Source organism: Siccibacter turicensis LMG 23730 (assembly GCF_000463155.2).
Taxonomy (GTDB): domain Bacteria; phylum Pseudomonadota; class Gammaproteobacteria; order Enterobacterales; family Enterobacteriaceae; genus Siccibacter; species Siccibacter turicensis.
In genome coordinates this window covers 947,596-1,005,006 of the sequence record NZ_AWFZ01000028.1, presented here as the reverse complement: position 1 = coordinate 1,005,006, position 57,411 = coordinate 947,596, and the positions used below count along the sequence as shown (strand labels likewise).

At 59.1% G+C, this 57,411-nt stretch carries 52 protein-coding genes, 1 other RNA gene and 1 other annotated feature (2 of these 54 cut by a window edge); of the genes, 36 read left to right on the top strand and 17 right to left on the bottom strand.

Going from position 1 to position 57,411, the window contains the following annotated elements:
- The 8 genes from clpP to DW58_RS08995 all read left to right on the top strand — a co-directional run.
- Nucleotides 1-524, top strand: the 3' portion of a protein-coding gene (clpP, locus tag DW58_RS09030; RefSeq protein WP_024549863.1) for an ATP-dependent Clp endopeptidase proteolytic subunit ClpP. The gene continues 100 nt to the left of window position 1, outside the view; 524 of the gene's 624 nt are visible here — the last part of the coding sequence; its start codon lies off the left edge, out of view; it ends in the stop codon at nt 522-524.
- Nucleotides 525-653: 129 nt separating this feature from the next.
- Entirely contained in the window at nt 654-1,928 is a 1,275-nt protein-coding gene (gene clpX, locus DW58_RS09025) for an ATP-dependent protease ATP-binding subunit ClpX (RefSeq protein WP_024549864.1), read from the top strand.
- 185 nt (nt 1,929-2,113) lie between these two features.
- Complete coding sequence (lon, locus tag DW58_RS09020) at nt 2,114-4,468, top strand: endopeptidase La (RefSeq protein ID WP_024549865.1); 2,355 nt, start codon at nt 2,114-2,116, stop codon at nt 4,466-4,468.
- 215 nt (nt 4,469-4,683) lie between these two features.
- The gene (gene hupB / locus DW58_RS09015; RefSeq protein ID WP_024549866.1) at nt 4,684-4,956 is read left to right on the top strand and encodes a nucleoid-associated protein HU-beta; all 273 of its coding nucleotides are present in this window, start codon (nt 4,684-4,686) and stop codon (nt 4,954-4,956) included.
- Nucleotides 4,957-5,173: 217 nt separating this feature from the next.
- A complete protein-coding gene (gene ppiD / locus DW58_RS09010) occupies nt 5,174-7,048 on the top strand; it encodes a peptidylprolyl isomerase (RefSeq protein ID WP_024549867.1) in 1,875 nt (624 codons plus the stop codon).
- Between the two features lie 146 nt (nt 7,049-7,194).
- Entirely contained in the window at nt 7,195-7,584 is a 390-nt protein-coding gene (locus DW58_RS09005; RefSeq protein WP_024549868.1) for a ComEA family DNA-binding protein, read from the top strand.
- A gap of 100 nt (nt 7,585-7,684) precedes the next feature.
- Nucleotides 7,685-8,083 carry a YbgC/FadM family acyl-CoA thioesterase gene (locus DW58_RS09000; protein ID WP_024549869.1) on the top strand — a complete coding sequence of 133 codons (399 nt, stop codon included), beginning with the start codon at nt 7,685-7,687 and terminating at the stop codon, nt 8,081-8,083.
- Nucleotides 8,084-8,252: 169 nt separating this feature from the next.
- Nucleotides 8,253-9,077, top strand: a complete 825-nt coding sequence (locus tag DW58_RS08995; protein WP_051195563.1) for an MBL fold metallo-hydrolase — start codon at nt 8,253-8,255, stop codon at nt 9,075-9,077.
- A 3-nt stretch (nt 9,078-9,080) separates the two neighbouring features.
- On the opposite strand, the gene queC is transcribed toward DW58_RS08995, so the two are convergent.
- Both queC and DW58_RS08985 read right to left on the bottom strand, forming a co-directional pair.
- On the bottom strand, nt 9,081-9,776 hold the full coding sequence (queC, locus tag DW58_RS08990; protein ID WP_024549871.1) for a 7-cyano-7-deazaguanine synthase QueC: 696 nt from the start codon (nt 9,774-9,776) through the stop codon (nt 9,081-9,083).
- A gap of 30 nt (nt 9,777-9,806) precedes the next feature.
- Nucleotides 9,807-11,543 carry an SgrR family transcriptional regulator gene (locus tag DW58_RS08985; RefSeq protein WP_024549872.1) on the bottom strand — a complete coding sequence of 579 codons (1,737 nt, stop codon included), beginning with the start codon at nt 11,541-11,543 and terminating at the stop codon, nt 9,807-9,809.
- Between the two features lie 99 nt (nt 11,544-11,642).
- On the opposite strand from DW58_RS08985, the gene cof reads away from it, so the two are divergent.
- The gene (gene cof, locus DW58_RS08980) at nt 11,643-12,461 is read left to right on the top strand and encodes an HMP-PP phosphatase (RefSeq protein WP_024549873.1); all 819 of its coding nucleotides are present in this window, start codon (nt 11,643-11,645) and stop codon (nt 12,459-12,461) included.
- 43 nt (nt 12,462-12,504) lie between these two features.
- Here cof and DW58_RS08975 read toward each other — a convergent pair whose 3' ends face one another.
- On the bottom strand, nt 12,505-13,551 hold the full coding sequence (locus DW58_RS08975) for a PLP-dependent cysteine synthase family protein (RefSeq protein ID WP_029592751.1): 1,047 nt from the start codon (nt 13,549-13,551) through the stop codon (nt 12,505-12,507).
- Nucleotides 13,552-13,666: 115 nt separating this feature from the next.
- Between DW58_RS08975 and DW58_RS08970 the strand changes: the two genes are divergently transcribed.
- The 5 genes from DW58_RS08970 to amtB all read left to right on the top strand — a co-directional run bounded on the left by DW58_RS08970 (nt 13,667) and on the right by amtB (nt 19,734).
- A complete protein-coding gene (locus tag DW58_RS08970; protein ID WP_024549754.1) occupies nt 13,667-14,131 on the top strand; it encodes an Lrp/AsnC family transcriptional regulator in 465 nt (154 codons plus the stop codon).
- 134 nt (nt 14,132-14,265) lie between these two features.
- On the top strand, nt 14,266-16,041 hold the full coding sequence (locus tag DW58_RS08965) for a SmdA family multidrug ABC transporter permease/ATP-binding protein (protein WP_024549753.1): 1,776 nt from the start codon (nt 14,266-14,268) through the stop codon (nt 16,039-16,041).
- Nucleotides 16,034-17,821: a SmdB family multidrug efflux ABC transporter permease/ATP-binding protein gene (locus DW58_RS08960; protein ID WP_029592749.1), complete on the top strand. Its 1,788-nt coding sequence runs from the start codon at nt 16,034-16,036 to the stop codon at nt 17,819-17,821. Before DW58_RS08965 ends, DW58_RS08960 begins: the two co-directional genes overlap by 8 nt.
- A 255-nt stretch (nt 17,822-18,076) precedes the next feature.
- Nucleotides 18,077-18,415: a P-II family nitrogen regulator gene (glnK, locus tag DW58_RS08955; RefSeq protein ID WP_024549751.1), complete on the top strand. Its 339-nt coding sequence runs from the start codon at nt 18,077-18,079 to the stop codon at nt 18,413-18,415.
- A 32-nt stretch (nt 18,416-18,447) separates the two neighbouring features.
- Nucleotides 18,448-19,734, top strand: a complete 1,287-nt coding sequence (amtB, locus tag DW58_RS08950) for an ammonium transporter AmtB (RefSeq protein ID WP_024549750.1) — start codon at nt 18,448-18,450, stop codon at nt 19,732-19,734.
- A gap of 131 nt (nt 19,735-19,865) precedes the next feature.
- Here amtB and tesB read toward each other — a convergent pair whose 3' ends face one another.
- A complete protein-coding gene (gene tesB / locus DW58_RS08945; RefSeq protein ID WP_024549749.1) occupies nt 19,866-20,726 on the bottom strand; it encodes an acyl-CoA thioesterase II in 861 nt (286 codons plus the stop codon).
- Nucleotides 20,727-20,943: 217 nt separating this feature from the next.
- On the opposite strand from tesB, the gene DW58_RS08940 reads away from it, so the two are divergent.
- Nucleotides 20,944-21,516 carry a YbaY family lipoprotein gene (locus tag DW58_RS08940; protein ID WP_024549748.1) on the top strand — a complete coding sequence of 191 codons (573 nt, stop codon included), beginning with the start codon at nt 20,944-20,946 and terminating at the stop codon, nt 21,514-21,516.
- A 28-nt stretch (nt 21,517-21,544) separates the two neighbouring features.
- Here the strand turns inward: DW58_RS08940 and DW58_RS08935 are convergent, their stop codons facing one another.
- Nucleotides 21,545-21,856, bottom strand: a complete 312-nt coding sequence (locus DW58_RS08935; RefSeq protein WP_024549747.1) for an MGMT family protein — start codon at nt 21,854-21,856, stop codon at nt 21,545-21,547.
- Between the two features lie 260 nt (nt 21,857-22,116).
- Here DW58_RS08935 and ffs point away from each other — a divergent pair.
- The 4 genes from ffs (at nt 22,117) to DW58_RS20885 (ending at nt 23,858) form a co-directional block, all read left to right on the top strand.
- Nucleotides 22,117-22,213: signal recognition particle sRNA small type (gene ffs / locus DW58_RS20040), an RNA gene on the top strand.
- 284 nt (nt 22,214-22,497) lie between these two features.
- Entirely contained in the window at nt 22,498-22,740 is a 243-nt protein-coding gene (locus tag DW58_RS08930; RefSeq protein ID WP_024549746.1) for a hypothetical protein, read from the top strand.
- On the top strand, nt 22,737-22,958 hold the full coding sequence (locus DW58_RS08925) for a hypothetical protein (protein ID WP_024549745.1): 222 nt from the start codon (nt 22,737-22,739) through the stop codon (nt 22,956-22,958). Before DW58_RS08930 ends, DW58_RS08925 begins: the two co-directional genes overlap by 4 nt.
- Nucleotides 22,959-23,159: 201 nt before the next feature.
- Entirely contained in the window at nt 23,160-23,858 is a 699-nt protein-coding gene (locus DW58_RS20885) for a hypothetical protein (protein WP_152525635.1), read from the top strand.
- On the opposite strand, the gene yczR is transcribed toward DW58_RS20885, so the two are convergent.
- A complete protein-coding gene (yczR, locus tag DW58_RS08910) occupies nt 23,743-25,158 on the bottom strand; it encodes a MocR-like transcription factor YczR (protein WP_024562465.1) in 1,416 nt (471 codons plus the stop codon). The two genes, DW58_RS20885 and yczR, sit on opposite strands and share 116 nt — an antisense overlap.
- An 87-nt stretch (nt 25,159-25,245) precedes the next feature.
- Between yczR and yczE the strand changes: the two genes are divergently transcribed.
- The 3 genes from yczE to DW58_RS08895 all read left to right on the top strand — a co-directional run bounded on the left by yczE (nt 25,246) and on the right by DW58_RS08895 (nt 30,205).
- The gene (gene yczE, locus DW58_RS08905) at nt 25,246-25,854 is read left to right on the top strand and encodes a membrane protein YczE (RefSeq protein ID WP_024549723.1); all 609 of its coding nucleotides are present in this window, start codon (nt 25,246-25,248) and stop codon (nt 25,852-25,854) included.
- Nucleotides 25,855-25,925: 71 nt separating this feature from the next.
- Nucleotides 25,926-27,017: a LacI family DNA-binding transcriptional regulator gene (locus DW58_RS08900; protein WP_024549722.1), complete on the top strand. Its 1,092-nt coding sequence runs from the start codon at nt 25,926-25,928 to the stop codon at nt 27,015-27,017.
- A gap of 95 nt (nt 27,018-27,112) precedes the next feature.
- A complete protein-coding gene (locus DW58_RS08895; RefSeq protein WP_024549721.1) occupies nt 27,113-30,205 on the top strand; it encodes a beta-galactosidase in 3,093 nt (1,030 codons plus the stop codon).
- A 39-nt stretch (nt 30,206-30,244) separates the two neighbouring features.
- On the opposite strand, the gene DW58_RS08890 is transcribed toward DW58_RS08895, so the two are convergent.
- Together DW58_RS08890 and DW58_RS08885 are read right to left on the bottom strand one after the other, a co-directional pair.
- The gene (locus tag DW58_RS08890) at nt 30,245-30,793 is read right to left on the bottom strand and encodes a flavin reductase family protein (RefSeq protein ID WP_024549720.1); all 549 of its coding nucleotides are present in this window, start codon (nt 30,791-30,793) and stop codon (nt 30,245-30,247) included.
- Between the two features lie 66 nt (nt 30,794-30,859).
- Nucleotides 30,860-32,443, bottom strand: a complete 1,584-nt coding sequence (locus DW58_RS08885) for an EAL domain-containing protein (RefSeq protein WP_024549719.1) — start codon at nt 32,441-32,443, stop codon at nt 30,860-30,862.
- Nucleotides 32,444-32,572: 129 nt separating this feature from the next.
- On the opposite strand from DW58_RS08885, the gene DW58_RS08880 reads away from it, so the two are divergent.
- Nucleotides 32,573-33,295: a GntR family transcriptional regulator gene (locus DW58_RS08880; RefSeq protein WP_024549718.1), complete on the top strand. Its 723-nt coding sequence runs from the start codon at nt 32,573-32,575 to the stop codon at nt 33,293-33,295.
- Here DW58_RS08880 and DW58_RS08875 read toward each other — a convergent pair.
- Complete coding sequence (locus DW58_RS08875; RefSeq protein ID WP_024549717.1) at nt 33,283-34,482, bottom strand: enolase C-terminal domain-like protein; 1,200 nt, start codon at nt 34,480-34,482, stop codon at nt 33,283-33,285. The genes DW58_RS08880 and DW58_RS08875 overlap by 13 nt on opposite strands.
- A 297-nt stretch (nt 34,483-34,779) precedes the next feature.
- On the opposite strand from DW58_RS08875, the gene DW58_RS08870 reads away from it, so the two are divergent.
- From DW58_RS08870 to ykgO, 4 genes are all read left to right on the top strand, one after another.
- Nucleotides 34,780-36,156: a PTS transporter subunit EIIC gene (locus DW58_RS08870; RefSeq protein WP_024549716.1), complete on the top strand. Its 1,377-nt coding sequence runs from the start codon at nt 34,780-34,782 to the stop codon at nt 36,154-36,156.
- Between the two features lie 231 nt (nt 36,157-36,387).
- Nucleotides 36,388-38,286 carry a methyl-accepting chemotaxis protein gene (locus tag DW58_RS08865; RefSeq protein WP_024549715.1) on the top strand — a complete coding sequence of 633 codons (1,899 nt, stop codon included), beginning with the start codon at nt 36,388-36,390 and terminating at the stop codon, nt 38,284-38,286.
- Between the two features lie 116 nt (nt 38,287-38,402).
- Nucleotides 38,403-38,666 (top strand): type B 50S ribosomal protein L31, encoded by a 264-nt coding sequence (locus tag DW58_RS08860; protein ID WP_024549714.1) that lies wholly within the window; start codon nt 38,403-38,405, stop codon nt 38,664-38,666.
- Entirely contained in the window at nt 38,666-38,806 is a 141-nt protein-coding gene (gene ykgO, locus DW58_RS08855; RefSeq protein WP_005125190.1) for a type B 50S ribosomal protein L36, read from the top strand. The genes DW58_RS08860 and ykgO overlap by 1 nt, the downstream gene beginning before the upstream one ends.
- 37 nt (nt 38,807-38,843) lie before the next feature.
- Here the strand turns inward: ykgO and DW58_RS08850 are convergent, their stop codons facing one another.
- The 6 genes from DW58_RS08850 to acrA all read right to left on the bottom strand — a co-directional run bounded on the left by DW58_RS08850 (nt 38,844) and on the right by acrA (nt 45,710).
- Entirely contained in the window at nt 38,844-39,332 is a 489-nt protein-coding gene (locus DW58_RS08850; RefSeq protein ID WP_024549713.1) for a YlaC family protein, read from the bottom strand.
- Between the two features lie 125 nt (nt 39,333-39,457).
- Nucleotides 39,458-40,009: a maltose O-acetyltransferase gene (maa, locus tag DW58_RS08845; RefSeq protein WP_024549712.1), complete on the bottom strand. Its 552-nt coding sequence runs from the start codon at nt 40,007-40,009 to the stop codon at nt 39,458-39,460.
- Nucleotides 40,010-40,233: 224 nt separating this feature from the next.
- Nucleotides 40,234-40,452, bottom strand: coding sequence for an HHA domain-containing protein (locus tag DW58_RS08840; protein WP_024549711.1), 219 nt, complete (start codon nt 40,450-40,452; stop codon nt 40,234-40,236).
- A gap of 28 nt (nt 40,453-40,480) precedes the next feature.
- Nucleotides 40,481-40,855, bottom strand: a complete 375-nt coding sequence (gene tomB, locus DW58_RS08835; RefSeq protein WP_024549710.1) for an Hha toxicity modulator TomB — start codon at nt 40,853-40,855, stop codon at nt 40,481-40,483.
- Nucleotides 40,856-41,341: 486 nt separating this feature from the next.
- Nucleotides 41,342-44,491, bottom strand: a complete 3,150-nt coding sequence (gene acrB, locus DW58_RS08830; protein WP_024549709.1) for a multidrug efflux RND transporter permease subunit AcrB — start codon at nt 44,489-44,491, stop codon at nt 41,342-41,344.
- A 22-nt stretch (nt 44,492-44,513) separates the two neighbouring features.
- Complete coding sequence (gene acrA / locus DW58_RS08825; protein ID WP_024549708.1) at nt 44,514-45,710, bottom strand: multidrug efflux RND transporter periplasmic adaptor subunit AcrA; 1,197 nt, start codon at nt 45,708-45,710, stop codon at nt 44,514-44,516.
- A 141-nt stretch (nt 45,711-45,851) separates the two neighbouring features.
- Here acrA and acrR point away from each other — a divergent pair, with 141 nt between their 5' ends.
- Both acrR and mscK read left to right on the top strand, forming a co-directional pair.
- Nucleotides 45,852-46,517, top strand: a complete 666-nt coding sequence (acrR, locus tag DW58_RS08820) for a multidrug efflux transporter transcriptional repressor AcrR (RefSeq protein ID WP_024549707.1) — start codon at nt 45,852-45,854, stop codon at nt 46,515-46,517.
- A 118-nt stretch (nt 46,518-46,635) separates the two neighbouring features.
- Nucleotides 46,636-49,989 carry a mechanosensitive channel MscK gene (gene mscK / locus DW58_RS08815; protein ID WP_024562464.1) on the top strand — a complete coding sequence of 1,118 codons (3,354 nt, stop codon included), beginning with the start codon at nt 46,636-46,638 and terminating at the stop codon, nt 49,987-49,989.
- Between the two features lie 92 nt (nt 49,990-50,081).
- Here mscK and rsmS read toward each other — a convergent pair whose 3' ends face one another.
- Nucleotides 50,082-50,234: a pleiotropic regulatory protein RsmS gene (rsmS, locus tag DW58_RS20035; protein ID WP_071789323.1), complete on the bottom strand. Its 153-nt coding sequence runs from the start codon at nt 50,232-50,234 to the stop codon at nt 50,082-50,084.
- Nucleotides 50,235-50,254: 20 nt separating this feature from the next.
- Nucleotides 50,255-50,782: a primosomal replication protein PriC gene (gene priC, locus DW58_RS08810; RefSeq protein WP_024551001.1), complete on the bottom strand. Its 528-nt coding sequence runs from the start codon at nt 50,780-50,782 to the stop codon at nt 50,255-50,257.
- Nucleotides 50,783-50,848: 66 nt separating this feature from the next.
- Between priC and DW58_RS08805 the strand changes: the two genes are divergently transcribed.
- The 7 genes from DW58_RS08805 to adk form a co-directional block, all read left to right on the top strand.
- Entirely contained in the window at nt 50,849-51,226 is a 378-nt protein-coding gene (locus DW58_RS08805) for a DUF454 family protein (RefSeq protein ID WP_024551000.1), read from the top strand.
- Between the two features lie 155 nt (nt 51,227-51,381).
- Nucleotides 51,382-51,933, top strand: coding sequence for an adenine phosphoribosyltransferase (gene apt, locus DW58_RS08800; protein WP_024550999.1), 552 nt, complete (start codon nt 51,382-51,384; stop codon nt 51,931-51,933).
- A gap of 142 nt (nt 51,934-52,075) precedes the next feature.
- Nucleotides 52,076-54,025 (top strand): DNA polymerase III subunit gamma/tau, encoded by a 1,950-nt coding sequence (gene dnaX, locus DW58_RS08795; protein WP_024550998.1) that lies wholly within the window; start codon nt 52,076-52,078, stop codon nt 54,023-54,025.
- Nucleotides 53,358-53,422 (top strand) — a sequence feature (DnaX frameshifting element). (Overlaps the previous gene by 65 nt.)
- Before the next feature lie 83 nt (nt 54,026-54,108).
- Nucleotides 54,109-54,438, top strand: a complete 330-nt coding sequence (locus DW58_RS08790; protein WP_024550997.1) for a YbaB/EbfC family nucleoid-associated protein — start codon at nt 54,109-54,111, stop codon at nt 54,436-54,438.
- Nucleotides 54,438-55,043, top strand: a complete 606-nt coding sequence (gene recR / locus DW58_RS08785; protein WP_024550996.1) for a recombination mediator RecR — start codon at nt 54,438-54,440, stop codon at nt 55,041-55,043. The genes DW58_RS08790 and recR overlap by 1 nt, the downstream gene beginning before the upstream one ends.
- Before the next feature lie 111 nt (nt 55,044-55,154).
- Entirely contained in the window at nt 55,155-57,029 is a 1,875-nt protein-coding gene (gene htpG / locus DW58_RS08780; protein ID WP_024550995.1) for a molecular chaperone HtpG, read from the top strand.
- A gap of 268 nt (nt 57,030-57,297) precedes the next feature.
- Nucleotides 57,298-57,411 carry the 5' portion of an adenylate kinase gene (gene adk, locus DW58_RS08775; protein WP_024550994.1) on the top strand. 531 nt of this gene lie beyond the right edge of the window, so only the first 114 of its 645 coding nucleotides appear in the window; the start codon lies at nt 57,298-57,300; its stop codon lies beyond the right edge, outside the window.

The window sequence follows — 57,411 nt, the reverse complement described above, 5'->3', positions numbered from 1 at the left end:
ACTCCCGCCTGCTCAAGGAGCGCGTCATTTTCATGACCGGTCAGGTGGAAGACCACATGGCAAACCTGATCGTGGCGCAGATGCTGTTTCTCGAAGCAGAGAACCCGGAAAAGGACATCTACCTGTACATTAACTCTCCTGGCGGTGTGATCACGGCCGGGATGTCAATTTACGACACGATGCAGTTTATCAAGCCGGACGTCAGCACCATTTGTATGGGTCAGGCCGCGTCAATGGGCGCATTCCTGCTGACCGCTGGCGCGAAAGGCAAACGTTTCTGCCTGCCGAACTCTCGCGTGATGATCCACCAGCCGCTGGGCGGTTATCAGGGTCAGGCAACGGATATCGAAATCCACGCGCGTGAAATCCTGAAAGTGAAAGGCCGCATGAATGAACTTATGGCGCATCACACGGGTCAATCTCTTGAGCAGATTGAACGTGATACCGAGCGCGACCGTTTCCTGTCGGCATCGGAAGCGGTAGAGTACGGGCTGGTTGATTCAATTTTAACCCATCGTAGCTGATGGGCAGGCCGTGTGAGGCCGCTATACTATAGTAACGCTGGCGCCTCATTACGGTGAATACAGCTTGCGCCTGTGAATAGCATTGCGTCGTTGTGTGCGGCACAAAGAACAGAAAAGAGGTTTTGACTCATGACAGATAAACGCAAAGATGGTTCGGGCAAACTGTTGTACTGCTCTTTTTGCGGCAAAAGCCAGCATGAAGTACGCAAACTGATTGCCGGTCCATCCGTGTATATCTGCGACGAGTGTGTCGATTTGTGTAACGACATCATTCGCGAAGAGATTAAAGAAGTAGCGCCGCATCGTGAACGCAGTGCGCTGCCTACACCGCATGAAATCCGTGCTCATCTGGATGACTATGTTATCGGGCAGGAGCAAGCGAAAAAAGTCCTCGCGGTCGCGGTATATAACCACTACAAACGTCTGCGCAATGGCGACAGCTCCAACGGCGTTGAGCTGGGTAAAAGTAACATTCTGCTTATCGGCCCGACCGGTAGCGGTAAAACCCTGCTGGCCGAAACCCTGGCCCGCCTGCTGGACGTTCCCTTCACCATGGCTGACGCCACCACGCTGACCGAAGCCGGTTACGTGGGTGAAGACGTTGAAAACATTATTCAGAAACTGCTGCAGAAGTGCGATTACGACGTGCAAAAAGCGCAGCGCGGCATTGTATACATCGATGAGATCGACAAAATCTCCCGTAAATCTGACAACCCGTCAATTACGCGCGATGTATCCGGTGAAGGCGTACAGCAGGCGCTGCTGAAGCTTATCGAAGGCACCGTGGCAGCCGTACCGCCGCAGGGTGGCCGTAAGCATCCGCAGCAGGAATTCCTGCAGGTTGATACCTCTAAGATCCTCTTTATCTGCGGCGGCGCCTTTGCCGGTCTGGATAAAGTCATCGCTAACCGCGTTGAAACCGGTTCAGGTATCGGCTTTGGTGCGACGGTAAAAGCCCAGTCCCAGAAAGCGAACGAAGGTGAACTGCTGGCCCAGGTAGAGCCGGAAGATCTGATCAAGTTTGGTCTTATCCCGGAGTTTATCGGTCGTCTGCCGGTGGTTGCCACGCTGAACGAACTGAGCGAAGAAGCGCTGATTCAGATCCTGAAAGAGCCGAAAAACGCCCTGACCAAACAGTATCAGGCGCTGTTCAATCTGGAAGGCGTGGAACTTGAGTTCCGCGACGAAGCGCTGAACGCGATCGCCAAAAAAGCGATGGCGCGCAAAACCGGTGCGCGTGGCCTGCGCTCCATCGTAGAGGGCGCACTGCTTGATACGATGTACGATCTGCCGTCCATGGATGAAGTGGAAAAAGTGGTAATTGACGACGCAGTTATTGCCGGCCAGTCCAAGCCAATGCTGATTTACGGGAAACCGGAAGCACAGCAGGCATCCGGCGAATAATTAACCAGTCCATACAGTCAGTTAATAAAAAAATGGGGAGTTTAGCTCCCCATTTATTTTTCCTTCGTTCCTGCCGTTGAATCCACGCGATACATCCCCATATACTGATTTACTTGTTAGCGGCGTCATGAACGATGTCATGTGCGCTCCATAACCTGGCGGACACTAAACTAAGAGAGAGCTCTATGAATCCTGAGCGTTCTGAACGCATTGAAATCCCCGTATTGCCGTTGCGCGATGTGGTGGTTTATCCGCACATGGTCATCCCCTTGTTTGTGGGACGGGAAAAATCAATCCGTTGCCTCGAAGCGGCTATGGATAATGATAAAAAAATCATGCTGGTCGCCCAGAAAGAGGCGTCAACGGATGAGCCAGGCGTGAATGACCTTTTCACCGTCGGGACCGTGGCATCCATTCTGCAGATGCTGAAACTGCCGGACGGTACCGTTAAGGTGCTGGTCGAAGGTTTGCAGCGCGCACGCATCACGACGCTTTCAGACAACGGCGAACACTTCACCGCTAAAGCCGAATACCTTGACTCGCCAGCCATTGAAGAGCGCGAGCAGGAAGTGCTGGTGCGCACCGCCATTAGCCAGTTTGAAGGCTATATCAAACTTAACAAAAAAATTCCGCCGGAAGTGCTGACGTCGCTTAATAGCATCGACGATCCTGCACGTCTGGCAGACACCATCGCTGCGCACATGCCGCTTAAGCTTGCCGACAAACAGTCGGTGCTGGAGATGTCCGACGTTAACGAGCGTCTGGAATATCTGATGGCGATGATGGAGTCTGAAATCGATCTGCTGCAGGTTGAGAAACGCATTCGCAACCGCGTGAAAAAGCAGATGGAGAAAAGCCAGCGCGAGTACTACCTGAATGAGCAAATGAAAGCTATTCAGAAAGAGCTGGGCGAGATGGAAGACGCGCCGGATGAAAACGAAGCGCTGAAACGCAAGATCGACGCGGCGAAAATGCCGAAAGAGGCGAAAGAGAAAGCCGAAGCCGAACTGCAGAAGCTGAAAATGATGTCGCCGATGTCTGCGGAAGCGACCGTGGTGCGCGGCTACATCGAGTGGATGGTGCAGGTTCCGTGGAACGCGCGCAGCAAGGTGAAGAAAGATCTGCGCCAGGCGCAGGAGATCCTCGATACCGATCACTACGGCCTTGAGCGTGTGAAAGACCGCATCCTTGAGTATCTCGCCGTCCAGAGCCGCGTGAACAAAATTAAAGGGCCGATCCTGTGCCTGGTCGGGCCGCCGGGGGTAGGTAAAACCTCCCTGGGGCAGTCCATCGCCAAGGCTACAGGCCGTAAGTACATCCGTATGGCGCTCGGCGGCGTGCGTGATGAAGCGGAAATCCGCGGCCACCGTCGTACCTATATTGGTTCGATGCCGGGCAAACTGATCCAGAAAATGGCGAAAGTGGGGGTGAAAAATCCGCTGTTCCTGCTGGATGAGATCGACAAGATGTCCTCCGACATGCGCGGTGACCCGGCTTCAGCGCTGCTGGAAGTACTGGATCCGGAACAGAACGTGGCGTTTAACGATCACTATCTGGAAGTGGATTACGACCTGAGCGATGTCATGTTCGTGGCAACCTCTAACTCCATGAACATCCCGGCGCCGCTGCTTGACCGTATGGAAGTTATCCGTCTGTCCGGCTACACCGAAGACGAGAAGCTGAACATCGCGAAGCGCCACCTGCTGCCGAAGCAGATTGAACGCAACGCGCTGAAGCCGAACGAACTGACGGTAGACGACAGCGCCATCGTCGGCATCATCCGCTACTACACCCGTGAAGCGGGCGTGCGTAGCCTTGAGCGTGAAATCTCCAAGCTGTGCCGTAAAGCGGTGAAACAGCTGCTGCTGGATAAAACCAGCAAGCACATTGAGATTAACGGCGATAACCTGAAAGACTACCTCGGCGTGCAGCGCTTCGACTACGGCCGTGCGGACAGCGAAAACCGCGTGGGCCAGGTAACGGGGCTGGCGTGGACCGAAGTGGGCGGCGATCTGCTGACCATTGAAACCGCGTGCGTACCGGGTAAAGGGAAGCTTTCTTACACCGGCTCGCTGGGTGAGGTTATGCAGGAGTCCATCCAGGCGGCGCTTACCGTAGTGCGTGCGCGTGCCGAGAAGCTCGGCATCAACGGCGATTTCTACGAGAAGCGTGATATTCACGTTCACGTGCCGGAAGGGGCGACCCCGAAGGACGGCCCGAGCGCCGGTATCGCCATGTGCACTGCGCTGGTCTCTTGCCTGACCGGTAACCCGGTACGTGCCGACGTTGCCATGACCGGTGAGATCACCCTGCGTGGCCAGGTACTGCCGATCGGCGGGCTGAAAGAGAAGCTGCTGGCAGCGCACCGCGGGGGCATCAAAACCGTGCTGATTCCTTACGAGAACAAACGCGATCTGGAAGAAATTCCGGACAACGTTATCGCCGATCTGACTATTCATCCGGTGAAGCGTATCGAAGAAGTCCTGGCGCTGGCACTGCAGAACGAACCGTCCGGAATTCAGGTCGTCACCGCAAAATAGTGACCTGACGCATAATGCATCAATAAAAACGAAGCTGGCAGGGTAAATCATACTTGCCAGCTTTTTTTTGTGCCGCTAATTTATGGGGCTGCCAGGCCTGATTAAATATTTTTTCTGGTGTTGTAAGGGCATGAGAGGCCTGCTATAACTGCTCCGCGGTCGCGCTGTGATGGATATGCAGGCGCGATATATATAATAAAGAGAGGAAGAGAAGAGTGAATAAATCTCAACTGATAGACAAAATTGCCGCAGGTGCTGATATTTCCAAGGCTGCGGCTGGACGTGCGTTAGATGCGTGGATTGCTTCTGTTACTGAATCTCTGAAAGCAGGAGACGATGTAGCCCTGGTTGGTTTTGGTACTTTTGCTGTTCGTGAACGCGCAGCCCGCACCGGCCGCAACCCACAGACCGGTAAAGAGATCACTATCGCAGCCGCTAAAGTCCCCGGTTTCCGTGCTGGTAAAGCGCTGAAAGACGCGGTGAACTAAACCACTTCTCTCGTGCGAGAGGAGCTACTGACGAGGGCGCATCTTCTGATGTGCCTTTTTTTATGCCCTGAATAAGACTTTCTGCACGATGTGGGCTGACAATTGGCCCGGTTTCTTGTCACAATAGCTTTTTTGCGCGCAGCGGCAGCCTCGCACCTTTCGGGGTGGCGGTGTTTGCGCGGGATTACAGTCACCTACAGCGGAGTGTTGTTACACCATGATGGACAATTTACGCGCGTCGGCTAACCACCTCGTGCTCAAGATCATTCTGGGTTTGATTATCGTGTCATTCGTTCTGACTGGCGTAGGTAACTACCTGATTGGCGGTAACAGTAACTACGCCGCAAAAGTAAACGGGCAGGAGATCAACCGCGCGCAGTTCGAAGGCGAGGTCATGCGCGAGCGTACCCGTTTGCAGAATGAACTGGGCGAGCAGTTCTCGGTGCTGGCGGCGGATGAAAACTTCATGAAGCGTAAGCGTCAGGAAGTGTTGAACCAGATGATCGATCAGGCGCTGCTTGACCAGTACGCCAAATCGCTGGGGCTGGGCATCAGCGATGCGCAGATCAAACAGGCCATCTTTAACACCCCGATGTTCCAAACCGACGGGAAGTTCGATAACCAGCGCTTTACCTCCCTGTTAGCTGCCAACCAGCTGACGCCTGACTCCTACGCACAGAGCCTGCGCAATCAGCTGCTGAATCAGCAGGTGGTGAATGCCGTACTGGGCACCGACTTTACGCTGAAAGGCGAAGCTGACGAGATCGCCGCCCTGGTATCCCAGCAGCGCGTGGTGCGTCAGGCCGCAATTGACGTGAAGGCCCTTGCTGCGAAACTGCAGATTAGCGATGCCGAGATTAACGCCTGGTACAACGCCCACAAGAACGAGTACCTGACGCCGGAACAGTATCGCGTAAGCTACATCAAGCTGGATGCCGCCACGATGGCACAGCAGGTTAGCGATGCCGAGATTCAGGCTTATTACGATGAGCATCAGGCTGAATTCACAACGCCGGCCCGTCATCGCTACAGCGTGATCCAGACCAAAACGGAAGATCAGGCGAAGCAGGTGCTGGATGCGCTGAAGAAAGGGGAAGACTTTGCCGCGCTGGCGAAAGCCAAATCTACCGATATCATCTCCGCCCGTAACGGCGGCGATATGGGGTGGCTGGAAGAGTCTACTACCCCGGACGAGCTGAAAAACGCGAAGCTGACCGAAAAAGGCCAGCTGTCTGACGTCATCACCTCATCGGTGGGCTTCCTGGTGGCGCGTCTGGATGATACCCAGCCGGCACAGGTGAAACCGCTGGCCGAGGTGCGTGATGCCATCATTGCGAAAGTGAAGCAGAACAAGGCGCTGGATGCCTACTTCGCGCTGCAGCAGAAGGTCAGCGAAGCGGCCACCAACGACAACACTTCCTTGCAGGCCGCCGAGCAGGTTGCGGGCGTGAAAGCGGTGCAGACCGGCTGGTTCAGTCAGAATCAGCTCCCGGAAGAGCTGAACTTCAAACCGGTTGCTGATGCCATCTTCGGCGGTTCACTGGTGGGGGCAAACGGTGCGCCGGGTAACAACTCAGACATCATCACCGTGGAAGGCGATCGTGCTTTCGTACTGCGCATCACCGACCATAAAGCGGAAGCCGCAAAACCGCTGGATGAAGTCCGCACGCAGGTTGTCGATACCCTGAAGCTGAATAAAGCTCGTCAGCAGGCCAACCAGGACGCGCAGAAACTGCTTACCACCCTGAAGAGCGGTAAAGGCGACGAAGCCCTGAAAGCCGCAGGCCTGAGCTTTGGTGAGGCGAAAACGCTGAGCCGTAACGCTGGCGATCAGGTGAGCCAGGCTGCGTTTAACCTGCCGCTCCCGGCGAAGGATAAACCGAGCTACGGTGTGGCAGACAATGAGCAGGGCAATGTCGTTCTGCTGGCGCTGGATGAAGTCCGCAGCGGCACCATGCCGGAAGAGCAGAAAAAAGCGATGACCAAAGGTCTGGCGCAGAACAATGCCTCCATTGCATTTGATGCCCTGATGCAGAACCTGCGTAAAGAGGCCAAAATCAAATATGGCGACATGGCGGATCCGCAACAATAACGAGACGCCTCGCACATTTTCTGCACGTTAGTGCAACACCTAAAGGCCGCTTTCGCGGCCTTTTCCATTTCTGCAATCTGCCTTTTGCCTCGCGCTCTGCCCGCCGTTATCGTGGCCTTGCTGTCAACAAACAAGGAGATAACAGCATGAAACCTGGATTCAACGCATTTTTTATTACTCTGGCAATGATGATGAGCAGCGTCTGCTATACCGCCTCCGCCGCGTCATCTGCCGCCCCCAAAAGCGACGCCCCCCACGCGCAGGCAACAATGGCGGCGAAGGGGGAGACGCGCAGCGCAACGCCGCCGGTTATGGCGCAGGAGAAGCAGGTAAGCGACGACGAAACGGTAAGTATCAACACCGCCACGGCGGAAGAGCTGGCGCAGGCGCTGAACGGCGTAGGCGCGAAAAAGGCCCAGGCGATTGTCAGCTATCGGGAAGAGTACGGACCCTTTAAATCCCTTGAGGATCTCAAGCAGGTGCCGGGAATGGGCAACGCCCTGGTTGAACGAAATATGGCGCACCTCAAACTCTGAATGACGCGCCTTGCAGAGTGGTAAAACTTTGCCAGACTAGAGAGGTCATACCAGTTGTGTGACCTCTTACCCTATAACAATGACAGGAAGGCCTGGCGCTATGCAGACGCAGATTACCGTTCGTGGTTTCCATATCGATGTTTATCAACACGTAAATAATGCCCGCTACCTTGAGTTTCTTGAGGAGGCGCGCTGGGCAGGGCTTGAGCAGAGCGAGAGCTTCCAGTGGATGATGGCTCACAACATCGCGTTCGTGGTGGTGAACATCAACATCAACTACCGCAGCCCGGCGGTGTTGGGAGACGTGCTAACCATCAGCAGCGCGGTCGAGCAGCTTAACGGTAAGAGCGGCGTGCTAAGCCAGGTCGTCACCCGTAAATCCGCCAGCGATGTGGTCGCCGATGCGCTGATCACCTTTGTCTGTATCGATTTGAAAACCCAGAAAGCGCTGCCGCTGGAAGGGGAGCTGCGCGACAAGCTTGAGCAACTGATCGTCTGACGAGGCCCGCATACGGCGGTAACGCCCCGGCAGCGCGGCAGGAAGATGTCACCCGTGACGGCCTGCCGCATCCTGTGCCGTCACGCTGAAGCCTGCCGCCTCGCCTGAGTTATCCCGCTATCGCTTCTATACTTTGCGGTCGACATGGGTTTTCTGGCAAAGGAGAGGTATGCGAATTCATCATCTTAACTGCGGCTGTATGTGCCCGCTGGGCGGCGCGCTGTACGACGGTTTCAGCAAGGGCGTGCACGCGCACCTTATCTGCCACTGCCTGCTGATTGAAACCAATCGCGATGGCCTGGTGCTGGTGGATACCGGTTTTGGCGAGCAGGATATGACGCAGCCACAGCGCAGGCTGCCAGCCTTTTTCCGGGCGTTGAACAACATTCAGTACCGTCGCGAACTGACCGCGCTGTATCAGATTCAGCAACTTGGATTTCAGGCGGCGGACGTCAGGCACATCGTGCTGACGCACCTCGATTTCGACCATGCGGGGGGAATCACCGACTTCCCCAATGCCCGGCTTCACCTGATGCAGGATGAAATCGCCAGCGTGCGGGCGCAGCGTACCTGGCTCGATCACCGGCGGTATGTGGACCAGCAGTGGCGTACCACTGACGGCTGGCACGGCTATGCCCCCGGCGGCGAGAAGTGGTTCGGGTTTGACGCGGTTCGCGAACTGGACGGTTTACCGCCGGAGATCCTGTTAATTCCGTTGCCGGGCCACACTACCGGGCACGCGGGCGTCGCAATTTCGCACAGCGACGGGTGGTTGCTGCACGGCGGCGATGCCTGGTTCTACCGTGGCGAGATGGCAGCGCGCTATCACTGCACGCCGGGGCTGCGTTTCTATCAGTGGATGATGGAGAAAGACCGACAGGCGCGGCTGGAAAACCAGCAGCGGCTACGCGTGCTGGCGCAGCAGGAGAGCGCAGGCGTCACGCTCTTTTGCAGTCATGATGCGAAGGAGTATGAGCGCCTGCGACAGGGATAACGCTTAACAAAGACCGGTTTTCTGCTTCATGGCCGCCATTACGGCAGGCTTATCGGCCAGATAATGGTTCAGGCCGTTGGCACGGAGGTTACAGGCGGCGCACTGGCCGCAGCCGTCGCCTTTGATACCGTTGTAGCAGGTGAGCGTCTCTTCGCGCACGGTATCAAGCTTGCCCCAGTAATCCGCAAGCGCCCAGGTCTCCGCTTTGTCGAGCCACATCAGCGGCGTTTCAAAGCGTACCTCGCGCGCCATCCCCAGGTTTACCGCATGGTTGAGCGCCTTAACGAACTCATCGCGGCAGTCCGGGTAGCCGGAAAAATCGGTTTCACACACCCCGGTGATCACCGCTTCGGCCTGCACCTGATAGGCATAGATCGCCGTCAGGGTGAGGAACAGAATATTGCGTCCCGGCACGAAGGTGTTGGGAATGCCGCTAGCATCGGGCTGGTAATCGGGGACCGGGATGCTGTCCCGCGTCAGGCTGCTGACCGCAAGCTCGTTCAGCAGGGTGACATCCAGCACTTTATGCGCCCGCGCGCCCAGCGCTGTGGCCAGCTCACGCGCCACATCGATCTCGGCGCGATGGCGTTGACCGTAGTCGAAGGTAACGCAGTGTACTTCATCGTACTGCTGGAGCGCCTGAATCAGGCAGGTGGTGGAATCCTGGCCTCCGCTAAAGACCACGACGGCACGTTTCATAATCGTTCCTGTTGTTGACGGCAGTGGCCGCTATGGTAACGCCCCAGGGCCACGCCCTCCAGCTTCTTCACGGATTTCCGGCGGCGGTAGCCAGGCGCGGGTGAAATCGAACCAGCCCAGCGCGTTGAGATGAATGCCATTGACGCCGGGCGGAGCGCTAATCTGGTAGCGGTAGTTAAACAGCGGCGTCAGCACCGCATCGTCCATCAGTGCGGCCAGCACCCGATGTAAGCCAGCATTGCGCTGCGCGTGCCGGGGCTCGGCCTGTACCACGTTCAACGTGGTCTGAAGCTGCGCATACTGCTCCGCGGTCAGTAATGCCGGCCACAGCACATCGCTGCGCAGCCACTGCTCCAGGGTGTACTCCGGCGCTTCGCCAATCAGCCTGTCGCCCATCACCAAATCTGCCCCGGCAAGCTGGGCGCAACCGGTCCAGTTTTTGGCATTGTGAAACAGCACGTTGAGCGTGCAGCCGAGATCGGCAAAGTAGCGTTCCAGCTGGGCGGCCATGGTGTGGAGCTCGCCGGGAAGGTGGTACACCAGCGTCAACTGGCGCTGGAGCGCCTCGGCATGCGGTGGCCAGTCGGGGATGGTGAGCCCCGGCACCAGCTCTGTCGTTGGGGTAATGAGGTTCTCATCCAGCGGCAGGGTATCCAGGATGCCGCTCTGGTGAATAATCTGCATGATGCGTCGCGCCTGAGCGCGGCTGAGCGAGCCGTGCTGGCGAACCGCGAGGTAGCAGAACCCCAGACTGATGCTGTTACTGACCGGCCGCAGCGTGGTCAGCTCGTCCGGATCGCCAATGGCGATCTGCGCCGGATGCCGACAGCTGGTGCCCATCTCCCGCTCAAACAGCTGAGGGGTGATCCAGTACTCAATCGCCTTCAGCACCGGATGCTGCAGATGCCAGCTTTCATGGCACTCCAGCCGCACCAGGTCTGGTTTAAAGGCCACCAGCCTAAACGGCCCGCTGCCAAGCTGTGTGTTATCCGGGTGCGCCAGGCGGCTACAGTAGCTCGCCAGCCGCCACGGCAGCCAGTAATCGGGGTAGTGCAGGCGGAAGGTCAGGCAGCGGGCATGCGGCACCTCAATCTGTTTCACGCTGGCGAACAGCCGCGCCAGCGGTGGATCGCTCAGCAGGAGCTGCAGGCGCGCCTGAAGCTGGTGGGTTTCGATGCGCTCGCCGTTATGCCAGTGCAGGGTGGAGCGGATGTAAAACTGCCATACGCAGCCGTCGGGGCTGACCTGCCAGTGATGGGCCAGATCGCCCTGCGGCTCGGCGCTGTCGGAATCGAAACGGGTGATCCCGGAGAATATCTGCCCGGCAAGGTGCTGCTCGGCGCGCCCCGGCAGAAAGCCTGGCCTGAGCGGCTCCAGCGGGCGGTAGTAGGGGATACGCAGCGTGGGGGTATCGTTCTGCCACTGGCCGCCAAGGAAAGGCTGAAGCAGATGCCGGAGTTGCTCAGGGGCCAGCCGGGTCAGCTCCAGCGCGTTCTGCGAGTGGCCGCGGGTGAGCGCCTGCTCCATCAGCGTTCCGCGCAGGCTGTGGGGCGAGGTGTGGAAGGTGAGGGTACCGCGTTTGCCGCGTCCCGATTGCGCCTCCCACGTCAGCCAGCCGGCAAGCTGCGCCTGGCGAAGCAGCGTGCGCATATGACGCTCGCTGCAAAAGCAGCGTTCGGCAAGTTCTGCCACGGTGGCCTGCTGCGGCGCGCCCAGGGAGGGCTGCCACAGTCGTTGAAACTGGTTGAGTCTGTTTGCGAGGCGCACAGGAAACCCTGAACAATTTTTTGCAAGTATTCCCTATTAGTTCCGTATATACCAGGCAATACTTTCGCTCATCCTTGATTTCCCTCTTCTGGAGACACCATGGCCCGACTGGCTGCATTTGATATGGACGGCACGCTGCTGATGCCGGACCACCGCCTCGGCGATGCCACGCTTGCCACCCTGAAGCGCCTGCGCGAGCGGGACATCACGCTGGCCTTTGCCACCGGGCGCCACGCGCTGGAGATGCGCCAGCTGGTGGCGAATCTGGGGCTGGAGGCGTTTCTTATCACCGGCAACGGAACGCGCATCCACACCTTTGAAGGCGAGCTGCTGCACGCGCAGGATTTAACCCCGCAGGTCGCGGAGCGCGTCCTGCACGGCGAGTGGAATACCACCGCCAGCATGCACGTGTTCAACGATCGCGGCTGGTTTACCGATAAAGCGCTGCCCTGGCTATTAGTAGCGCATGGCATGAGCGGGTTTGAATATCAGGTGGCGGATCTCAAACGTCTGCCGACTGACGAGGTCACCAAAATCTGTTTTGTCGGCGACCATGCCGATCTGGAGCAGCTTAGGCTGCAGCTCAGCGACGCGCTGGGCGACAGTGCGCACCTGTGCTTTTCTGCCTTCGAGTGTCTGGAAGTGCTGCCGCCCGGCTGTAATAAAGGGGCGGCGCTGGCGGTGCTGAGCGAACATCTGGGCGTTTCGCTCGCGGAGTGCATGGCGTTTGGCGATGCCATGAACGATCGTGAAATGCTTTCTCAGGTGGGACATGGCCTGATCATGGGTAACGCCATGCCGCAGCTGATCTCCGCGCTGCCGCATCTGCCGGTGATTGGTCACTGTCAGAGTCAGGCAGTATCCCACTATTTATCTCATTGGCTGGACCATTCTGACCTTCCTTATTCCCCCGAATAGATGAGGCTCTTCCAGCAAGCCGGGCGCTAACCCCGGCTTTTTTTTATGCGTTCAGCTCAGCAATGGCCTTGCGCCAGTCGCTGATATCCCCGAACTGCTTCGCTACCCACTCCGGGTTGTAACAGGTGTCGAGATAGCGTTCGCCGCTGTCGCACAGCAGCGTCACGATAGCACCGCGTCGGCCCTCCGCGCGCATCCGTGCGGCGAGCTGCAGCACGCCCCACATATTGGTTCCGGTTGACGCGCCCACCTTGCGGCCCAGCAGTCCCTCCAGCCAGCCGAGCGTCGCGATGGATGCGGCATCCGGCACCCGCATCATCTCGTCAATCACATCAGGAATAAACGACGGCTCGACGCGCGGTCGGCCAATGCCTTCGATGCGGCTGCCGACCTGGCTTTTCAGCGCCGGATCGCGCTGCTGCCAGTAATCCATAAACACCGAGTTTTCCGGATCCACCACCATCAGCTTTGTGGCATGTCCCTGGTAACGCAGATAGCGGCCAAGGGTTGCCGAGGTACCGCCGGTGCCGGCGCTCATCACGATGTAGTCCGGCACCGGGTGCGGCTCGTGTGACATCTGGCGGAAGATGCTCTCGGCGATGTTGTTGTTGCCGCGCCAGTCGGTGGCCCGCTCCGCGTAGGTGAACTGGTCCATATAGTGGCCGCGCAGCTCCCGGGCGAGGGTTTCCGAAGCCTCATAAATCTCACAGGCGCTTTCAACAAAGTGGCAGCGCCCGCCGTAAAAGGCGATCTGCTCGATTTTGCGCTTCGCGGTGCAGGAGGGCATCACGGCGATAAACGGCAGGCCGAGCAGACGGGCGAAGTAGGCCTCCGACACGGCGGTGGAGCCGGACGATGACTCCACAATGGTTGTGCCTTCGTTAATCCAGCCGTTGCTCAGGCCATAGAGAAACAGCGAGCGGGCGAGGCGGTGCTTCAGGCTGCCGGTGGGATGGGTGCTCTCATCCTTCAGGTAGATGTTGATGCCGGGAAACGCGGGCAGGGTAAGGCGGATGAGATGCGTATCCGCCGAGCGCTGAAAGTCGGCGTTAATTTCGTTGATGGCGTGGTTTACGAAGGCGCGATTCATGGTGGCAATCCGTTTGTCATTTTGTGCCTAGCGTAAAGCAAAGCGCGGAAAAATTAATTGCCATTTAGCCTGCATATTTCGCACTATGGAGAAAATTTTTCTCAGGAAAGCCGCTATGATAGATAAAATTGACCAGAAACTGCTTTCGCTGCTGCAGGAAGACTGCACGCTCTCTTTGCAGGCGCTGGCGGATGCCGTTAATCTGACGACCACGCCCTGCTGGAAACGGCTTAAGCGCCTGGAAGATGAAGGGATTATCCGTGGCCGCGTGGCGCTGCTTAACGGCGAAAAGCTCGGGCTGGGGCTGACCGCGTTTATGCTGATCAAAACCCAGCAGCACAGCAGCGCCTGGTACAGCCAGTTCGTAGCCGTGGTTGAGGAGATGCCGGAAGTGCTGGGGTTCTGGCGCATGGCCGGCGAGTACGACTATCTGATGCAGGTGCAGGTTGCAGATATGAAACGCTACGACGACTTCTACAAGCGGCTGGTTAACCGCATGCCCGGTCTGTCCGATGTCACCTCAAGTTTTGCTATGGAACAGATAAAATACACCACCGCGCTGCCGATAAATGCGCCATAGTTTTTGTGGTAGCGGCTGTTTTTATTCTCATTTTTGACATAAATCCTGCTCAGACTAGAATCGAAACGTCCTGAGCGCCTGCAGGGCCACCCATCCTTATTGATTGTTGAATTACCCAACCAGGAAATTACCGCGTGCGATTATTTGCTCAGTTAAGCTGGTACTTTACCCGGGAGTGGCGTCGCTACCTCGGGGCTGTATGCCTGCTTATTCTCATTGCCATTCTCCAGCTGGTTCCGCCGAAAGTGGTGGGCATCGTCGTGGATGGCATCACCCAACAGCACTACTCCACCACCTGGCTGATGAAGTGGATAGGCTTACTGGTGGCGATCGCCGTGGTGGTTTATCTGCTGCGCTACGTCTGGCGCGTTCTGCTGTTCGGCGCGTCCTATCAGCTCGCGGTGGAGCTGCGGGAAGATTTCTACCGCCAGCTCAGCCGTCAGCACCCGGAATTTTACCTGCGTCACCGCACCGGGGATCTGATGGCGCGCGCCACCAACGACGTGGACCGCGTGGTGTTTGCCGCCGGGGAAGGGGTGTTAACCCTGGTGGATTCGCTGGTGATGGGCTGCGTGGTGCTGATCGTTATGTCCACGCAGATCAGCTGGCAGCTGACGCTGCTGGCCTTGCTGCCGATGCCGGTGATGGCGATCATTATCAAACGCTACGGCGACCAGCTGCACAACCGCTTTAAGCTGGCGCAGGCGGCATTCTCCTCGCTCAACGCCCGTACCCAGGAGAGCCTGACCAGCATCCGGATGATCAAAGCCTTCGGGCTGGAGGATCGCCAGTCGGCGCTGTTTGCCGCAGATGCTCAGGATACCGGCGCGAAAAACATGCGCGTCGCCCGGGTAGATGCCCGTTTCGACCCGACTATCTACATCGCCATCGGGATGGCGAACCTGCTGGCCATCGGCGGCGGCAGCTGGATGGTGGTAAACGGCACCCTGACCCTCGGCGAGCTGACCAGTTTTACCATGTACCTTGGGCTGATGATCTGGCCGATGCTGGCGCTGGCGTGGATGTTCAACATCGTCGAGCGCGGCAGCGCAGCCTACACCCGCATCCGCGACATGCTGGCCGAAGCGCCGGTGGTGAAGGATGGTAGCGAACCGGTACCGGAAGGGCGCGGCACGCTGCGCGTGGCGATCGACCGCTTTGCCTGGCCGCAGGCGGCGAAACCGACCCTGACCGACGTGCATTTCACGCTCAAACCGGGCCAGATGCTGGGCCTGTGCGGCCCGACCGGGGCCGGGAAAACCACCGTGCTGTCGCTGGTGCAGCGCCACTTTGACGTGGATGAGGGGGAGATTGCCTTCAGCGGCGTCCCGCTCCCGCGTCTTCAGCTTAATGCCTGGCGCGCCCGGCTGGCGGTGGTCAACCAGACCCCGTTCCTGTTCTCTGACAGCGTGGCAAACAACATCGCCCTCGGGAAACCCGGCGCCACCCAGCAGGAGATTGAGCAGGCGGCGAAGCTTGCCAGCGTGCACAAGGATATCCTGCGCCTGCCTCAGGGCTACGACACCGAAGTGGGTGAGCGCGGCGTGATGCTCTCCGGCGGCCAGAAGCAGCGCCTCTCTATTGCCCGTGCGCTACTGCTTGAGGCGGAAATCCTCATCCTGGACGATGCGCTGTCGGCGGTGGATGGCCGCACCGAGCACCAGATCCTGCACAACCTGCGCCAGTGGGGCGAAGGCCGCACCATTATTATCAGCGCGCACCGCCTGTCGGCCCTGACCGAAGCCAATGAAATTCTGGTATTGCAGCACGGGCAGATCGCCCAGCGTGGCGATCACGACAGCCTGGCGGCGAAACCCGGCTGGTACCGCGATATGTATCGCTATCAACAGCTGGAGGCGGCGCTGGACGACGAACCGGACGTGAATGACAAGGAGGCCAGCAATGCGTGAGTTGCCGAAGCCGGTCAAGGTATGGCCGACGTTAAAGCGCCTGCTGGCGTACGGCTCGCCGTGGCGAAAGCAGATCTACCTGGCGATTCTGATGCTGTGGGTTGCCGCAGCGGCGGAGGTCAGCGGCCCGGCGCTGATCAGCTATTTCATCGACAACATGGTGGCGAAAGAGTACATGCCGCTCGGCCTGCTGGCCGGGATGGCGGTTGCCTATATCTGTCTACAGCTGCTGGCTGCGGGGCTGCACTACTGGCAGTCGCTGCTGTTTAACCAGGCCGCGGTGGGCGTGGTGCAGACGCTGCGTACCGACGCGATGGACGCCGCGCTGCGCCAGCCCCTCAGCGCATTCGACACCCAGCCGGTGGGGCAGCTTATCTCGCGCGTCACCAACGATACCGAAGTGATCCGCGATCTCTACGTCATGGTTGTCGCCACCGTGCTGCGCAGCGCGGCGCTGGTGGGGGCGATGCTGGTCGCGATGTTCAGTCTCGACTGGCGTATGGCGCTGGTGGCGATTGCGATTTTCCCAGCGGTGATGGTGGTGATGGTGCTGTATCAGCGCTACAGCACCCCGATTGTGCGCCGCACCCGCGCCTATCTCGCGGATATCAACGACGGGTTCAACGAAGTGATCGGCGGAATGGGCGTGATCCAGCAGTTCCGTCAGCAGGCGCGTTTCGGCGAACGCATGGGGCAGGCGAGCCGCCTGCACTATACGGCGCGCATGCAGACCCTGCGCCTCGACGGTTTCCTGCTGCGCCCGCTGCTTAGCCTGTTCTCGGCCCTGGTACTGTGCGGCCTGCTGATGCTGTTTGGCTTCAGTGCCGAAGGCACCATTGAGGTCGGCGTTCTCTACGCGTTCATCAGCTATCTTGGCCGACTGAACGAACCGCTGATCGAGCTCACCACCCAGCAGTCGATGCTGCAACAGGCGGTGGTGGCGGGCGAACGCGTGTTCGAGCTGATGGATCGTCCGCGCCAGCAGTACGGCCACGACGACAGGCCGCTTGCCAGCGGGGATATCGACATCGATCACGTCTCTTTTGCCTACCGGGACGATCGCCTGGTGCTTCAGGATATCAACCTGCATATCCCCTCGCGCAGCTTCGTGGCGCTGGTGGGGCATACCGGCAGCGGAAAAAGCACCCTCGCCAGCCTGCTGATGGGCTACTACCCGCTAACCCAGGGCGAGATCCGCCTCGACGGGCGTCCGCTTTCCGGGTTGGGGCACGGGGCGCTGCGCAGCGGCGTTGCGATGGTGCAGCAGGATCCGGTGGTGATGTCCGACTCCTTCTTTACCAATATCACGCTTGGGCGCGATATCAGCGAAGAGAAGGTCTGGGAAGTGCTGGAAACCGTTCAGCTGGCGGAGCTGGCGCGCGGCATGCGCGACGGCATCCATACCCGGCTGGGAGAAGAGGGCAATAATCTGTCGGTGGGGCAGAAGCAGCTACTGGCGATGGCCCGCGTGCTGGTAGATACCCCGCAGATCCTGATTCTGGACGAGGCCACGGCCAATATCGACTCCGGTACCGAGCAGGCTATCTCCCATGCGCTGGCGGCGATACGCCAGCGCACCACGCTGGTGGTGATCGCGCACCGTCTGTCGACCATCGTTGATGCCGATACCATTCTGGTTCTGCACCGCGGCCAGGCGGTGGAGCGCGGTTCCCACGCTGAACTGCTGGCGCAGCAGGGCCGCTACTGGCAGATGTATCAGCTGCAGCTGGCGGGTGAGGAACTGGAAGCCGCGACCCGCGACGAACCGGCAACCGCCTGATGCACTAAAACGACGCATTCCCACCGCGGCTGAATGCCGTGGTGCATTTCCGTAACGCACCATGCACTCTGATGGTGCGTTTTTTTATGCCGCTTTCTCACTCCCGCCCGTTCCTCTCCCTTTTCCGTACTGACACAGCCTTTACACAGCGGCCCGGCATCTATGATGCGGCCACTTTTCATTTCTGGCACGGGGCTTGCTTTACCTCTCAGGTGTTCGCTGCGGCATTTGCCCAATTCTGAGTGGAGGGGATCTATGAAGCTGGTTACCGTGGTAATCAAACCGTTCAAGCTTGAAGACGTGCGTGAAGCGCTCTCGTCGATTGGTATTCAGGGACTGACCGTAACCGAAGTGAAAGGCTTCGGACGCCAGAAGGGCCATGCCGAGCTGTACCGCGGCGCGGAGTACAGCGTGAACTTCCTGCCGAAAGTGAAGATTGATGTGGCTATCGCCGATGATCAGCTCGACGAAGTGGTCGATGTCATCAGCAAGGCCGCCTACACCGGCAAAATTGGCGACGGCAAAATTTTCGTTGCCGAGCTGCAACGGGTTATCCGTATTCGCACCGGCGAATCGGACGAAGCCGCACTGTAATCGTTGAGCCACTCGTGACAGGAATGATGAAAATGAAAAAAACAGCCATGAAATTAGGGCTTAGCGCGCTGGCTTTACTGCCGGGTATTGCGCTGGCTGCACCAGCAGCGGCGGACAAAGCCGACAACGCGTTTATGATGATCTGCACCGCGCTGGTGCTGTTCATGACCATCCCGGGTATCGCGCTGTTTTACGGCGGTCTGATCCGCGGGAAAAACGTGCTCTCCATGCTGACGCAGGTGACCGTCACCTTCGCCCTGGTGTGCGTACTGTGGGTGGTGTATGGCTACTCGCTGGCGTTTGGCGAGGGCAATAACTTCTTCGGCAATGTTGACTGGGCGATGCTGAAAGGCATTGAGATCACCGCCCTGATGGGCAGCTTCTATCAGTACATTCACGTGGCGTTCCAGGGCTCGTTTGCCTGCATCACCGTGGGCCTGATCGTCGGCGCACTGGCGGAACGTATCCGCTTCTCAGCGGTGCTGATTTTCGTGGTGGTGTGGCTGACGCTCTCCTACATCCCGATTGCGCATATGGTCTGGGGCGGCGGCCTGCTGGCCTCTCACGGCGCGCTCGACTTCGCAGGCGGCACGGTGGTGCACATTAACGCCGCGGTCGCAGGGCTGGTAGGTGCCTACATGATCGGCAAACGCGTCGGTTTTGGTAAAGAAGCGTTCAAACCGCACAACCTGCCGATGGTGTTTATCGGTACCGCAATCCTCTATGTCGGCTGGTTCGGCTTCAACGCCGGGTCCGCAAGCTCAGCCAACGAAATCGCCGGTCTGGCCTTCGTGAACACCGTGGTCGCGACCGCTGCCGCCATCCTTGCCTGGGTATTCGGTGAGTGGGCGCTGCGCGGCAAACCCTCTCTGCTCGGTGCCTGCTCCGGTGCGATCGCCGGCCTGGTGGGCGTAACCCCGGCATGCGGTTATATCGGGGTCGGCGGCGCGATGATCGTCGGTCTGGCGGCGGGTCTGGCAGGGCTGTGGGGTGTTACCATGCTGAAGCGCTGGCTGCGCGTGGATGACCCGTGTGACGTATTCGGTGTGCACGGCGTGTGCGGCATCGTCGGCTGTATCCTGACCGGCTTCTTCGCCTCCGGCTCGCTGGGCGGCGTTGGCTACGCGGAAGGCGTCACCATGGGCCATCAGGTGCTGGTGCAGTTGGAGAGTATCGGTATCACTATCGTCTGGTCCGGCGTGGTCGCGTTTATCGGCTACAAGCTGGCAGACATGACCGTTGGCCTGCGCGTCCCGGAAGAGCAGGAGCGCGAAGGGCTGGACGTCAACAGCCACGGCGAGAACGCCTACAACGCCTGATTTTTTGAGTATCTCCTGAGCCTCAAGCCTCCCGCCTGCGGGAGGTTTTTTTTTCGTGCTCAGGGAGTATCCATGCAGGGGCAAAACGGGGGAAAATCGGTTCCGCCCCCGTGACAGAGGGCGGCGAAGGACTAGCTGCGCTTGCGCATCACGCCTTCTTGTACCGTGGAGGCGACCAGTACGCCATCCTGAGAGTAGAACTCGCCGCGCACAAAGCCACGCGCGCTGGACGCTGAGGTACTCTCCACGCTGTAGAGTAGCCATTCATTGATGTTAAACGGGCGATGGAACCACATCGAGTGGTCGATGGTCGCCACTTGCATTCCCGGCTCCAGGAAGCCGATGCCGTGCGGCTGGAGTGCCACCGGCAGAAAGTTGAAGTCGGAGGCATAGCCCAGCAGATACTGATGCATGCGCAGGTCGTCCGGCACGCTGCCGTTTGCCCGCAGCCAGACCTGGCGTGCCGGCTCGGCGGTATGGCCCTTCAGCGGATTGTGGAACTCCACCGGACGGATCTCCAGCGGCTTGTCGCTTAAGAACTTCTCTGCGGCCTGAGGCGGCAACAGGTGCGCCAGCTTGCGGGCGATATCCGTTTCCGACGGCAGCCCGTCAGGGGAGGGGGCAGACGGCATCGTTTTCTGATGCTCGAAGCCCGGCTCCGGGGCCTGGAACGAGGCGGTCATGTAGAAAATAGGTTTACCGTTTTGCACCGCGGCGACGCGGCGGGCGCTGAAGCTGTTGCCGTCACGCAGCACTTCCACATCGTAAACAATGGGTTTCTGGCTGTCGCCGGGGCGCAAAAAGTAGCTGTGAAAGGAGTGGACCAGTCGATCCGCGGGCACCGTTTCTTTCGCCGCATAGAGTGCCTGGCCGACTACCTGGCCGCCAAACACCTGCCGCAGACCGAGATCCTCGCTCTGGCCGCGAAAGAGACCTTCCTCAATTTTTTCCAGATGCAGTAACGACAGAAGATTGCTCAGCGCCTGACTCATACATTTCCTCAAGATAGACAAAGCACAACCGTGCCGGTAATTACCGGTGAGTATAACCTGGTTTATCAACTGGTCCGAGGGGTTCAAAAGTCTGAATGCCGGTCTGTTACCAGGCAAATATAAGTGACCTGTGCCACACTTAGCTCGTTACGTTGTTTTAGCCACTCACTCTGGCGGGAGTATTTCCCGTGGGTGCATTGAAGATAAGGAGAATTCAATGAAAATCGTGCACATGTTAAGTGGTTTAGCCGTTGCCGTGGCGCTCGCAGGCTGCGCACACGACAAAAGCGCCGACATTGCTGTTCCGGCGCTGAACCCGAATACCGCAGGCGTTAACGCGCAACCTGTTCTGAAGCAGCCGAATGTTTCCGGTACCGTATGGATCCGTCAGAAAGTGGCCCTGCCGCCGGATGCCGCTCTGACCGTAACGCTATCTGATGCTTCCGTGGCGAACCAGCCGTCGAAAGTGCTGGCGCAGAAAGTGGTGCGTACCGACGGTAAACAGGCGCCGTTCAGCTTTGAACTGCCGTTTAACCCGTCCGAGATCAAGCCCGATGCGCGCATCCTGCTGAGTGCGGCCATCACCATTGACGATAAGCTGGTGTTCATCACCGATAACGTCAAGCCGGTGGTGACCCAGGGCGGCACCAAAGCCGATCTGACCCTGGTGCCGGTACAGCAGACTGCCGTTCCGGTAAACCAGAGCGGTGGTGCAGCTACTACCGTTCCGGCGACCTCGCCGACCCAGATTACACCGTCGTCCGCCGTTCCGGCCCCGACCACGTATTAATCTGCTCTCTGACCCCGGTTCGCCGGGGTCAGTACTGCCAGCGATAGCGCTGCATATCTATCTGCCCACTCCCGCTTACCTGTACCCCTTCCGCTAACAACGCCTGACGCTGCCGCTGTAAATCCGGCCCGGTCAGCGAAATTGCGCCATGCCGATTCACCACCCTGTGCCAGGGTAGCTGGCTGCCCTCCGGCAGACGTTTCAGCACGCCGCCCACCTGACGCGCCGCACGCGGCGATCCTGCCAGCCTTGCCACATCGCCATAGGTGGTCACGTAGCCTTCCGGGATGGCGGCCACAATCTGGTAAACGCGCTGGGGAAAAGTGTCCTGACGATCCATATAGCCTCCGGCAATAAGCCCTTCAGCATAGAGGGTTAGCGGGCCAGGTCAACGGCGTTTTGAGATCGTTTCTTCGCTCTACTCATCGGCGGTTAAAGGTAAACCAGCCGTTCTGGGCGTGAGGCACTGACAAGGGATGCTTTGTCCGCTTTCGAACAAGAAACCAGCACCCGGTCGTGGCCGGGTTGCAATTGGCGGGGGTTATAAGGATAATGCCGCCTGCGCGTTGATGCTCACCTCAACGCTCTCAATGGGGGCCCTGTTGGTTCTCCCGCAACGCTACTCTGTTCACCAGGTCAGGTCCGGAAGGAAGCAGCCAGGGCAGATGACGTGTGTGCCGGGATGTAGCTGGCAGGGCCCCCACCCAATTCTGGCGTCCGCCAGTCAGTTTTTCCCTTTCCTGTACTGATAATTCAACGCTTCACCATCGCTCGCTGCTCCTCGCCGCGGTGAACAGACACGCCTGAATTTCCGTTCCATCACAGCCTGTTACCGCGCTTTGCCCGGTACGTTGACGCTGTCACATTTCCGCATGCTGTCACCGATCTGTCATACGCCTGTCATCTTTGTTATTCATGTTAGTACCGCATCGATGGCGTAACGCCTTCATTTTCCCCCTCATTTAACCGTAAGGAACCTCTATGACCACGGCGGTACTGAATGTCAAAATCAATGCGGAGTTAAAAGAGCGTCTGCGCGAGTACGCCCAGGAAAATGACGAAACGCTCGGCTCGGTGACGGAAAGGCTGCTGCTCAGCGCCATGAACGACGACGAAATTTCTGAAGACGAGATCGACAGCCAGCACACCGAAGAAGCGCGCGCTGAGCCGTTATCGGATAAAGAAATCAAAGCCCTGCGTAAACTGCTTAAGAAGAAAAAATGAAACGTCACGAGCCGCACACTACGGCGCACAACTACGCTGAAGCCTGCAATCTGCTGCGCTCCGGTTATGTGAAGCACGTTCGTCTGGGCTGGAACGTGGAGAGCGACGAATTTTTTCGTATCGCGTCAGACTGGTGTGACGCCGGCGCCAGAATCGTCAAAGAGGACGACAGCTTCGTTATCACGCTGAAAGGGTTTGCGATCCCGCGTCAGCACTGATCCTCATTTCAATAACATCGCCTCATCATCCATCTTTACGCGTCACGGACGACGTTTAGACGAACCCGCGGGTTCGTCAGCTTTCTTGCATCGCCTCATTTTTCCTCACGCTTTCTCATCCCCCCTGCGTCACCGCACTTTGCCGGTGCCCGCTGTGCCACGCTCGTCTGCCTGTCCGATGCGCTTATCTTCGAGGTGTTTATGGAATTTAATGCCCATACCGATCCCATCGCCATTGTGCTGTCGGCGCTGAAACTGCGGCAGTCTGGCGATCTGATGGACCGCTACAGCGAGCCATACGTTGTGGTGGTGGGGATGGATGCCAACAGCGGGCGCGAGCCTGGGTTTCACACCCAGGTGGTGGAGTTCAGCAATGTGAGAGCCTGGCAGCCGCTGGTGCCTGCCGGGGAAGGGATACTGCTCTATGGGCCGGCAAACCCTGGGGCGTTTGTCGCGCTTTCGGTGGCGATCATGGAGTCAGACGCCGACGTCCGCGAGGCGGGGCAACGCCTTGAACAGCGGGTTGCGCAGGCGGCGCAGAGCATGCAGGCCGCCTCGCTCTACGCCGCCAGTCCCGGCGCGGCGGCGGCCCGCGCGCTTGCCGAACGGGTGCTGCACCGGGTTGCTGCCCAGATGATGGAAAACCGGGATGACATGCTGCTGACGCTCTCCGGATGCTGGCTGCGTGACAGGCCCGTACCTTACGGCATCAACGGCTTTTCCGTTCACCATAACGACTTCGCGGAAGCGACGCTCAAGGTGATCCCGCTGCCTGCGGGCTGGTTCACACCAGGCTGCGGCTGCGCAGCGGGGCGCGGGAGAGCGACTGCCAGATCGGTTGCAGGCGAACAAGCGCATCCTCAAGCCGGGCGGTCTCCAGCGCAAACGGCAGGCGCATAAAGCGTTCGAAGGCGCCATCGGCACCAAAGCGCGGCCCGGCGCCGATGTGAATACCGGCGCTCAGCGCGCTGGCAGCGAACTGCGAGGCCAGCGGGCGTGGCAGCTCTATCCAGAATGATAGCCCGCCTTCGGGCATCTGAAAGCGCCATTCCGGAAAGTGGCGTTGCAGCATCGCCGCGGCCGCATCGCGTCTCTCGCGCAGCATGGCGCGCCGCTGCGGCAAAAAGCGCTCCCCGTCATTGATCAACGCCTGCACCGCAAGCTGCTCCAGCAGCGGCGAGCCGAGATCGAGGCTGTCGCGTACCTGGGTCAGCGAGGCGATAGTCCGTGCCGGGGCGCGCACCCAGCCCAGACGCAGCCCGCCCCAGAAGCTTTTTCCCGCCGAGCCGATGGTGATGGTCTGCCGATCGCCGAAGGCCGCCAGCGGCGGGGGCGGCGGGGCGTCATACCAGAGATCGACCATGGTTTCGTCCACCACCAGCGTGGTACGGGCGCGGGCGGCAATCTCCGCCACCTCGCGTCGGGTATCCGCATCCATGCAGCGCCCGGTGGGGTTGTGAAAATCCGGCAGCAGGTAGACGAGGCGCGGGGCGGTCTGGGCGAGGGTGGCGGCCAGCGCGGCGCAGTCCCAGCCCTGCTCCGGCAACGCAATGCCCACCGCGCGACAGGAAGCACCTTCGATGGCGGCGTGCGCCAGTGGATAGGTGGGATTGTCCACCGCCACGCGATCCCCCGGCCCGGTCAGAAGACGCAGCACCAGCGCAAAACCCTGCACCGCGCCGTTCACCATCATGATCTCATCCGCGGTGGTAGGCAGACCGCGCGCGCAGTAGCGCTCGGCAACGGTCTGGCGCACGCTCAGCAGCCCCTGCCGATCGTAGCCGGTGTGGTCGAGAAAACCGGGAAGCTGACTAAGGGCGTGGGAAAAGGCATGGTGGATCTCAGGCCCGGCGGGCAGTGCGGCGGTAGAGAGATCCAGCGCCTGCGGCACGCTGTGGCGACCCGGTACGCTGCGCTGCTCGGGCAGGACGATCACCGAACCCGAACCGTGGCGGCTCACCAGGTACTCTTCGTCGCGCAGCTGGCCCAGCGCGCTTGCCACTGTGGTGCGGCTGACGTTGAGCGCCGCGGCCAGCTCACGCTCGCCGGGCAGGCGGCTGTTGAGCGGCAGGCGGCCATCAAGGATCAGCAGGCGCAGGGCTTGGGCAAGCTGTTGGTAGAGCGGGGCGCGCGACGCTGGCTGCTGCCAGTTGCCGAGCAAACGCACCAGCGAAAGGCTTCCGGAACGACGGGTATTCATAGCAGTCCACTTTGTCAAAACTGGACCTTAATAATAGGGCCAATGTCGCTAGAGTGGAATATAACACTGCACAGTATGAGAGGGATTATGTTACGCCGGTTATTTCAACTCTATTTTGGACTCAGCCTGTATGGCATCTCCGCTGCCATGTTCGTCACGGCAAATCTGGGGGCCGATCCCTGGAACGTGTTCCACCTCGGTGTAGCGCGGCTGTTCTCGCTTAACATCGGGCTGGTGATGATCCTCGTCGGCGCGCTGGTGCTGCTGTTCTGGATCCCGCTGCGCCAGCGCCCCGGCCTTGGGACCATCAGCAATGTGATTGTCATCGGCCTGGCGGCGGATGCGACGCTGGCGGTGATGCCACCGATACAGGGTCTGGCGTTGCAGGCGACGCTGCTGGTGAGCGCCGTGGTGCTCAATGCGATGGCGACGGGGATGTATATCGGGGCCGGGTTTGGCGCCGGGCCGCGCGATGGGCTGATGACCGGGATCAACGCCCGTACCGGCTGGTCGGTGCGCACCGTACGTACCGCCATCGAACTGACCGTGCTGCTCGCCGGATGGGCGATGGGCGGCACGCTCGGGGTCGGCACCGTGCTCTATGCGCTGGCGATCGGGCCGCTGATCCAGCTGTTTATGCCATGGTTTCGCCCAAAGCCGCAGCCTGCGATAGCGGCCAGCGCGCCGGTCGTCTGAACGGCGAAGCGCTCACAACCCGCGAAAAACTGCGCTAGAATAGCGGCGATCCCCACCACATTCAGGTCGCTATGAAGCCAAAATCCATCACGCTGTACGACGTCGCCCGTCACGCGGGCGTCTCCTATCAAACCGTTTCCCGGGTGATTAACCGGGCGGAACACGTCTCCGAGCGCACCCGTGAAAAGGTGGAGCAGGCCATGACGCAGCTGCACTATGTGCCCAACCGATTGGCGCAGCAGCTGGCGGGCAAGGCGCAGCGCACGCTGGGGCTGGTGACCGCCGATCTGTCGCTGCATGCCCCGTCGCAGATTGCCGCCGCGGTAAAACGCCGCGCCACGCTCGCCGGCTATAACGTGGTGATGTCGATGCCCGAGGACGGCAGCCAGGCGGCCTGTGAAGCGGCGGTGGCCGGGCTGCTGGCGCAGCGTGTCGATGCGCTGCTGATCAACGTCCCGCTGGAGGACGAGGCCGCCCGGGAGATTGCCGCGCGCAGCCAGCCGTTGCCGGTGCTGTTTCTCGACGTGGGCCACGGTGCGCCGGTGCCCTCGATGGTGTTTGATGCCGCGCAGGGCGCGCGGCTGGGGATCGCGCACCTGCTGGCGCTCGGCCACCGGCGCATTGCCTGCCTGGCCGGGCCGCAGGAGTCCGTCTCTGCCCGGCTGCGTCATCAGGGGTGGCGCGATGCGTTGCACGAGGCCGGGCTGACACCCTGCGTGGAAGCGCACGGTGACTGGAGCGCCGCCTCGGGCTATCACCATGCTCATGCGATCCTCGCCGCCCGGCCGGACGCGGTAGTGGTCGCCAACGATCAGATGGCGCTTGGCGTGCTGCACGCCTGCGCGGAACAGCAGATCCCGGTGCCGGATGCGATTTCCATTGTCGGCTACGACGATACCGCCGACAGCGCCTGGTTTACGCCGGCGTTGACCACCGTGCGGCAGGACTTCCGTGTGCTGGGCGAGAAGAGCGTCGAATGGCTGCTGGCCCGGCTGCATGCCGCACCGCTGGCGGAGAACGCCATCACGCTGCCGGTGAGCCTCATTCCCCGCCACACCAGCGGCCCGCGCCGCGACAGCGGGCTGACGCCGCAACAGATCGCTGCCCGCCTCACGCAGCTGGCGCAGCAGGTCGCGGATCTCGATTGCGCTAACGATATGTGATCCGCTTCGCATCGGTACCGGTGCGATCTTTACTCTCTGCCCGATCCTGTGCAGAGTGAACCTCATTTGTGAGCGCTTCGCAATCGAGGTTAACCATGCACCAGAATCATCCCGCCGCATCGCTACAGGCGCTGCTCTCCCGTCGCGACTGGGAAAACCCAGGCGTAACGCAATGGAACCGTCTGGCGGCGCACCCGCCGTTTCGCAGCTGGCGCGACGGCGGCGCGGCGCGGGATGAGCACGACAGCCCGCGCTGGCGTTTGCTCAACGGCGACTGGGCCTTCAGCCTGTTCAACGCCCCGGAGGCGGTGCCGGAGAGCTGGCTGACCCAGGACTGCCCCGACGCACAGATGCTGCCGGTTCCATCCAACTGGCAGATGCAGGGCTACGACGTGCCCATTTACACCAACGTCACCTATCCGATAAACACCACGCCGCCGTTGGTGCCGCGCGACAACCCCACCGGCTGTTACTCGCTCACATTCCAGCCGGACGCCGCGTGGCTGGCCGACGGTCAGACGCGCATCATGTTCGAAGGGGTCAACAGCGCGTTTTACCTGTTCTGCAACGGCCGCTGGGTGGGTTACTCCCAGGACAGCCGCCTGCCCGCCGAGTTTGATCTCACCGATTTTCTGGTCGAGGGGGACAACCGTCTGGCGGTGATGGTGCTGCGCTGGAGCGACGGTAGCTGGCTTGAAGATCAGGACATGTGGCGCATGAGCGGGATTTTCCGCGATGTGGCGCTGCTGCATAAGCCCGGCACGCGCATTGCCGATTATCAGGTGCGCACGCCGCTTAACGAAGAGTGTAGCGCGGGCCGGCTGGAGGTTGAGGTGCGCCTCGAAGGGCTTGACGTTTCGGCCTGTCAGGTGGCGGTGGCGCTGTGGCAGGGCGACACGCTGATTGGCGAGGTGCAGGGCGTACCGGGCAGTGCGCCGGTGGACGAGCGGGGCAATTACGCCGATCGGCTGACCCTGACGCTGCCGGTTGTCAGCCCCGCGCTGTGGAGCGCCGAGACGCCGCATCTGTACCGGACGGTGATAGCGCTGCGGGACGCGCAGGGTGCGGTGATCGAAGCCGAAGCCTGCGACGTCGGCTTCCGCAGGGTGGAGATCCGCAGCGGGCTATTGATGCTTAACGGTAAGCCGCTGCTGATCCGCGGCGTCAACCGCCACGAGCATCATCCCGAGCGCGGACAGGTGATGGACGAGGCCACCATGCGCCAGGACATCATGCTGATGAAGCAGCACAACTTCAATGCGGTGCGCTGCTCGCACTACCCGAATCATCCGCTCTGGTACCGCCTGTGCGACCGCTACGGCCTGTATGTGGTGGACGAAGCCAACATTGAAACCCACGGCATGGTGCCGATGAACCGGCTATCGGACGATCCGCGCTGGCTGCCGGCCATCAGCGAGCGCGTGACGCGCATGGTGCAGCGCGATCGCAATCATCCCTCCATCATCATCTGGTCGCTGGGCAACGAGTCCGGGCACGGCGCGGCGCACGATGCGCTCTATCAGTGGATCAAGAGCAACGACCCGAGTCGTCCGGTGCAGTACGAGGGCGGCGGGGCCAATACCGCAGCGACCGACATCGTCTGTCCGATGTACGCCAGGGTCAACGAGGATCAGCCGTTCCCGGCGGTGCCGAAGTGGTCGATCAAGAAATGGGTAGGGATGCCGGATGAGCACCGCCCGCTGATCCTGTGCGAGTATGCCCACGCCATGGGCAACAGCTTCGGCGGTTTTGCCAAATACTGGCAGGCGTTTCGCCAGTATCCGCGTCTGCAGGGCGGCTTTGTCTGGGACTGGGTCGATCAGGCGCTGACTAAGACCGATGCGTCGGGCCAGCGTTTCTGGGCCTACGGCGGTGATTTTGGCGATACGCCTAACGACCGGCAGTTCTGCCTTAACGGGCTGGTATTCCCGGATCGCACGCCGCACCCGGCGCTGTTCGAGGCCAAGCGCGCCCAGCAGTTTTTCCAGTTCCGCCTGGTGAGCCACAGCCCGCTGGTGATTGAGGTGGAGAGCGAATACCTGTTCCGCCACAGCGATAACGAACGGCTGCGGTGGCGCATTGAGGTGGACGGCGAGTCAGAGGCCGAGGGTGAGGTGGCGCTGGCGCTGGCACCGTGCGGCACGCAGCGGATTACGCTCGGCGACCTGCCGCTTCAGGGGCGGGACGGGCAGCGCTGGCTCAACGTCGAGGTGGTGCAGCCAGAGGCCACCGCCTGGTCTGGGGCAGGGCACCGCGTGGCCTGGGATCAGTGGCGGCTTCCCGCGCCGCTGAGGCTGACAGACAAGCCGCGCCACACCGGCGAGCGCCCGCAGCTTACCTCGTCTGACGAGCTGTTCACCGTGACGCATGGCGAGCAGCGCTGGGCGTTCTGCCGCGCGCAGGGCGTGCTGAGCCAGTGGTGGCGCAACGACGAGGCGACGCTGCTCACGCCGGTAACCGATGCGTTTACCCGTGCGCCGCTTGATAACGATATCGGCATCAGCGAAGTGACGCGGATCGACCCGAACGCCTGGGTTGAGCGCTGGAAAGCCGCAGGGATGTACGATCTCGTCCCGGTGCTGGTGGCGTGCCACGCAGAGCAGCGCGAGACGGCGGTGGAGATTGAGACGCACCACCGCTGGGAGCATGCCGGGCAAACGCTGTTTGTCAGCCATAAAGTCTGGCGAATTGACGCTGAGGGCGCGCTGCGGGTGGAGGCCGAGGTGGACGTGGCAACCGGCATTCCGGCCCCGGCGCGTATCGGTTTAACCTGCCAGCTGGCGCACGCGCCTGAGCAGGCGAGCTGGCTGGGGCTGGGGCCGCACGAAAACTACCCGGATCGCAAGCTGGCGGCGCAGCAGGGGCGCTGGACGCTGCCGCTTGAGGCGCTGCACACGCCGTATATCTTCCCGTCGGACAATGGGCTGCGCTGCGACACCCGCGAACTGCGCGTCGGGGCGCACCATATCGCCGGTCAGTTCCACTTCGCGCTCAGCCGCTACAGCCAGGCGCAGCTGCACCGCGTGACGCATCATCACCTGTTGGAGCAGGAGCCGGGCTGCTGGCTGCATCTTGATACGTTTCATATGGGAGTGGGCGGCGACGACTCCTGGAGTCCGAGCGTGGCGCCGGAGTACCTGCTGCAACAGGAGCGGGTGCGCTACGCGCTGTGCTGGCGTCAGGGATAACGGGCAAGAAGGCGGTGCCGGAAGGCACCGCTGCGGTCATTACGAGACTTTGGTAAACAGGTGGCTGACGTCCAGCACCTCGCCATCGGTACGGAATACCCCTTCTCCGGCGTAGTGCAGGGTTTGCGGCCACGCCGGTTCCGGTTTCACCCGGGCGTGCACCACTTCGAATATCAGGAAGTTGTAGCGCGATGCGAGCGCGTCGTCGTGGAGACGGCACTCAAAGCTGGCGTGGCATTCGGCAATCCCAGGCGCGGCCACCCGTTGGCTGGCTTCCGGTGTCAGGTTGAAACGGCTGAACTTATCCAGATCGTCCCCGTCACAGTTGCCGATCCTGGCGACGGTTTCCGCCATATCAACGGTTGGCAGATTGATCACGCACTCGCCGCTCTGGCGGATCATCTCGTAGCTGTGATTGCCGGCGTCGATCATGCATCCCACCAGCGAGGGGGAGAAGGCGAGGATAGTGTGCCAGCCGAGGGTCATGATGTTGTGCTCGCCCTGCCAGTGGCTGCTGAGCAGCACTACCGGACCTGGCTCCAGCCAGTGACGAACCTGATCGACCGGGTACTCTACTTTCTTGACCATACGCTTCGCTCCGTTCATTCCACTAAAGCGCTAAGCATAGTGGTAAATCGGCGGTTATGCCGGGCATCACGACTCCAGCAGCGACTCATCTTCGTTTTGCCCAAGATTGCGTTCGGCCCAGGCGATAAACGCCGGGCCGGGCAGCGCTTTGCTGTAGAGCCACCCCTGGCCGTACTGCACGCCGTGCTGGTGCAGCCAGGCTTCCTGATCCGCATCCTCCACACCCTCGGCCACCATCTCCAGCTCAAGGGAGCGCGCCATATCGATGATGTGGGGCGTGACCCGTTTGCGATCCAGCGCGGCGATAAACGACTTATCGATTTTAAGGATATCGACATCCAGCTCCTGCAGGTAGCTCAGGCTGGAGTAGCCGGTGCCAAAATCGTCGATGCACACCGGGTAGCCCGCCTGACGATAGCGCGCCAGAATCGGGCCGGTGATCTCCGGCTGTGCAAAGCTGCGTTCGGTGAGTTCGATGGCGATCTGGTGGTGGGCCACGCCGTATTCGTCGCACAGCTCATTGAGCCGATCGAGCAGAACTGTGGAGGTGAGATCCTGCGCCGCCAGGTTGATGGCAATGTGCTGGGTCGGGTGCTCGCGCAGCCACTCGGCCATCTCTGCAAAGACGTTATCCACCACGTAGCGGCTCAGCTCGTTGATCATCCCGGTCTGCTCCGCCAGGGCAATAAACACCTCGGGAGAGAGCTGGGTGCCGTCCGACTGCTGCCAGCGCACCAGCGCTTCGGCCCCCACCACTCTGCCGCTTTGCAGCTCCACCACCGGCTGATAGTGCAGGGTAAGGGCGCGGTGTTTCAGGGCGTTAGCCAGCCGGTAGCGGGAGGTTTGCATGCGCGTCAGCAGGCTGGAAATAAACGCCGCCGCCAGCAGGCTGATAAAAATACTGACGGGCATCCACATCGCCAGCTGGTCGCGCCAGGCTTTTTCCTGCGGCGCCAGTGACGCCCAGGAGACCACCATCAGGTTAAACTGAGGCATCGGCTGCAGCTCATAGCGGTTGCCGTCGAGGGTAACTTTAGAGAGGTGCTCCCGCTGCGCGATCTCCAGCACCTTTGGATTTAACGTGCTGGTGCTGGCGATGACACGGTTGCTGAGAGTGCCGAACAGCGCGAGATGAAGAGGATTGCTGCTGAAGGGAATAGTATCAATAAACGACAGGGGATCGATGATCACCACGTAACGTTTAAGGCCTATCGCCACCATCTGAAAGTTCATCCCCAGATCGCTGCGCGAGGTGTACCAGGCGCGGTAACCCCCGGCGTTGATGGCGTCTGGTTTCGGGAGCGGAGGCTGGCTGCTGCTGCTCTCCAGCGACGAACAGCCCGGGGTGAGGCCGTCCAGCCAGATAATCTCCTGGATGTAGCGATGGGTGTAGGAGAGACGCCGCAGGCTCATCAGGTGCTCCGGGCTGCAGGGCTCGCTTTGCAGCTCGTTAAGCACCTGTAACGTTTCGCGCGCCTGGTCGATCACCATCCCGATACGCGCCTGGGTGCGGGCGGTATAGGTTTCCAGCTCCTGATTGAACGTGCGACTGGCGTTGTTTTTGGCAAACCAGATGCTCAGCGCGACAGGGAACAACACCGCAAGGATTAGCACGGCGGTGACAAGACTCTGTAGTTGCCTGTTGGTCATGTCATTTTCCTGAGCGAGCGTCGGGGCGGTGAATAGTAGAGTTAATCACAGGACGGTGGTTTTTGCCTGGATGGGAATGTTATCTTTTGCGACAGCACCGGTTTTTGATCTCAGCCGCGACGGAAGCACATGAAGAAGAAAGAGTTCGTTACCCAGGATCTGTTGAGCAAGATTTACCAGAGCGAGCCTGGGGAGCAGCGCAAGCTCCCGCCGGAAAGAGCGCTGGCGGCGGAATACGGCGTGTCACGGTTTACCATTCGGCAGGCGCTGGAGAAGCTCGCCAGCATCGGCGTGGTGCGGATCGTTCAGGGGTCGGGGATCTGGATCAACGACAACATCCGCAGCAATCCGCTGGTCTACAACTCCATCACCGAAAAGCGCTTCGATCAGATTCAGTTTCGCATGGTGAAGCTGCACAAAAAGCTGCCCGGCGTCGAGGAGCAGCAGGTGTTCGGTATCGAGCCCGGCGCGTTTATCTGGCAGTTCTGCCGGCTACGGCTGGTGGATGGCGCCCCGGTGCAAATTGAGATATCAAGTATGCCGGTAAGCCTGTTCCCGGATCTGAACCAGCAGGTGATTGAGCGCTCTTTGCAGCAGTACGTGCTGGCACGCGGCTACCGCATTTCCCATATGCTGACCAGCTACCGGGCGGTGAGCGTGTCGCGCGAGCAGGCGGTGCTGCTCGGCTGTAAGAAAGGAAGCCCGGCAATGCACATTGCTAACCGGGGCATTCTGGAGGGCGGCCGGGTGTTTGAGATCAGCGACATTATCGACATTAACTACACCTGTACCTACGTTATTCCGTTCAATCAGGACAATCTCGCGTTTCGTCAGGGCACTCAGGGGGTGTGAATCGCCCCGTTTGGCAGGCGGCTCTGGGTCCACTCATGCGGACGATACACCACCGGCCACTTACGCGCTTCGGCCTCATTAAAGCCCACGCCGATTCCCGGACGCTCAATCGGGTAGATAAAGCCCTGCTCCGGTGCGGCGGCGTGCGGGAATACCGCCGCGGTCTGCGCGCTAACCGGGATGTACTCCTGCACCGCGGCGTTGTGCAGATGAATGTTAAGGTGAGTGTTCACCGCCACGCCGATGGGGGTCATATCTCCCGGCCCGTGCCAGGCCAGCCGCACGCCAAACGCCTGGCACAGCACCGCCAGCTTGAGCGCCGGGGTGATGCCGCCGATCTGTGAGACGTGACAGCGGATAAAATCGATCTGGCGGTTGACGATCAGATCGTGCCACTCCGCCGGGTTGTTAAACAGCTCGCCCATAGCCAGCGGGACGCAGCTTTGCTGGCGTATCTGGGCAAGCCAGGCGCTCTGCTGCGGCGGGAGAATGTCCTCGATGAAAAACGGCTGGTACGGCTCAAGGGCTTTCGCCAGCTGCACCGCCTGCTGCGGGAACAGCCGCTCGTGCACATCGTGCAGAATGTGAAAACGGGTACCGTACTTTTCGCGCAGCGCCTTAAACATGGTGACGGTGTTCGCCATGTATTCATCCTGGTCAAAGTACGCGCCCACGGTAGGGGAGCGGGTGCTGTGCATCTCCTGCGGCGTGCCGCCGTAGAAACCCAGCTGACAGCGAATATGGCGGTAACCCTCGTCAAGCAGGCTGTCGACGTTGGCGAACAGCCCGTCGAGGGTTTCGCTGCTGGCGTGGGTATAGGCGGCGATGGCGTCTTTCGATTTGCCGCCGAACAGCTGATAGAGCGGCATGCCCGCCAGCTGGGCTTTGATATCCCACAGCGCCATGTCGATGCCTGCGATGGCGTTATTGCTCACCGGCCCGTTTCGCCAGTAGGCGTTAACGTTCATCATCTGCCACAGATCTTCAATATGATTGGCATCCCGACCCACGAGCAGCGGCCGGAGATACTCATCCACCAGGGTTTTTACCGCCAGCGGGCGCTGCTGGAAGGTTGCGCAGCCGTGGCCGGTAACGCCTTTGTTGGTGGTGACACGTACCACAATGAGGTTGTGGCGATCGGGGCGTGTGATAAAGCAGTCGATATTTTCAATGAGCGTAGGCAACACGGTGATACTCCCTGGGCCTGAAAACAGCAGGCCGGTTGCGACATTTATTGAGATAATGCCGTCACTATCAACTAAACATTCCGCCTGCGTAAACCGCTTTTTTAAATAATTTTTATTGGTCAGAAAGCAGTGGAAATAACGCCATAAAAACGGACCAATTTGGCAAATATGGAACTGTGATGCCTTTTATCAAGGCGAGATGTGACCGTCGTCATGTTTTATTGGTTTGTTTTGTTATGGCGATTTACCTACCATCACTGTTATCAATGACAACAATATATTATCGGCGGACGTTTTATGGGGACACAGGAAGCAATTACGCACATTATTCGTCTGGTGGGCGGGAAGAGTAATATTAATAACGTCTGGCACTGCATGACCCGGCTGCGTTTTGATTTAATCGACGATAATAAAGTTGAACAAAGCGAAATTAAAAAAATACCCGGCGTGCTGGGCGCGCAGCTTCAGAGCGATCAGTTCCAGATTATTATCGGCCCGAAAGTGAATACCTGGTTTGAGCAGTTGCAGACCCTGCTCGGCGGCGGCGCGGCAGCCGGACAGGATGCGGCCGCACCGGCGAAGGGGCGTAAAAGCCTGGTGTCGCTGTTTATGGATACCGTGTCCGGGGTGTTCGGCCCCATCGTACCGGCCATTGCCGGTGCCGGGATGATCAAAGGCCTGCTGGCGGGGCTGGTGGCGCTGAACGTGGTGTCGGCGAAAAGCGATACCGTGGTGGTTATCGATCTTATCGCCAGCGGCGTGTTTTACTTCCTGCCGTTTTTCCTCGCGGTGTCGGCGGCGAAAATCTTTAAAACCAACGAATACCTGGCCGCTGCGGTCGCGGCCTGCCTGATGTATCCCTCGCTGATTGAGGCGGCGAAAAACCTGGCGGCGGGCGGTCCGGACGCGGTGAGCGCCTTCTGGCTGCTGAACGCGATCCCGGTTTCGGTGTTTAACTACGCCTCCAGCGTTATCCCGGTGATTTTCTCCATCCTGGCGCTGAGCTACATCCACCGCTGGGTGGACAGCTTTATGCCGGACGTGCTGAAAACCGTCTTTACCCCAACCCTGACCCTGTTCCTGGCGGCGCTTGCGGCGCTGGTGGTGATTGGCCCGGTGGGGATCTACCTCGGTAAAGGGCTGGCGCTGTTTATTGAAGGGCTGTTCAGCATTTCGGCGAGCTTCGCCGGGCTGGTGGTCGGGGCGATCCGTCCGGTGGCGATCCTGACCGGGATGCACCATGCCATGACGCCAATTGCGCTGCAGAACTTCAGCGATCGCGGCTACGACATGCTGATGCCGATGATGTTTATGGCCAACATGGCGATTGCCGGGTCGACCTTTGCCATCTGGCGGCTGAGCACCACCCGTGAAGATAAGACCATCACGCTGTCAGCGGGCGTGTCGGCGCTGCTGGGGATTACCGAACCGGCGCTGTTCGGCGTGCTGACCCGCTACAAGAAAGCCTTTATTGCTGCCACGGTGGCAAGCTCGCTGGCCTCGGCGTTTATCGCGTTCTTCGGCGTGCGGCTCTACGGCTACATTCTGTCGAGCATTTTTAGCCTGCCGGCGTACATCGGCCCGTACCTGATATTTGCACTGCTGGGCGTGGCGATTGCGCTGGTGCTCTCCTTCGTACTGACCACGCTGCTGGTGAGAAAAGAGGGCGTCTGAGAGGGGCGGCGCGGGGCCAGAGCAGGGCGCCGCGCCCGGGAAAATCTTTCATAATACGTCAAATTATTACAATGTATTTCAATAATTGTTACAGTTTATATACAGATCAGCGGGTTAATCACACTTCCAAAAAAGAAACATTTTCTCTGCACGTTTACGGGTCAAGTTTGCCGTCCCGGTGCCGTTGACCATTGAAGGCGCATGGCCTCATTGTCACCAGGGAATTTGTTTATGTTCAAAACCACGCAGTCCCGTTTCATCCTTACGTTGTGCCTTTTCTTTATCATATTGGTGGGTGTTACCGCGCTTGCGGTCACGCTCTTCGTCAGCCCGCAGATTAAAAAAACCGAAACGCAGCTTATTCGCTATGAAGTCGGTAACGTGGCGGGCAGCATTGTCGAGCAGATGAACCGTGTGCAGGCGCAAATGCGCAGCGTCACGCAGTCTGTGACCATGCTTTCCAGCGAGCAGATCGATGTTGTGTTGCCTGCGCTGGTGGACCAGTACAAGGATGTTAACGTGTTCGGCGGCGGTATCTGGCCGTTACCACAGAAGCGCGAGGCAGGGCGCGACAAGTTCAGCACCTTCTTTGCCCGTGACAACAGCAACACATTGCAGGTGAACACCTACTGGAACTCGGACGCGGCGCCAGCATATTACGAGCAGGTATGGTACAAGGGCGGCCTCGCGGCGCCGGTCGGGCAGTGCGCCTGGGCGAATGCCTATCAGGACGATGCCAGCCCGCAGCCGCGCACCAACTGCGCAATGAGCATCGTCAAAGACGGCCAGCCGTGGGGTGTCGCCACCATCGACGTCACGCTGGGCTTCTTTAACCAGCTGGCGAAGCAGATGGATGAAGCCATTCACGGTCGCGTACTGATTGTGGAAGCCGACGGTAAAATCGTTGGCAACGCCGATCAGATTGGCAAAGCCGCCAGCCTGACCAACGTGGCGCAGCTGAACACGCCGATGTCTACCGCCCTGAGCAGCGTGCTGAAAGGCTACGATCCGAGCACTCAGCACGAGCAGGAGTATGACAACGATGGCACCTCGCATACCCTGATTCTGCAGGCGATCAAAGGCAGCCCGTGGATCATCGCCGTGGATCTGCCCACCTCCCTGCTTACCAAACAGACCAGCACCATCATGACGCGTCTGGGTCTGGTGCAGATCCCGCTGGCGCTGCTGCTGCTCGGCGTGCTGGTGGTGTTTATCCGCTCCATGACCGGTCGTCTTGCGGATCTGAACCGCAACATCAGCCGTCTGTCGGCAGGCGGGGCCGATCTGACTCAGCGCTTGCAGCCTGGCAGCAGCCCGGAATTCAACGCGGTGATCGACAGCTTCAACGGCGTGATCGGCTGGCTGCAGGAGATGCTGCGCCAGGTCGGTGACAGCGCCCGGGCCATCTCGTCCGCTTCGCAGCAGATTGCCACCGGCAACCAGGATCTCTCGGCGCGTACCGAAGACCAGGCCAGTTCCATTGAGGAAACGGCGGCGTCGATGGAGCAGCTGACCAGCACCGTGCGTCAGAACGCCGATAACGCGGCGAACGCCAACGAGCTGGCGCGTGATGCTTCGGCAGTGGCTGAACGCGGTGGCGATGTGGTGAAACAGGTGGTGTCCACCATGAACGCGATTCAGGCGTCATCGGGCAAAGTGGTGGATATTATCAGCGTCATCGACAGCATCGCCTTCCAGACGAACATCCTGGCGCTTAACGCCGCGGTAGAAGCCGCACGCGCGGGCGAGCAGGGCAGGGGCTTTGCGGTGGTGGCGCAGGAGGTACGTAACCTTGCGCAGCGCTCAGCCCAGTCGGCCCGGGAGATTAAACAGCTGATTGAGGCATCGGTGAACAACATCGACCACGGCACGCAGCTGGTGACCGAAGCGGGTAAAACCATGGAAGAGGTGACCCAGAGCGTGCGCAACGTGACCACGCTGATGAGTGAGATCATGTCGTCCAGCCGCGAGCAGAGCGCGGGGATTGAACAGGTTAACCTGGCGATCAACCAGCTCGACAGCACCACGCAGCAGAACGCCTCGCTGGTGCAGGAAGTCTCTGCCGCCTCGCACTCCATGTCCGAACAAACCCAGCAGCTCAATCTGGTGGTTGCTGGCTTCAAGCTGTAATCCCTGCCGTTACCCTCTAGCGCACCGCCCCGGCGGTGCGTTTTTCTGTGGCTTGCTTTTTAATCGTCCCGGTCGTACGATATTGTTATGTTATAACGTAAACAAAGGTCACGTTCATGAAAGACGGCATCCATCCGCTTTACCGCACCGTGGTATTCCACGACACCAGCGCCAACGAATATTTCAAAATTGGTTCCACGATCCAGACCGATCGGGAAATTGAGCTTGATGGACAGACATGGCCCTACGTGACGCTTGATGTCTCATCCGCGTCGCATCCGTACTACACCGGCAAGCAGAAAACCTTCTCAAACGAAGGCAGCACCGCGCGCTTCCAGCAGCGCTTTGGCCGCTTTCTTGGCGCTAAAGGAGAGAAATAATGCAGGTGCTTAACTCGTTACGCAGCGCAAAGCAGCGTCATCCTGATTGCCAGATCGTCAAGCGCAAGGGGCGCCTGTACGTGATCTGCAAAACCAATCCGCGCTTTAAGGCCGTACAGGGAAGGAAGAAAAGGCGTTAACAAAACCGCCCCTCTCGCGATGGAGAGGGGCGGTACATTATGCGTTGGCAGGAACGCCGGAAGGGGTAATGTTTTTATCCAGCGAGAAGATGTCGTAGAACGACAGGGTCTTCTTGCGGCTGAGCATTTTAGTCAGCATCTCTTTCTGCGCGGCGTCGACGCGCGGTGAATCCATAATGGCCTGAACCAGCGAGGCCGGCACGTCACGCGTGTTGTACCACTCTCCGTTGTAGCACACCCTGAAATCGAGCACGTCGATGTCTTCGTAGCGATAGCGTGGATTGACGTCGAAAAAGACAAAGCCGTTCAGCAGCACAAACAGCACTACCAGCAGCCAGACGGAGCCCGACAGGGTTTCCGATTGCATCATGACGGCCAGGGTGGCGATCCAGCCAAGATACATACCGATAAATAAGCCAGGGTGTTTGCGAATAAAGCTGATGCTAAAGCGTGGGCGATTGTCGCGTTTTTCCTGGCGATTGAGTTCGTCGATGGTTTCAGTAAGCAGGCGTTGTATTTCTGTCATTCCGGGCCTTCTAAGTGATGCGCAGCGGGCGCGGGAAAGTTTTTTGATATTGTAAAAATCATCGGCGGTGGAAAAAAGTAACAGATGGCGCTGAAAAAAGTATAACAGTTCAGCGCCAGGGGACGTCAGACGGTTTTGATGATGCGCGCCGGGTTGCCGGCCACCACGCTGTTATCAGGCACGTCTTTGGTCACTACCGCGCCGGAGCCAATCACCACGTTATGGCCGATGGTCACGCCGGGGTTGATGATTGCCCGCCCGCCAATCCAGACGTTATCGCCAATGGTCACCGGCTTGCCATATTCCAGGCCGCTGTTGCGCTCAATCGGGTCCAGCGGGTGGGTGGCCGTGTAAATATGCACGCCGGGTGCCAGCATACAGTTTTTACCAATGTGCACCGGGCAGACGTCAAGGATAACGCAGTCGAAGTTTGCGTAGAAATTCTCGCCGAGGAAAATGTTATAGCCGTAGTCGCAGCGAAAGCTCGGCTCTATATAGGCGTTTGACGCCTGACCCAGCAGCTCTCTGAGCAGATCTTTACGAACCGCGGTTTCATCAGGGGCCGTATGGTTGAAACGGTGCACCAGGTGACGGGCGCGAATACGATCTTCCCGCAGGGTTTCATCGCCGGGACGGTAAAATTCACCGGCAATCATTTTACGCTTCTCTTCGCTCATTCGTATTCTCCATAATTAACGACAGAGTTAACGGTAATGCAGCGTGGGGGAAAAGCAAACGTTCGCCTTACGGCTTTGCGTAGCGCGTAGCAAAACGCGGACGGGTACCGCGTCAGGTATGCCAGCATTTACGCACGGGCGCAGGGCGCGTTACGCTGGGTAACTCAACATTTCTGGCTTCAGGGTTTCAGACTGGCAGGGAGCATTTCCGGTAACGCGGTTAATTAGCGAACGAATTTCCACACTGACCCAGGAATTTTGTCATAAAGCTTATTCATGGTCAGTTCTGCCAGACGGTGGTCGGCGGCGGAATAAAACACGGCCAGCTCATTATCCGGTAATTCATATTTATTTTTTTCGATCACCCGTTCCAGCGTGTCAATAGACTGACAGCGGCGCAGGCGCATCAGATAATCAGTTTTCGTTAAAGGCTTTGTGGACATTTTTTCACCTTAAGTGATTGTAGTAGTTTTAAAACGAGAGACTCACCGGGTTCGCCCGACTCACATTGAGGAAACACCGAAACAGACGATTGCCCGACTTACGCCATTTCTGCAAGTCCTGTGCATTTATGCCGTAGTTACTGAACAACATGAAGGTGTCGTCCAGGTATTCATCAATTTGCTCAATGAGAATATTGTCTTCATCGTGCTTAATTTTGTAATTAAGTGCGAAGGTTGCTATGTGTTCGATCAATTCATTCAGCTGTAGATTAATAGCTGACGTAGGATCGTTGACCCAACCGTGGTTGCTTTCACCGAGGTTAGTAAGACAATCACGATACAGGGTTTCGCAGAGAAATTTAAGCTGCGCTATATCATGCCTCTTTGGTGAGTATTCGTCCATAACGCATCCCCCTTTTTAGTGAATTTTTTGATTACTCAGGTTCATAACAGGGGTAACCGCCGCGGTAATTGACGCCTGCGTGCCTTGCCGTGGCATATTAACTATAAATCAGGCTTAAGGATTTTTCCTTCTGCTATTACGAAAAATTACATTTTGTGAGGCGCAAAAAAGGGCGCGCCGGAAAGGGATAATGCCGTGATAACACCGGGCGGTGGCGTCTGATGCCTGCCTCGGTAAGTTATTAATACATTGATATATTATCTTAAATCATCTGCTAATAATAAAAACCGACACCGGACAAGGTTATTCGTAAGAATACTCTGAATTAGTCCGGGGGAATGTTTCGGTATATTCCCTTTATTTCACGACTATTCGTCTATTCTTGTCACGCAAATTAATTTTTTCTTAAGGTTATGCCTTTCATTGCGATTTGTTTTACCGCCAATAAAAAAGGCCGCTTGCGCGGCCTTTTCTGTTTAACAGGTATTAATGGTGCTCAACCTTGTGGCTGTGCTCAACGTCTTCATTCTTGCGGCTAAAGCGGCGGCGAACCACCACAAAGAATACCGGAACGAAGAAGATTGCCAGCACGGTGGCCGTCACCATGCCGCCCATAACGCCGGTACCTACGGCGTTCTGCGCACCGGAGCCAGCCCCGCTGCTAATTACCAGCGGCATTACCCCGAGGATAAACGCCAGTGAGGTCATCAGAATCGGACGCAGACGCATACGCACCGCTTCCAGCGTGGCTTCAATCAGCCCTTTGCCCTCTTTATCCATTAGATCTTTGGCGAATTCGACGATAAGTATCGCGTTCTTCGCCGACAATCCAATGGTTGTCAGCAGGCCCACCTGGAAGTAAACGTCGTTAGTCAGGCCGCGGAACGAGGCCGCAACCAGCGCACCCAGTACCCCCAACGGCACCACCAGCATGACCGAGAACGGAATGGACCAACTCTCATACAGTGCGGCGAGGCAGAGGAATACCACGATAAGCGAGATAGCGTACAGCGCAGGACCCTGGTTACCCGACAGACGTTCCTGATAGGACATACCGGTCCAGTCGTAGCCGATACCTGCCGGCAGCGTGCTGGCCAGTTTCTCCATCATGTCCATCGCTTCACCGGTACTGCGACCCGGCACCGCTTCACCCAGGATCTCCATCGACGGCAGGCCGTTATAGCGCTCCAGTCGCGGTGAACCATATTCCCAGCGGGTGCTGGCAAAGGCGGTGATCGGCACCATCTGGCCTTCGGAGCCACGCACGTACCAGTTGCCGATGTCTTCCGGCAGCATACGGTATTGCGCTTCGGACATGACGTACACTTTCTTCACGCGGCCGCGGTCAATGAAGTCATTGACGTAGCTTCCGCCCCAGGCTGCCCCGAGCGTGGTGTTGATATCGGTAATTGATACCCCCAGCGCCTGTGCTTTTTCCTGGTCAATATCAATTTTGAACTGCGGCGTATCTTCGAGACCGTTAGGACGCACCCCTGCCAGCAGGTCAGGGTGTTTTGCCACCTCGCCCAGCAGCTGGTTACGCGCCTGCGTCAGTTTTTCATGGCCCAGGCCGCCCTGATCGATAAGCTGGAAGTCAAAGCCGGTGGCAGTACCCAGGTCAACGATCGCCGGCAGGTTAAAGGCGAACACCATCGCATCGTTAATCTTCGAGAAGGTGCCCATCGCCCGGCCTATAATCGCGCCGACTTTGTTCTCGTCACCCTCACGATCCTCCCAGTTTTTCAGCGAGACGAACGCGATACCGGTGTTCTGGCCGCGGCCTGCAAAACCAAAGCCGTTAACCGCAAACACCGAGTTGACGTTCGCTTTCTCTTTTTGCAGGTAGTACTGGGTCACTTCATCCAGCACTTTCTGGGTACGTTCCTGCGTTGCACCCGCCGGGAGCTGCACCATGGTCAGGAATACACCCTGGTCCTCTTCCGGCAGGAAGGAGCTTGGCAGACGAACAAACAGGTAGGCCATGCCGACCACAATGATGATATAGAGCAGCAGATAACGACCGGTGCTACGCAGGATGCTCGCAACGCTGTCGGTATAGTGGTGCGTGCTCTTATCGAACATGCGGTTGAACCAGCCGAAGAAGCCTTTCTTGCCTTCGCCGTGATCGCCTTTGGCAATCGGCTTCAGCATGGTGGCGCACAGCGCCGGGGTCAGGATCAGCGCCACCAGCACCGACAGCACCATCGCGGAGACGATCGTGATCGAGAACTGACGGTAGATTGCGCCGGTTGAACCCCCGAAGAACGCCATCGGGATAAATACCGCAGAGAGCACCAGCGCAATACCTACCAGCGCGCCCTGAATCTGTCCCATCGACTTACGCGTTGCCTCTTTTGGCGGCAATCCTTCCTCCGCCATGACGCGCTCGACGTTCTCTACCACCACGATGGCGTCATCCACCAACAGGCCTATCGCGAGCACCATCCCGAACATCGTCAGGGTGTTAATCGAGAAGCCGAACGCACCGAGAATGGCAAAGGTCCCGAGCAGTACCACCGGAACAGCAATGGTCGGGATCAGCGTGGCGCGGAAGTTTTGCAGGAACAGGTACATCACCACAAACACCAGCACGATCGCTTCGGCCAGGGTCTTAACCACTTCGTTAATGGAGATCTTAACGAACGGGGTGGTGTCGTACGGGTAGACAATCTCAAGGCCCGCCGGGAAGCTTGGTTTCAGCTTTTCCAGCTCGGCGCGAACCGCATTCGCGGTATCAAGGGCGTTCGCACCGGTCGCCAGTTTAATCCCCAGACCGGACGCCGGCTGGTCATTGTAGCGGGCGATAATGTCGTAGTTTTCGCCGCCCAGCTCGATATTCGCCACGTCACGCAGCAGAACGCGCGACCCATCCTGGTTCACCTTCAGCAGGATTTTGCCGAACTCTTCCGTAGAGGTCAGACGGGTCTGCGCAATGATGGAGGCGTTAAGCTGCTGGCCTTTCACCGGCGGAGTACCGCCTAACTGACCGGCCGCCACCTGGGCGTTCTGCGCTTTGATGGCGTTGATCACGTCAACCGGGGTCAGCTGGAAGTTGTTGAGCTTGTTCGGGTCCATCCAGATACGCATCGCATACTGCGAGCCGAACAGCTGAACGTCACCCACACCGTTGGTACGGCTGATCGGGTCCTGAATGTTGGCGGCGACATAGTCGGAGATATCTTCCTGAGTCATGGTGCCGTTAGTGTTAATGACACCCGCCACCATAAGGAAGCTGCTCGCCGATTTCTGAACGCTGACGCCCTGCTGCTGCACTTCCTGCGGCAGCAGCGGCATTGCCAGCTGCAGTTTGTTCTGCACCTGCACCTGCGCGATGTCCGCGTCGGTACCGGATTCAAAGGTCAACGTGATCTGCACCGTACCGGTGGAGTCACTGTTGGATGAGAAGTACATCAGGCCATCAATACCGTTCATGTTCTGTTCGATAACCTGTGTCACGGTATCCTGAACGGTTTTGGCATCAGCGCCGGGGTAGGTTGCCGAGATCGTCACCGCCGGTGGCGCAATAGAGGGATATTGCGCTATCGGCAGGTTGAGGATCGACAGTCCCCCAGCCAGCATGATGATGATGGCGAGCACCCACGCGAATATAGGGCGATCGATAAAGAAATTAGGCATGTCTTAACGGCTCCTGTTTAAGTTAAGACTTAGGTTGTTCTGACTGACCATTGGCCGCAGCCTGCTGCTCTTTCTTGTCAGAACTCACTTCCTGCACTTTAACCTGTGCGCCCGGCCTTACTTTTTGCAGACCGGTGATGATGACGCGATCGCCCGTTTTTAAGCCGTCCGTCACCAGCCACTTATCGCCGATGGCCTGAGCAGCGGTAATCTGGCGCACTTCGACCTTATCGCCTTCGCCCACCACCATGACCGTTGCGTCACCGCGCGGCGTACGCGCTACGCCCTGCTGCGGAACCAGAATGGCGTCAGGACGGATCCCTTCTTCAAGTTTCGCGCGGACAAACATGCCAGGCAGCAGCGTCATATCCGGGTTAGGGAAGATGGCGCGCAGGGTGATGGAACCGGTGGTCTGGTCAACGCTGACGTCAGAGAACTCCAGCGTGCCGCTCTGGGAGTATTTGTTGCCGTCGTTAGTGACCAGCTCGACTTTCGCCTTGCCGTTTTCCTGCTTCAGGGTGCCGTTCGCCAGCTCCTGTTTCAGACGCAGGAAGTCGTTGCTCGACTGGGTCACGTCGACATAGATCGGGTCAAGCTGCTGAACGGTGGCCAGCGCGTTAGACTGACCGTTAGTGACCAGCGCACCTTCGGTGACGGAGGACTTGCCGATACGGCCACTGATCGGGGAGGTCACTTTGGTATAGGCGAGGTTGATACGTGCGGTTTCGACGGCAGCTTTGGCGGCAACAACGGCAGCGCTGGTCTGCTGCGCCTGCGCCTGGGCGTCATCGTAATCCTGCTGGCTGATGTACTGGGTGCCCAGCAGTTTTTTATAACGGTTCAGCGTGACCTGAGCGATGTTCGCCTGGGCCTGAGCCTGAGCGAGATCGCCTTTCGCGCTTTCATACGAGGCTTGATACGGCGCTGGATCGATCTGGTAAAGAGAGACACCCGCTTCAACGTTGCTGCCTTCTTTGAAGTTGCGTTTCAGAATGATACCGCTCACCTGCGGACGCACTTCCGCAATGCGGTAAGCAAGCGTACGCCCCGGCAGTTCAGTGGTTATCTGAAGAGGTTCGCTTTTCAGCGTCACAATGCCAACTTCTGGCGCTTGCGCACCCTGTTGCTGATTCTGCTGATCGTCACATCCTGTAAGCACAAAGCCGCCGGAGAGCATCAGAACGACCGCCAGAGGCGAAAATCCTCTGTTTTTGTTCATATCAAAACCTCGAGTGTCCGATTCCAAAATTGATCAATGGATAGAAGTCCATAAACCCATTGCTGTGTTTATATTATCGTCATGCTATGGTACATACATTCACAAATGTATGTAAATCTAACCCTGTAACTTCACGCACATATGGCACGAAAAACCAAACAACAGGCACGTGAGACGCGGCAGCACATTCTTGACGTCGCGCTTCGCTTGTTTTCGCAGCAGGGTGTTTCAGCGACCTCGCTTGCGCAGATTGCGCAGGCTGCCGGCGTGACACGGGGCGCGATCTACTGGCACTTCAAGAATAAGTCGGATTTGTTCAGTGAAATCTGGGCGCTTTCAGAGTCAAGCATCAGTGATTTAGAAATTGAGTATCGGGCAAAATTTCCCGGCGATCCACTCTCTGTGCTACGGGAATTATTAATTTACGTACTGGAAGCCACGGCAGAAGAGGAGCGTCGTCGCCTGATGATGGAAATCATATTCCATAAATGTGAGTTTGTCGGCGAAATGGCGGTGGCGCAAGAGGCGCAGCGCAATCTTTGTGTCGCCAGCTACGACCGCATTGAGCAGACGCTGAGCGACTGTATTGCCGCCGGTATGCTCCCGGCGCATCTGCATACCCGACGCGCGGCGATCCTGATGCGCAGCTATGTCTCCGGGATCATGGAAAACTGGCTGTTCGCGCCGGAAACCTACGACCTGAAGCAGGAAGCGCGTCAGTTTGTCGAGATCCTCATCGAGATGTACCAGCTGTGCCCCTCCCTGCAGGGCGCTGCCGCAGACGATATCCCCGTTGTCCAGCCCTGAACAGGGTGGCGATTTTTTGCGCAATGCGGGGGATCGGCTATTCTGCTCCGGTAAGCCATGCTATTCTTCGCCACTCTAACGACCCCTGTCTTCAGTAGCCTGGCAATCCATACACACTATGCAGCACTTCACTTATATTCGGCATTCGGCTATGGCGTTCGTCATTGCCTTCCTTATTGCGATCTTCGGTGCACCGCACAACGCCACCGCGGCGCAGCCCGGCGATGTGCCGTCCCGTACCGAGATACAAAATCAGCTTGATGCGTTAAATAAGCAGAAGAGCCTGTCCGGGGAAGAGAAGCTGACCCAGCAGGATCTGACCGAGACGCTGGAAACGCTGGATAAAATCGATCGTGTGAAGCAGGAGACCGAGCAGCTGCGCCAGCGCATTGCGCAGGCACCGGCCAAAATGGCGAGAGCCACCGCCGATCTCAACGAGCTGAGCAATCAGGAAAGCGACGAGGCGCTGGCGAAGAGCTTCAACGCGATGCGCCTCCACGACCTTGAGCAGCGTCTTGCCACGGTGCTCGATAAGCTGCAAACCAGCCAGAACGATCTGGCGACGCTCAACAGCCAGCTGGTGTCGCTCCAGACCCAGCCTGAACGCGTCCAGAACACCATGTTCGCCGTCTCTCAGCAGCTCCAGACCATCCGCAGCCGTTTAAACGGCACCGGGCCTGGAGAGCAGGCGCTGCGGCCGAGTCAGCAAACGCTGCTGACGGCCCAGCAGGCGCTGCTTAACGCCCAGCTTGAGCAGCAGCGCAAAAGCCTCGAAGGCAATACCGTATTGCAGGACAGCCTGCAGAAGCAGCGCGACTATATGACGGCGAACATTAATCAGCTGGAGCACCAGGTCCAGCTGCTGCAGACCGCGGTTAGCAACAAACGTCTGACGCTCACCGAACGTACCGCGCAGGAAGCGACTTCCCCGGATGACGCCTCGCGCATCCAGAACAACCCGCTGGTGCGCCAGGAGCTGGACATCAACCACCAGCTGAGCGAGCGGCTGATCACCGCCACGCAGATGGGCAACGGGCTGGTTGAGCGCAATATTAAGGTGAAAAACTGGCTCGATCGCGCTCTGCAATCCGAACGCAGCCTGAAAGAGCAGATCGCCGTCCTTAAAGGCAGCCTCTTGCTGTCGCGCATCCTCTATCAGCAGCAGCAAACCCTGCCGTCGGCGGACGAGCTGGAGGACATGACCAACCGCATCGCGGACCTGCGTCTTGAACAGTTTGAAATCAACCAGCAGCGTGATGCCCTGTTCCAGGGCGACAGCTGGGTGGATAAGCTGGAAGAGGGCCATCAGAACGAGGTTAACCCCGAAGTTCACGATGCGCTGCTCGATATTATCGACATGCGCCGCGCGCTGCTCGACCAGCTCAATAAGCAGCTCGGCAACCAGCTGATGATGGCCATCAACCTGCAGATCAACCAGCAGCAGCTGGTGAGCGTCAGTAAGAGCCTGGAGCAGATCCTCACTCAGCAAATCTTCTGGGTAAACAGCAACAAGCCGATGGACTGGGAGTGGATTAAATCGTTCCCGGGGGCGCTGCACGATCAGATTAAAGCGATGAAGCTGACGGTGAACTGGGACAAAGCCTGGCCGGGCGTGGCGCTGGCGCTGCTTGCCGGTCTGCCGCTGGTGCTGCTCGCCGGACTCATCCGCTGGCGCTTCGGCTGGATCCGCCAGTACCTGGCGCGGCTGTCATCGGAAGTAGGGCAGCTGCGCAATGACAGTCAGCTTCACACCCCGAAAGCGATTCTGCTTAACCTGATCCTTGCCCTGCCGGTGTGTCTGATTATTCTCGCCGTCGGGCTTATCCTGCACGTGATGCAGCTGAGCATCAGCGAACTGCTGTGGGCGTTCAGTAAGAAGCTGGCGGTATTCTGGCTGGTGTTTGGCCTGTGCTGGCGGGTGCTGGAAAAAGACGGCGTGGCGGTCAACCACTTCAACATGCCGGCCCAGCTTACCAGCCACTGGCGGCGGCAGATTGTGCGCGTCAGCCTCGCACTGCTCCCGCTGCTGTTCTGGTCGGTGGTGGCTGAACTCTCGCCGCTGCACCTGATGGATGACGTGCTCGGGCAGTCAATGATCTTCCTGAACCTGCTGGTGATTGCCGCTCTGGTGTGGCCGATGTGCCGGGAGAGCTGGCACGACAAGGAGTCGCACACCATGCGCCTTGTCACCATCACCATTCTGTCGATTGTTCCCGTGGCGCTGCTGGTGCTGACCGCCAGCGGCTACTTCTATACCACGCTGCGCCTGTCGGGCCGCTGGATCGACACCGTCTATCTGGTGATTATCTGGAACCTGCTCTATCAGACGGTGCTGCGCGGGCTGAGCGTGGCGGCGCGGCGTATTGCCTACCGCCGGGCGGTATCGCGTCGTCAGAATCAGGTAAAAGAGGGCGCCGAAGGGGCAGAGCCGGTACAGGAGCCGCCGCTGGCGCTGGATCAGATCAACCAGCAGACGCTGCGTCTCACCACGCTACTGATGTTCGCGCTGTTCGGCCTGATGTTCTGGGCTATCTGGTCAGATTTGATCACCGTCTTCTCCTACCTCGACAGCGTAGTGCTGTGGCACTACAACGGTAACGAAGCGGGGGCCGCGGTGGTGAAAAACGTGACGATGGGCAGCCTGCTGTTTGCGCTGGTGGCGTTCACCGTCGCCTGGGCGCTGATCCGCAACCTGCCTGGCCTGCTGGAGGTGCTGGTGCTGTCGCGTCTGAAGATGCGCCAGGGCGCGTCCTACGCCATCACCACCATCCTGAACTATGTGATTATTGCCGCCGGGGCGATGACGGTTTTCGCCTCGCTCGGGGTGTCGTGGGACAAGCTGCAGTGGCTTGCTGCCGCACTGTCGGTTGGTCTCGGGTTTGGTCTGCAGGAGATCTTTGGAAACTTTGTCTCCGGCCTGATCATTCTGTTTGAGCGCCCGGTGCGCATCGGCGATACGGTGACCATCGGCACCTTCTCGGGCACCGTCAGTAAGATCCGTATCCGCGCCACCACCATCACCGACTTCGATCGTAAAGAGGTGATCATCCCTAACAAGGCGTTTGTGACCGAGCGTCTGATCAACTGGTCGCTGTCGGACACCATCACCCGCGTCGTGATCCGGATCGGCGTGGCCTACGGCTCCGATCTCGATAAGGTGAAAAAGATCTTGTTAAAAGCGGCGATGGAGCACCCGAAAGTGATGCACGACCCGGAGCCGGCGGTGTTCTTCACCACCTTCGGGCCAAGCACGCTGGATCATGAATTGCGTCTCTACGTGCGCGAGCTGCGCGATCGCAGCTACACCGTGGACGAGCTGAACCGCACCATCGATCGTCTGTGCCGTGAAAACGATATCAACATCGCCTTCAACCAGCTGGAAGTGCACCTGCGTAATGAGAAAGGCGAAGAGCACACCGAAGTGAAGCGCGATATCAACAAGGATAAGGGTGACGCACCGGCGAATGCCTGATGCGGAACAGCCTTAACCGGGGTGCGCTGATCTGGCGCACCGATACGCAGAAGACGGCGGGGCAGCGCACCCGCCGTTTTTTTTACCTGCCGTTACGCCTCTTGCGCCGCCAGCTTGTTCTCGAAATCCCGCCGCACGATCTCCAGCGCTTTCAGCACCGTTTGCGGCGCTATAGCATGTTCCTCAAGCAGCATAATCAGATCCACCGCCAGTTTGACTTCATCCGGTGCCTGTTCAAGCGACATCGTGGTGACTCCTTACAGGGTTAGCGGCGCAGGCGAGCCAGCGCGCGTTCGATTTTCTGCGTTGCCTCGCGGCAGCGCGTCAGACGGCCTTCCAGCGCGTCGATTTCACGATGAAGCTGCTGCTGATCCACTAGCGTTTCCGCCTGGGCGGCCAGCGCCTCGCGTTCGCGCTTCATCGCCATCAGGCGACGCTCAAACTCCTGATGCTCCAGCAGCTTTTTGTGCAGTTTGCCCAGCCCGAGATGCGCGCTGTCGTGGGTGCGCAGCTGCCAGGTCGCGGCCTCACGCTGTAGCGCCCCGATTTGCAGCGCCAGGTGTTCGGCAAGCCACGCCAGCTGCTCGGTCTCCTGCGCCTCGACGCAGTGGTGAAGCTGGGCCAGATTGCTGCGTATTTCGTCCATAAAATCCTGCATCCGACGACCCGTAGTGCGAAACCGCTGACGATCGAAGCGCGGCGTCATGCTGCTGTGCCCCGCCAGGGGAGCAATAAGCTCGCCGAGGGCGGCAACCTGGGTATCAAGAGCCTCTAACAGCCGTGCGGTTTTCACATCGTTCTCCGTGAAATTCAGGCGCGCTATGCTACGATAGCGCCTCATTTCTTTGTGGTCAGTGCTATGAAACGGACTATTTTACTCATCACAGGCTGGCTCGCGGTAGTCCTTGCCACACTGGGCGTGGTTTTACCGTTACTGCCCACCACCCCGTTTTTACTCCTCGCCGCCTGGTGCTTCGCCCAGTCCTCACCGCGCTTTCATCACTGGCTACTCTATCGCTCATGGTTTGGCAGCTACATCCGTCACTGGGAGCAGTACCGCGCCATGCCGCCGGGCGCAAAACCCCGCGCTATCGCGGTGATTCTGCTCACTTTTGCCGTCTCGCTGTGGCTGGTAAACATCATGTGGGTGCGCATCCTGCTGCTGGTTATCTTAACCTGCCTGCTGATATTTATGTGGCGAATGCCGGTGATTGATGAAAAACAACAAAAACCGTGAACGCGCACGGCTTGCTGTTGCAATTGTCCGCCGCAGCCAGTAAATTCGAGCGTTTTCGAGTACAGCGTCGCCTGGTCAAAGGATGAGCAATACATCCCGGCCTGTTTTCAGGTGGGCGCGCTGTGAGTAACACCGTATTTATCAGGCAACTATCCATGACCGCAACTGCGCAGCAGCTTGAGTATCTGAAGAACAGTATTAAAAGCATCCAGGATTATCCGAAGCCGGGCATCCTGTTTCGCGACGTGACCAGCATGCTGGAAGACCCGAAAGCGTACGCGCTCAGCATTGAACTGCTGGTTGAGCGTTTTAAAGACGCGGGTATCACCAAAGTCGTGGGCACCGAAGCGCGTGGTTTCCTGTTTGGCGCGCCGGTTGCGCTGAGCCTGGGCGTCGGCTTTGTGCCGGTGCGTAAACCACGCAAACTGCCCCGTGAAACCATCGCCGAAAGCTACGAGCTTGAGTACGGCACCGACCAGCTCGAGATCCACGTTGATGCCATTCAGCCGGGCGATAAAGTGCTGGTGGTGGACGATCTGCTGGCGACCGGTGGCACCATCGAAGCGACGGTGAAGCTGATCCGCCGCCTGGGCGGGGAAGTAACCGACGCCGCCTTCATCATTAACCTGTTCGATCTCGGCGGTGAACAGCGCCTTGAGAAGCAGGGCATCCAGTGCTTCAGCCTGGTGTCGTTCCCCGGCCATTAATGCCCGCCAGCGTTCAGCATCGCCCGTTGCGCGCATTGTGAACGCCTGCGGATATTGATGACACGCAGCCTCGCCCATCCGGTGGGGCTGTGTTAGCATGACCCCCTCAGCAATCACCCCTTAAGTGTCTCAGAGCCTGCCCATGAGTTATCAGGTCTTAGCCCGCAAATGGCGTCCACAAACCTTCGCTGATGTCGTCGGCCAGGAACATGTACTGACCGCGCTGGCAAATGGCCTGTCACTGGGTCGTATTCACCACGCGTATCTGTTTTCCGGTACCCGCGGCGTCGGTAAAACCTCCATCGCCCGCTTGCTGGCGAAGGGGCTTAACTGCGAAACTGGCATCACCGCCACGCCGTGCGGCGTGTGCGACAACTGCCGTGAAATCGAGCAGGGGCGCTTTGTCGATCTGATCGAGATTGACGCCGCCTCGCGCACCAAAGTGGAAGATACCCGCGATCTGCTGGACAACGTTCAGTACGCCCCGGCGCGCGGCCGCTTTAAAGTCTATTTGATTGACGAAGTGCACATGCTCTCGCGTCACAGCTTTAACGCGCTGTTGAAAACGCTGGAAGAGCCGCCTGCGCACGTCAAATTCCTGCTGGCGACCACCGATCCGCAGAAGCTGCCGGTCACGATTCTGTCGCGCTGCCTGCAGTTCCATCTTAAAGCCCTGGAGCCGGACAGCATCCGCGGCCAGCTCGAACACGTGCTGACCCAGGAAAATATCGGCTTTGATTCACGCGCGCTTCAGTTGCTGGCCCGCGCCGCCGACGGCAGCCTGCGCGATGCGCTGAGCCTGACCGACCAGGCGATTGCCAGCGGCGACGGCCAGGTCACGACCCAGGCGGTGAGCGACATGCTCGGCACCCTGGATGACGACCAGGCGCTGGCGCTGGTGGAAGCCCTGGTTCACGCCGAGGGCGAGCGCGTGATGGCGCTGATCAACGATGCCGCCGCGCGCGGGATCGAGTGGGAAGCCCTGCTGGTGGAGATGCTCGGCCTGCTGCACCGTATCGCGATGGTACAGCTTACGCCGTCCGCCATCGGCAGCGATATGGCCGCCATCGAGCAGCGCCTGCGCGAGCTGGCGCGTACCGTCTCGCCGGGCGATCTGCAGCTCTACTACCAGACGCTGCTGATTGGCCGCAAAGAGTTGCAGTGGGCGCCGGAGCGCCGCATGGGCGTCGAGATGACCCTGCTGCGCGCGCTGGCGTTCCACCCACAGGCGCCGCTGCCGGAACCGGAAGCCGCTCCGCGCCCGGCGCAGGTGGCCCCGCCTTCAGCGCCCGCGCCGTCGGCCGCCATTCCGGTGGTCAATCCGCCGCCGGTGCCGACCCAGACGGCCGCGCCGCCCCGCAGCGAGACACCGCTGCCGGACGCCACAAGCCAGGTCCTCCAGGCGCGCAGCCAGCTACAGCGCGCGCAGGGAGAAGCCAAAGCAAAAAAGGGTGAACCGGCAGCGCGAGGAACAGCGCGGCCGGTGAATAACAGCGCGCTGGAACGCCTCGCTTCGGTGACCGAACGCGTGCAGGCGCGCCCCGCCACTCCGGCGGCGGAGCAGGCCCCGGTAAAAAAAGAGGCCTATCGCTGGACCTCGCAGCTCAAAACGGAAGAAGTCAAAGAGGTGGTGGCGACGCCAAAAGCGCTGCGCACCGCCCTGGAGCATGAAAAGACGCCGGAACTGGCCGCGAAGCTGGCGGCGGAAGCCATCGAGCGCGACAGCTGGGCGGCGGACGTCAGCAAGCTTAACGTGCCGAAGCTGGTGGAGCAGGTGGCGCTTAACGCCTGGAAAGAGCAAGAGGATAACCGTATCTGCCTGCATCTGCGCTCCACCCAGCGTCATCTCAACTCGCCCGGCGCGCAGAAGGTGCTGACCGAGGCGATGACTAATCTTTACGGTATCAATGTTGAACTGACTATCATTGAAGATGATAATCCCGCGACGCTGACGCCGCTGGAGTGGCGGCAGGCGATCTACGAAGAGAAGCTCGCCCAGGCGCGGGAATCGATTATTGCGGATAACAATATCCAGACGCTGCGCCGCTTCTTTGACGCGGATCTGGATGAAGAGAGTATCCGCCCCCTTTGACAGGCGATCGAGTCGTCTGTCGTTAACCTCAGTGTCGCTTATCGCGCTTGCGGTGAGACGGCCTTACGCGAAGAGAGAAAACTATGTTTGGTAAAGGCGGTCTGGGTAATCTGATGAAGCAAGCCCAGCAGATGCAGGACAAAATGCAGAAAGTGCAGGAAGAGATCGCACAGCTGGAAGTGACCGGTGAGTCCGGCGCAGGTCTGGTGAAAGTGACCATCAACGGTGCGCACAACTGCCGCCGCGTGGAGATCGATCCGAGCCTGCTGGAAGACGACAAAGACATGCTCGAAGATCTGGTGGCTGCCGCGTTCAACGACGCCGCGCGCCGCATTGAAGAGACCCAGAAAGAGAAAATGGCGTCCGTCTCTTCCGGCATGCAGCTGCCGCCAGGCTTCAAGATGCCGTTCTGATGCAAACCAGCCCACTGTTAACACAGTTAATGGAGGCGCTACGCTGCCTGCCGGGCGTTGGCCCGAAGTCAGCGCAGCGTATGGCGTTTACCCTGCTGCAGCGCGATCGCAGCGGCGGTATGCGCCTTGCCCAGTCGCTGACCCGCGCCATGTCGGAGATTGGCCACTGCACCGACTGCCGTACCTTCACCGAGCAGGAGCTGTGCAACATCTGCACCAATGCCCGGCGCAAGGAAAACGGTCAGATTTGCGTGGTGGAAAGCCCGGCGGATATTCACGCCATTGAGCAGACCGGGCAGTTCTCCGGCCGCTACTTTGTGCTGATGGGGCATCTGTCACCGCTGGACGGCATCGGCCCGGATGACATCGGGCTGGATCGTCTGGAGCAGCGTCTCGCCTCCGAGCCGCTCAAAGAGGTGATCCTCGCCACCAACCCAACGGTGGAAGGGGAGGCAACCGCGAACTATATCGCCGAGCTCTGCGCGCAGTATGGCGTGGACGCCAGCCGCATCGCCCACGGCGTGCCGGTCGGCGGCGAACTGGAAATGGTGGACGGCACCACGCTGTCGCACTCGCTGGCAGGCCGCCACAAGATTAGTTTCTAGTCAAACGATGGCGCGCGTTGCGCGCTGTCGCTTGAAATCCTCCTGTCCCATCCCCATCTCTCTCTCAACCTGTTTTTTACCCCATAAATGGCATTGTTGAGGTTTATCCCGATGAAAGGACAAGAAACACGTGGTTTCCAGTCAGAAGTAAAACAGCTTCTGCACCTGATGATCCATTCGCTCTATTCCAACAAAGAGATTTTCCTGCGCGAGCTTATCTCGAACGCCTCCGATGCGGCAGACAAGCTGCGTTTTCGTGCCCTGTCTAACCCGGACCTGTACGAAGGCGACGGCGACCTGCACGTGCGCGTTTCGTTTGATAAAGACCAGCGCACCCTGACCATTGCCGATAACGGTATTGGTATGACCCGCGATGACGTTATCGATCATCTGGGTACCATTGCCAAATCCGGCACCAAAACCTTCCTCGAATCCATGGGCTCCGACCAGGCGAAAGACAGCCAGCTGATCGGCCAGTTCGGGGTCGGCTTCTACTCGGCGTTTATCGTTGCGGATAAGGTTACGGTACGCACCCGCGCGGCGGGCGTCAGCCCTGAAGAAGGGGTGTTCTGGGAATCCGCCGGTGAAGGCGAATACACCGTCGGCGACATCACCAAAGCCGATCGCGGTACCGAAATTACCCTGCACCTGCGCGAAGGCGAAGACGAGTTCCTCGACGACTGGCGCGTGCGCTCGATCATCAGCAAATACTCCGACCACATCGCCCTGCCGGTTGAGATTGAAAAGAAAGAGGAGAAAGACGGTGAAACCGTGGTCTCCTGGGAGAAAATCAACAAGGCGCAGGCCCTGTGGACCCGCAACAAAGCGGATATCTCCGAAGACGAATACAAAGAGTTCTACAAGCATATCGCCCACGACTTCACTGACCCGCTGACCTGGAGCCACAACCGCGTTGAGGGCAAACAGGAGTACACCAGCCTGCTCTATATTCCGTCGCAGGCGCCGTGGGACATGTGGAACCGCGACCATAAACACGGCCTGAAACTCTACGTGCAGCGCGTGTTTATCATGGACGAAGCCGAACAGTTCGTGCCGAACTACCTGCGCTTTGTGCGTGGTCTGGTTGACTCCAACGATCTGCCGCTCAACGTGTCGCGTGAGATCCTGCAGGACAGCACCATCACCCGCAACCTGCGCAATGCGCTGACCAGGCGCGTGCTGCAGATGCTGGAGAAACTGGCGAAAGACGACGCGGAAAAATACCAGACCTTCTGGAAGCAGTTTGGCCTGGTGCTGAAAGAGGGCCCGGCAGAAGATCAGGGCAACCAGGAAGCGATCGCGAAGCTGCTGCGTTTTGCCACCACCCACACCGACTCCTCCGAGCAGACCGTGTCGCTGGAAGAGTACGTGGCGCGCATGAAAGAGGGGCAGGAGAAGATCTACTACATCACCGCCGACAGCTACGCCGCCGCGAAAAGCAGCCCGCATCTGGAGCTGCTGCGTAAGAAAGGCATCGAAGTGCTGTTGCTCTCCGACCGCATCGACGAGTGGATGATGAGCTATCTCACCGCGTTCGACGGCAAATCCTTCCAGTCGGTCGCCAAAGCCGACGAGTCGCTGGAGAAGCTGGCGGATGAAGTGGATGAGAACGCGAAAGAAGCCGAAAAAGCGCTGGAGCCGTTTGTTGAGCGCGTGAAAACCCTGCTCGGCGACCGCGTGAAAGAGGTGCGTCTGACCCATCGTCTGACCGATACGCCGGCGATTGTCACCACCGACAACGACGAGATGAGCACCCAGATGGCGAAGCTGTTCGCCGCAGCGGGCCAGGCGGTGCCGGAAGTAAAATACATCTTCGAGCTGAACCCGGATCACCCGCTGGTGAAACGCACCGCGGATACCCAGGACGACGCGCAGTTTACCCGCTGGGTGGAGCTGCTGCTTGACCAGGCGCTGTTCGCCGAGCGCGGCACGCTGGAAGATCCGAACCTGTTTATCCGTCGTATGAACGAGCTGCTGGTGTCGTAAGATAACGGCCGCGCCCAACAGGCAGATGCGCAGCGCGCGTCTGCCTTTTTTGTTTTTATGGCGCTCACCGGCGGGGCGCGTGCGTGGCGACGTGAGGCGCACAAGGTTCATCTTCGCCAGGACCAATCTGAAATGCTGTTTTAAACGCCATAAAACAGAGCGAAACGGCGCATCCGGCCCCGTTTCCTTGTCGTGATACTGCCTTTAGTGGTATGGTTTTCGCCCTAATCGAAGCATTAAAAAATTCAAAGGTATGAGGAATTACGCGATGCGTATCATTCTGCTTGGCGCTCCGGGCGCAGGTAAAGGCACTCAGGCACAGTTCATCATGGAGAAATACGGGATCCCGCAGATCTCCACCGGTGATATGCTGCGTGCCGCC

Coding starts and splice junctions, on each gene's coding strand:
- recR (WP_024550996.1), top strand. CDS start 54,438: ATGCAAACCAGCCCACTGTTAACACAGTTAATGGAGGCGCTACGCTGC.
- htpG (WP_024550995.1), top strand. CDS start 55,155: ATGAAAGGACAAGAAACACGTGGTTTCCAGTCAGAAGTAAAACAGCTT.
- tomB (WP_024549710.1), bottom strand. CDS start 40,855: ATGGACGAATACTCACCAAAGAGGCATGATATAGCGCAGCTTAAATTT.
- yczE (WP_024549723.1), top strand. CDS start 25,246: ATGTTACGCCGGTTATTTCAACTCTATTTTGGACTCAGCCTGTATGGC.
- DW58_RS08995 (WP_051195563.1), top strand. CDS start 8,253: ATGCGAATTCATCATCTTAACTGCGGCTGTATGTGCCCGCTGGGCGGC.
- dnaX (WP_024550998.1), top strand. CDS start 52,076: ATGAGTTATCAGGTCTTAGCCCGCAAATGGCGTCCACAAACCTTCGCT.
- acrA (WP_024549708.1), bottom strand. CDS start 45,710: ATGAACAAAAACAGAGGATTTTCGCCTCTGGCGGTCGTTCTGATGCTC.
- DW58_RS08895 (WP_024549721.1), top strand. CDS start 27,113: ATGCACCAGAATCATCCCGCCGCATCGCTACAGGCGCTGCTCTCCCGT.
- DW58_RS08870 (WP_024549716.1), top strand. CDS start 34,780: ATGGGGACACAGGAAGCAATTACGCACATTATTCGTCTGGTGGGCGGG.
- DW58_RS09000 (WP_024549869.1), top strand. CDS start 7,685: ATGCAGACGCAGATTACCGTTCGTGGTTTCCATATCGATGTTTATCAA.
- tesB (WP_024549749.1), bottom strand. CDS start 20,726: ATGAGTCAGGCGCTGAGCAATCTTCTGTCGTTACTGCATCTGGAAAAA.
- DW58_RS08925 (WP_024549745.1), top strand. CDS start 22,737: ATGAAACGTCACGAGCCGCACACTACGGCGCACAACTACGCTGAAGCC.
- DW58_RS08960 (WP_029592749.1), top strand. CDS start 16,034: ATGCGTGAGTTGCCGAAGCCGGTCAAGGTATGGCCGACGTTAAAGCGC.
- maa (WP_024549712.1), bottom strand. CDS start 40,009: ATGAGCGAAGAGAAGCGTAAAATGATTGCCGGTGAATTTTACCGTCCC.
- DW58_RS08860 (WP_024549714.1), top strand. CDS start 38,403: ATGAAAGACGGCATCCATCCGCTTTACCGCACCGTGGTATTCCACGAC.
- DW58_RS08935 (WP_024549747.1), bottom strand. CDS start 21,856: ATGGATCGTCAGGACACTTTTCCCCAGCGCGTTTACCAGATTGTGGCC.
- DW58_RS20885 (WP_152525635.1), top strand. CDS start 23,160: ATGGAATTTAATGCCCATACCGATCCCATCGCCATTGTGCTGTCGGCG.
- DW58_RS09005 (WP_024549868.1), top strand. CDS start 7,195: ATGAAACCTGGATTCAACGCATTTTTTATTACTCTGGCAATGATGATG.
- clpX (WP_024549864.1), top strand. CDS start 654: ATGACAGATAAACGCAAAGATGGTTCGGGCAAACTGTTGTACTGCTCT.
- cof (WP_024549873.1), top strand. CDS start 11,643: ATGGCCCGACTGGCTGCATTTGATATGGACGGCACGCTGCTGATGCCG.
- glnK (WP_024549751.1), top strand. CDS start 18,077: ATGAAGCTGGTTACCGTGGTAATCAAACCGTTCAAGCTTGAAGACGTG.
- queC (WP_024549871.1), bottom strand. CDS start 9,776: ATGAAACGTGCCGTCGTGGTCTTTAGCGGAGGCCAGGATTCCACCACC.
- DW58_RS08865 (WP_024549715.1), top strand. CDS start 36,388: ATGTTCAAAACCACGCAGTCCCGTTTCATCCTTACGTTGTGCCTTTTC.
- acrR (WP_024549707.1), top strand. CDS start 45,852: ATGGCACGAAAAACCAAACAACAGGCACGTGAGACGCGGCAGCACATT.
- DW58_RS08885 (WP_024549719.1), bottom strand. CDS start 32,443: ATGACCAACAGGCAACTACAGAGTCTTGTCACCGCCGTGCTAATCCTT.
- mscK (WP_024562464.1), top strand. CDS start 46,636: ATGCAGCACTTCACTTATATTCGGCATTCGGCTATGGCGTTCGTCATT.
- rsmS (WP_071789323.1), bottom strand. CDS start 50,234: ATGTCGCTTGAACAGGCACCGGATGAAGTCAAACTGGCGGTGGATCTG.
- DW58_RS08900 (WP_024549722.1), top strand. CDS start 25,926: ATGAAGCCAAAATCCATCACGCTGTACGACGTCGCCCGTCACGCGGGC.
- DW58_RS08790 (WP_024550997.1), top strand. CDS start 54,109: ATGTTTGGTAAAGGCGGTCTGGGTAATCTGATGAAGCAAGCCCAGCAG.
- DW58_RS08890 (WP_024549720.1), bottom strand. CDS start 30,793: ATGGTCAAGAAAGTAGAGTACCCGGTCGATCAGGTTCGTCACTGGCTG.
- DW58_RS08840 (WP_024549711.1), bottom strand. CDS start 40,452: ATGTCCACAAAGCCTTTAACGAAAACTGATTATCTGATGCGCCTGCGC.
- DW58_RS08805 (WP_024551000.1), top strand. CDS start 50,849: ATGAAACGGACTATTTTACTCATCACAGGCTGGCTCGCGGTAGTCCTT.
- apt (WP_024550999.1), top strand. CDS start 51,382: ATGACCGCAACTGCGCAGCAGCTTGAGTATCTGAAGAACAGTATTAAA.
- lon (WP_024549865.1), top strand. CDS start 2,114: ATGAATCCTGAGCGTTCTGAACGCATTGAAATCCCCGTATTGCCGTTG.
- acrB (WP_024549709.1), bottom strand. CDS start 44,491: ATGCCTAATTTCTTTATCGATCGCCCTATATTCGCGTGGGTGCTCGCC.
- yczR (WP_024562465.1), bottom strand. CDS start 25,158: ATGAATACCCGTCGTTCCGGAAGCCTTTCGCTGGTGCGTTTGCTCGGC.
- ppiD (WP_024549867.1), top strand. CDS start 5,174: ATGATGGACAATTTACGCGCGTCGGCTAACCACCTCGTGCTCAAGATC.
- DW58_RS08970 (WP_024549754.1), top strand. CDS start 13,667: ATGATAGATAAAATTGACCAGAAACTGCTTTCGCTGCTGCAGGAAGAC.
- DW58_RS08850 (WP_024549713.1), bottom strand. CDS start 39,332: ATGACAGAAATACAACGCCTGCTTACTGAAACCATCGACGAACTCAAT.
- DW58_RS08930 (WP_024549746.1), top strand. CDS start 22,498: ATGACCACGGCGGTACTGAATGTCAAAATCAATGCGGAGTTAAAAGAG.
- DW58_RS08940 (WP_024549748.1), top strand. CDS start 20,944: ATGAAAATCGTGCACATGTTAAGTGGTTTAGCCGTTGCCGTGGCGCTC.
- ykgO (WP_005125190.1), top strand. CDS start 38,666: ATGCAGGTGCTTAACTCGTTACGCAGCGCAAAGCAGCGTCATCCTGAT.
- DW58_RS08975 (WP_029592751.1), bottom strand. CDS start 13,551: ATGAATCGCGCCTTCGTAAACCACGCCATCAACGAAATTAACGCCGAC.
- DW58_RS08880 (WP_024549718.1), top strand. CDS start 32,573: ATGAAGAAGAAAGAGTTCGTTACCCAGGATCTGTTGAGCAAGATTTAC.
- amtB (WP_024549750.1), top strand. CDS start 18,448: ATGAAAAAAACAGCCATGAAATTAGGGCTTAGCGCGCTGGCTTTACTG.